Source organism: Pseudomonas sp. A125 (genome assembly GCF_055409485.1).
Window position 1 is genome coordinate 112284 of the sequence record NZ_JBUZVP010000001.1, and the last position, 55074, is coordinate 167357.

The following is a 55074-nucleotide window of genomic DNA, read 5'->3' on the forward strand; positions in this document are numbered from 1 at the left end:
CGCCCAGCAGGTTCTTGGCGGCGATGCCATCACGCGCGCCCAGCGCGGTACGGCAGCGAGCACGGCCTTCAGCCAATGGAACCGGAGCACGACGCTCGCGATCACCACGGTCTGGACGGTCGCCAGTACGTTCTGGACGATCACCGCGCGGAGCGTTGTTCGGCACCAGTGGACGTTCTTTCTCGATCGCCGCCAGGGTCAGGGCTTGACCATTGGTAGCCTTGCGCAGCAGGGCTGCAGCCAGGGCACGCGGGGTGCAACCGATATCGGCAGTCAGGCGGTCCAGCAGATCACCGTGGGTCGATTCAGCGTCAGCCACCAGCGGCGACAGGCTGTTGGTCAGTTTCTTGATGCGGGCATCGAGAACAGCCTGGGCATCCGGCAGGCGGACTTCGGCAACTTTCTGACCGGTTACACGCTCGATCACTTGCAGCATGCGGCGCTCACGTGGAGTCACCAGCAGCAGTGCACGACCTTCGCGACCGGCACGGCCGGTACGGCCGATACGGTGAACGTAGGACTCTGGATCGTAAGGCATGTCCACGTTGAACACGTGGGTGATACGTGGAACGTCGAGGCCACGGGCAGCAACGTCGGTCGCCACAACGATGTCCAGACGGCCATCCTTGAGGGAGTCGATCACGCGCTCACGTTGGTTCTGGGCAATGTCACCGTTCAGCGCAGCGGCTTTGTAGCCTTTGGCTTCCAGGGCACTGGCCAGGTCCAGGGTCGCTTGCTTGGTTCGCACGAACATGATCAGGGCGTCGAAGTCTTCGACTTCCAGCAGGCTCAATACAGCCGAGGTCTTCTGGTCAGCGTGAACCAACAGGTGAGCCTGTTCGATCGCGGTAACGGTCTGAGTCTTGGTCTGGATCTTCACGTGTTGCGGATCGCGCAGATGGCGTTCGGCAATGGCACGGATCGACTGTGGCAGGGTAGCCGAGAACAGTACGGTCTGACGGGTTGCTGGCAGCGCCTTGAAGATGACTTCCAGGTCGTCCATGAAGCCCAGCTTGAGCATTTCGTCAGCTTCGTCCAGAACCAGGTGGTTCACGGTCGACAGCACTTTTTCGTCGCGACGCAAGTGGTCGCACAGACGGCCCGGGGTGGCGACAACGATCTGTGCGCCGTTACGGATTGCTTTCAGTTGTGGGCCCATAGGCGCGCCGCCGTAAACGGCCACAACGGTAACGCCCGGCATTTGCTTGGCGTAGGTTTCGAAAGCGGTTGCTACTTGCAGCGCCAACTCACGGGTTGGCGCCAGGATCAGGGCTTGCGGCTCGCGCTTGGCAGGATCGATACAGTGCAGGATTGGCAGGGCGAACGCGGCGGTTTTACCGGTACCGGTTTGCGCTTGGCCAATCATGTCTTGGCCGGCCATGATGATCGGGATCGATTGCTGCTGAATAGCCGAAGGTTCTTCGTAGCCAGTCGCGATGACGGCAGCAAGAATATTCGGGTTAAGATTAAAAGCGGCGAAGCCGCCGGTTTCCTGGGTCATGGGTCTGCCTCTAAGTGCATCCGCAAAGACCCATGCTCCAAAGCTGCGCATGCCGTGTTGAGACTCAAGAGTCGCCCTGGCTGCTTTGTCGGCGGGGATTTGCGAAAACGAATGAATGAAAAAGATTCGTCAAGGAAGAGTCCGCTGTGCGGACGAGCAGCCGAAGCTGACTTCGGGGAATTGCGCTACCTAAACGCGGCCCGGTTAAAGGCCGGCGCGCACTATACCGGAAATCGCTGAAAAAGGGAGCTTTTTTTATCGAAAACCACAGGGGAACTGCTCTGCGTCAAAGGCTTTGCGCATCCAGGCAGCAGGGTCTATTTTTCAAAGGCCCGGCCCTGTTGGTCATGACGCTTAAACGGTTCACCCTTAACAGCGGGCCCTTCGGTCCGAAACCTCATTTTGCGCCCGAGGGCACACCCCATGAACCAAGCCACCAGCAGCCGCGTCAGCCGTGAACAGCAGGGCCATATCCTGTTGCTGGGCCTGGATCGCGTGGCCAAGCGCAATGCGTTCGACCTCGAGTTGCTCAATGAGTTGAGCCTGGCGTATGGCGAATTTGATCGCAATGAAGAGGCGCGGGTGGCCATTGTCTTTGGGCATGGCGATCATTTTACCGCAGGGCTGGACCTGGCCAATGTGGGGCCAACCATGGCGCAGGGCTGGCAGCCGCCGTTGGGTGGCTGTGATCCGTGGGGTGTTTTCGCCGGGCCCCGGGTGAGTAAACCGGTGATCGTTGCGGCCCAGGGGTACTGCCTGACGATTGGTATCGAGCTGATGCTGGCGGCGGATATCAATCTGTGTGCCAGTAATACTCGTTTTGCGCAGATGGAAGTGCAGCGTGGGATCTTTCCTTTTGGGGGCGCGACGTTGCGTTTTCATCAGATTGCCGGGTGGGGGAATGCCATGCGCTGGTTGCTCACTGGGGATGAGTTTGATGCCCACGAGGCGCTGCGGTTGGGGTTGGTGCAGGAGGTGATGGCCAGCGAGGATTTGCTGCCTCGGGCGGTGGCCTTGGCAAACCGCATTGCGCAGCAGGCGCCGTTGGGGGTGCAGGCCACGCTGATGTCAGCGCGCCAGGCGCGGATGGAGGGCGAGACAGCGGCGGCGGCCGGATTGCCTGTGTTGGTGGAGAAACTGCTGAACAGTGAAGATGCCAAGGAGGGTGTACGGGCGATGGTCGAGAAGCGGCCCGGGGTGTTTAAAGGCTGTTGATGGGGGGCTTGAGGGCGGGTACATATCCGTTATTTGGGTGATGGCTTGTATGGGTTCCGCCCTTACGGCGGGTCACTTTTGAAAGGAGCCCAAAAGTAACCAAAAGGCTCTTGCCCCACCACTCGGCACCTCGCTTAGGCTCGGTGTGCCCTCACTCCGGCATTACTCCGCGGGCCGCCGCGACGGCCCGTCCCTGGCCCGTCGCGGCTAAACCGGCGTCCTGCCGGTTTACCCGCTCCGTAATACCTGCGTTCGGCCAGCGTGGTTGACGGGGCGCCTAAGATCAAGATCACAAGCAGATCAAGAACACAGCGGCCTACAGGCCGGCTTGAGTGTTAAAAGCCAGATCAACAGCTAAAGCGGGCACGGTTCCAATGTAGGAGCTGGCTTGCCGGCGATGGCATCGCCTCTGTGTATCTGAAAGTCCGAGTTGCCTGCATCGCCGGCAAGCCAGCTCCTACAGCTTTTGCCTTGGCTTTTAACACTCAGGTCGGCTTTCAGGCCGCCGTGCACTTGATCTTGCTTGTGATCTTGATCTGACTGCCCCATTCAGCCCGAGGCCGAACGCAGGGATTGAGGAGCGGGTAAACCGGCAGGACGCCGGTTTAGCCGCGACGGGCCAGGGACGGGCCGTCGCGGCGGCCCGCGGAGCAATGCCGGAGTGAGGGCACACCGAGCCTAGGCGAGGTGCCGACAGGCGGGGCAGAGCGTTTTGGTTACTTTTGCGCTTTTCAAAAGTGACCGGCTGTAAGAGCGGAACCATAAGCCGCCGTTACCCCAATAACGGATAAACACACCCTCCAAAAACCTAAGTAGCAGCCCGAATCGCCTTGATCAACGCCTGCAACGAATACCCCAACCGCGGCGCCAACTCCTCAGCCCGTGCAGACAACGCAGGCATATCCAAAGCCTGGTCCAAATCCGCCGGCACCAAAAGAATCACATTCCCCTCCTTCACCGGCAACTCCCAGTAGTGCCGATGATACAACCCACGCAACAACGCCGCCCCCAGCGGTTTACCATCATCCGTAGCCCACTGATTAATCACCAGCCACCCCCCAGGATTCAGCTTCTTCTGGCAGTTCTCCAGGAACTTCCAGGCCAAATGCCCAACCCCCGGCCCCACATCGGTATACAAATCAACAAAAATCAAATCCGCCGACTCAGCAGTGGGCAGCAACTCCAGCGCATCCCCGACACGGATATACAGCCGAGGATCATCATCCAACCCCAAAAACTCGATAGCCAGGCGCGGCACATCAGGCCGCAGCTCGATGGCCTCAACATCTTCCAGAGGCAGAAACTTCAGGCAAGCCTGGGTCAACGTCCCAGCCCCCAACCCAAGAAACAACGCACTCTCCGGCTGATCATGGCACAACGCCCCAATCAGCATCGCCCGGGTATAGTCGTACTCCAGCCAACTTGGGTCAGCCGTAAACACACAACTCTGCTCAATGGCATCGCCAAATTCGAGAAAGCGATAATCGGCCACTTCCAGCACGCGGATCATGCCGAAGTCATCATGGACCTCGGCCAGCAGGCGCTCGACGCGCTCCTCAGACATTGCAACTCCTAACGGCGTGCCAACGGGAAAAGCGAGATTGTGGGCGAACCGGCGGCAGCAGGTCACGTACTAATTGCTGATAACATGGCGCCCCGACCGCAAATCACTCGAGTTCATGATGAGCCAACCCTGGAGCCCCGACAGCTGGCGCGCCCTGCCGATCCAGCAACAACCCCAGTACCCCGACGCTGCACATTTGTCACAGGTCGAGCAAAACCTGGCGAGTTACCCGCCACTGGTGTTTGCCGGTGAAGCCCGTGAGTTGCGCCGTCAGTTTGCCGAGGTCACCCAGGGTCGCGCCTTCCTGTTGCAAGGCGGTGATTGCGCCGAGAGTTTTGCCGAGTTCTCGGCGGCAAAAATCCGCGACACCTTCAAGGTGCTGCTGCAGATGGCGATCGTGATGACCTTCGCCGCCGGTTGCCCGGTGGTCAAGGTCGGCCGCATGGCCGGCCAGTTCGCCAAGCCGCGCTCGTCCAACGATGAAACCATCGACGGCATCACCCTGCCCGCCTACCGCGGCGATATCGTCAACGGCATTGGCTTCGATGAAAAAAGCCGCGTGCCCGACCCCGACCGCCTGCTGCAGTCCTACCACCAGTCCACCGCCACACTGAACCTGCTGCGGGCATTTGCCCAGGGCGGTTTTGCCGACCTGCACCAGGTGCACAAGTGGAACCTGGACTTTATCGCCAACTCGGCCCTGGCCGAAAAGTACAGCCAACTGGCCGACCGTATCGATGAAACCCTGGCCTTCATGCGCGCCTGCGGCATGGACAGCTCGCCGCAATTGCGCGAGACCAGCTTTTTCACCGCTCACGAGGCGCTGCTGCTCAACTACGAACAAGCGTTCGTACGCCGCGACAGCCTGACCAACGACTACTACGACTGCTCGGCGCACATGCTGTGGATCGGTGATCGCACCCGCCAGCTGGACGGTGCCCACGTCGAATTCCTGCGCGGGGTCAACAACCCGATCGGGGTCAAGGTTGGCCCAAGCATGAACCCCGACGACCTGATCCGCCTGATCGATATCCTCAACCCGGACAACGACCCCGGCCGCCTGAACCTGATTGCGCGCATGGGTGCGAACAAGGTTGGCGACCATCTGCCGAACCTGATTCGCGCGGTACAGCGTGAAGGCAAGCAGGTGCTGTGGAGTTCCGACCCGATGCACGGCAACACCATCAAGGCCAGCAGCGGCTACAAAACCCGGGACTTCGCGCAGATCCTCAGCGAGGTGAAGGAATTCTTCCAGGTGCATGAAGCCGAAGGCACTTACGCCGGCGGGATTCATATCGAGATGACCGGGCAGAACGTCACCGAGTGCATCGGCGGCGCACGGCCGATTACCGAGGATGGCCTGTCGGACCGCTACCACACCCACTGTGACCCACGGATGAATGCCGATCAGTCGCTGGAATTGGCGTTCCTGATTGCCGAGACGCTAAAACAGGTCAAGCGCTAAGAGCGCCACCCGCAACCGCGCCGCACTGGCCCGCTGGCAATTGAGCTGTATCTGCTCAAGCCCGAGCCAGTCGGCCATCTGCCGCAGATTCAGGGCCAGCGCCCGCATACCCTCCTCGTCCAGCCCCGGCTCTTCCTCGTGAACTGCATGCACCGCCAGCCGCCCTGCCGCCCGCTCCGCGCGTAAATCCACCCGCGCCGCGATCCGCTCATTGTGCAGGAACGGCAGTACGTAATAGCCGTACACCCGCTTGTGCTGGGGCGTGTAGATCTCCAGACGGTAGCGGAAATCGAACAACCGCTCGGTACGGCTGCGCTCCCAGATCAGTGAATCAAAAGGCGATAACAACGCACTGGCCGGCACCTTGCGCGGGATTTTCGGCTCGGGCAGGCAATAAGCCGGCTGCTTCCAGCCCTGCACTTCGCACGCTATCAATTGCCCGTCCTCGACCAACTCCGCCAGGCGCGCCCGGCTGTCGGCCGGGTCCAGGCGAAAGTAATCGCGCAGGTCTTTTTCGGTGCCCACCCCCAACGCCGTGGCGCTGTGCAACAGCAAGCCGCGTTGCGCCTCGGCCTCGCGCAAAGGTGTTTGCTGCAGAATGTCAGCCGGGATCACCCGCTCCGGCAAGTCATACAACCGCTCAAAACCGCGCCGCCCGGCGACGGTCACCAAGCCTGCGGCGAACAACCATTCCAGCGCATGCTTTTCATCACTCCAATCCCACCACGGGCCGGCGCGCCCCTCGCGGGTCGACAAACTGCCCGCGCCCACGGCGCCCTGTTGCTCGACGATGCCCAGCACCCGCGCGATGGTGGCCTGCTGCTCGCGACCAAACCGCGCCATTTGCTGATAGATGCCCTGCCCCTGAGCCGCCCGCTCCATGCGCCAGCGCATCAATGGGTACAGCGCCATCGGCAGCAACGAAGCCTCGTGCCCCCAATACTCGAACAGCGACCGCCGCCGGCCCGAGCTCCAGGCAGCCTGTTCAAGAATCAACGGGGAGTAATTACCCAGGCGGGAAAACAGCGGCAGGTAGTGCGAGCGCACCACCGCATTTACCGAATCAATCTGCAACACACCCAAACGCTCAACCAGGCGATTGACCTGTGCGGCCTTGATCAACGCAGGCGGCTGGCGCCCGGAAAAACCCTGGGCCGCCAGCGCCAGGCGTCGCGCCTGCTTGAGGGAAAAGGACAATTGTGCGGGCATGTGCATCTCCTTGTGTGCTCGCGAACCACCCTACTGCATCCCGAGTCATTTTCGCAGCGGGTCTTCCCAAAAATGCAGGCGGGCTTCCTGCTCGACATCGCCACGGTTGAGCCCGATGTCTTTGAGCGCCTCATCGCTCATGCTCATCAACAGTTGCCGTTCACGGTGCATGGCAAGCCAACGGAAACCCCATTGAAACAGCCCGGAAAACGGCCGCGTCGCCATCAGTACAAAGCCTCTTTGACCTTTCATCATCTTGCCCTCCAGTGGGGATGACTGAAGTCTGTACCTGGGGCTATGATCAATCCAACGAATGTTTCTTATGCTATACATCTCGGAGATTGATCGATTGTCCAGCTACCCGAGTATCGACACTGAAGTGCTGCGCACCTTCGTCGCCATCGCCGACCAGGGTGGTTTTACCCGTGCCGGCGAGCAGGTCAACCGCACCCAGTCGGCGGTGAGCATGCAAATGAAACGCCTCGAAGAAGACGTGTTGCAGCGCAAGCTGTTCGAGCGCGATGGCCGCCAGGTGCGGTTGACGCCCGAAGGCCAAGTGCTGTTGGGCTATGCCCGCAGAATCCTGAAGCTGCATAGCGAGGTGTTCAACACCCTGCGCGAGCCGCATATGGTGGGGCTGGTGCGCATCGGCACCCCAGACGATTACGTGATGCGTTTTCTGCCGGGCATCCTCAAGCGCTTTTCCAAGGCATACCCGCTGATCCAGATTGAAATGCACTGCGAGTCGTCAGTGGTGTTGATGCAGCGCCGGGACCTCGCCCTGACCGTAATCAGCCGCGAACCAGGCTACGAAATCGGCGAGTTGTTGCGCACTGAACGCTTGGTGTGGGCAGCGGCACCCTGCTTTTGCGTGAATGAACACGAGACGCTGCCCCTGGCGATTTCCGGCGTCGACAGTTTTTGCACCCAGTGGACCCGCGGTGCGCTGGATGCGGCCGGACTTGACTACCGCCTGGCGTACCACAGCTCCAACGGCGCGGCGATTCAGGCGGTGGTCGGTGCCGGGTTGGCGGTGATGGCCAGCATGGAAAGCCTGGTAACCGAAGACCTGCGCATACTGGGCTCGGCAGAAGGGCTCCCGCCGCTGCCGTCGATGAACCTGCGCTTGCTGCGCAACACGGCAATGACCTCACCGATCACCGAATGCCTGGCGGAGTACATCCTCGAAGGCTTCAAACTTTAAAGGTCAGCATCACCGCGCAAATCGCCAGGAACCCGCAGAACAGCCCGCGCAACATACGCTCCGGCATGGCGTGGGCGACTTTTACGCCCCAACTGATACTGAGCAGGCCACCAACGGCCAAGGGCATGCCGATCATCCAGTCCACTTCATGGTGCCAGGCGTAAGTCACCAGGGTCACGCTGGTGCTCGGCAGCGCCAGGGCCAGCGACAGCCCTTGGGCAACCACCTGGCTGGTGCCAAAGATGCTGGTCAGCACCGGGGTGGCCACTACCGCACCGCCTACCCCGAATAAGCCGCCCATCGACCCGGAAGCCGCGCCCAACACCCCCAGCCACGGCCAGGAATAACGCATCTGCGCCGAAGGCGGCGCGTTATGGGTAAACATTCGCAAAAGGTTGTAGGACGCCAGCACCAGCAGAAACGCGATAAAACCCACGCGCATCACATCTGCATCAATCCCCACCGCCCAGATCGAGCCCAGCCAGGCGAAGGAAAAGCCCATCACGCCCAGCGGCAATGCATGACGCAGTTCAATCCGGTTGCGCTGGTGATAACGCCACAACGCGAGCATCACATTGGGCACCACCATTACCAGGGCCGTGCCCTGGGCGATCTGCTGGTCCAGGCCGAAAAACACGCCCAATACCGGAATCGCGATCAGCCCACCGCCAATGCCGAACAAGCCGCCGACGGTGCCCAACGCCACGCCCATCACCAAATACAACGCTAAATCTGCCACCACTGCTCTCCCGCCAATCCCAGGCCTTGCATGCTACGCAGTCCGGTGTAGCGCGGAAACGCACAGCAACGCACAATGGCTGTGCCAATCTCGCATAAGCAGCCGCCGATGAACCCCAACACCCTGACCGATCAACTGAGCCTGTTTCTGGATGTGCTGCAGGCCGGCAGCTTTTCCGCCGCCGCACGCCGCCATCCGCTCACGCCCTCGGCTGTGGCGCGGCGCATCGACAGCCTGGAAAGCTCGGTAGGCAGCCGGCTGTTTCAACGCAGCACCCATGCGGTGGTGCCAACCCCGGCCGGCCTGGCGTTTGCCGAGCGCGCCCGCCGAATTGTCAGCGAGCTGCAACTGGCACGCGCCGAAGCGGTGTCGTTGAGCCACGCACCTGAAGGGTTGATCCGGGTGGACGCGCCGGCGGCCTTTGGTCGACGGCATTTGGCGCCTGCCATTGCCGACTTTCTTAACGTTTACCCGGGTCTTGACGTGCACCTGCACCTGATCGACAGCTTCGTCGACATGCAGGGCGAGCATTTGGGCAAAGTCGACCTGGTGCTGCGCGCCGGGCATATCGTCGACACCCGGCTGATTGCCACGCCCCTGGCCAGTATCGTGCGCATCGCCTGCGCCAGCCCGGCCTACCTGAAAAGTCGCGGCACCCCCACCCATCCCAGCCAGTTGAACGAACACGATGGCCTGGACTGGGAAGGCTTGGCGCCGATGTTCGCCTGGCGTTTTGAGCTGGACGGGCACAAAGCCACCTACCGCCCACAGCGCATTCGCATGAGCGCCAACAATGCCGAAGCCCTGCTGTCAGGCGCCCTGGCCGGGCTGGGCATCGCACACCTGCCCACTTGGCTCGCCAGCGAGTACCTGGTACGCGGCGAATTGGTGCCACTGTTCTGCGAGAACGGCCTGCCCAACCCGGAAACCGCCGGCATCTATGCCCTGCGCCTGGAACAGCATGCCAACGCCCGCAGCCGCTTATTGCTGGAATACCTCAAGGCCCGCTTCAGCCCGGCAGCGCCTTGGGATCTGGCGCTGCAAAGCTCCTTTGGCTGACCACACAGACAAAATTATCTGGCGCGTTAAAGATTTGCCCGCTAGATTCAAAACCAGACACGTTTTAAGGCACTGCCATGACCAAGCCCCTCGAACCCTGCGAATCCCTGTTGCTCGACAACCAGCTGTGCTTTGCCCTGCATTCCACCTCGTTGTTGATGACCAAAGTCTACAAACCCCTGCTGCAAGCGCTCGGCCTGACCTACCCGCAGTACCTGGCCATGATGGTGCTGTGGGAAGAAGACGGCTTGACCGTAGGTGAAATCAGCAACCGCCTGCTGACGGACCCCGGCTCCCTGACGCCGCTGCTCAAGCGCCTGGAGGCCGAAGGCATGCTCAGTCGAACCCGCAGCCGAGAAGACGAGCGCGTGGTAGTAGTTGAGTTGACCAATGCCGGCCGCGCGCTGCGGGACAAGGCGATGGACATTCCGCAGTGCATCCTGGGCGCCAGCGGGCTGGACATCGAACAACTGCGCAAGCTGCAGGGGGAGTTACTGGCGCTGCGAGGGAATTTGCAGCGTAGCGTGTAACCAAGATCCGCGTGCCAGAAGGGCCCAACCCTCACACGCGGATTTTTTTGTAAATATATCTTGCGCACTAACTATTAGCGCGATACATTCATCTCGCCACTTACTTAGCGCGCAAATAATTAGCGCGAAACTGACGAGGAAATCACCATGCAAACTCTCTACACCGCAGTAGCTACCGCCACCGGCGGCCGTGATGGTCGCGCTGTTTCGAGCGATAACATCCTCGATGTAAAACTCTCTACGCCCAAAGAGCTGGGCGGCGCGGGCGGCCAGGCCACCAATCCTGAGCAACTGTTCGCTGCCGGTTATTCGGCCTGCTTCATCGGCGCCCTGAAATTCGTTGCCAGCCAGACCAAACGCAAAATCCCGGATGACGCTTCGATCACTGCCCACGTCGGCATCGGTCAAATCCCCGGCGGTTTCGGCCTGGATATCGACCTGCACGTCAGCCTGCCCGGCCTGGCCCAGGACGATGCCCAAAGCCTGGTCGACGCGGCCCACCAGGTCTGCCCGTACTCCAACGCCACCCGTGGCAACGTCGATGTGCGTCTGCACGTAACCGTCTAACCCACGCGTTTTTTTGGAGAAGAACATGAACACATTTGGCAAAGTACTCACCGGCACCCTGCTCGCCCTGTCCATCACCAATGCCTTCGCCGCCTCCGGCGATGTCGAGCACACCACCCAGGCTTTTCTGGATGTGCTGAACGCCGGTACCGGCAAGCCGATTGAACAACTGACACCGAAGGAAGCCCGTGCGGTGTTGACCGGCGCCCAGGCCGGCGTCAAGTTGACCCTGCCCAAGGCCGACGTCAGCCAGAAAACCATTCAGGTCGACGGCAAGCCACTGGACTTGACGATCGTTCGCCCGGCCGGGGTCAAGGGCACCTTGCCTGTGTTCATGTTCTTCCACGGTGGTGGTTGGGTGCTGGGGGATTACCCGACCCATGAACGCCTGGTGCGAGACCTGGTGGTTGGCTCGGGGGCCGTAGCGGTGTTCGTCAACTACACGCCTTCCCCTGAAGCGCACTATCCGGTGGCGATCAACCAAGCCTACGGCGCGACCAAATGGGTGGCCGAACACGGCAAAGAGATCAACGTTGATAGCAAGCGCCTGGCCGTTGCCGGCAACAGTGTCGGCGGCAACATGGCGGCCGTGGTCAGCTTGATGGCCAAGGACAAGGGCACCCCGGCGATCAAGTTCCAACTGCTGCTGTGGCCGGTGACTGACGCCAACTTCGACACGGGTTCCTACAACCAGTTTGCCGAAGGGCACTTCCTCACCCGGAACATGATGAAGTGGTTCTGGGACGAATACGCCCCCGATGCCAGCCAGCGTGCCGAGATCTACGCCTCGCCGCTACGAGCTACCACCGCCCAACTGAAGGGCTTGCCACCTGCGCTGATCCAGACCGCAGGCTCCGATGTGTTGCGTGACGAAGGCGAGGCGTATGCCCGCAAACTGGATGAAGCCAGCGTGCCGGTGACCACCGTGCGCTACAACGGCATGATCCACGACTACGGCCTGCTCAACGTGGTCAGCCAGGTACCGGAAGTACGCTCGGCACTGCTGCAGGCATCCGAAGAACTGAAGCAACACTTGAAGTAAAAAGCGCCCACAAAAAAACCCGACTCATGGTCGGGCTTTTTCTTGTCGTACCGGAAGGCAAGAATTACTTCTTGGCGCGACCTTTGTACGAACCACCTTCACGGGTGTCGATCTCGATGTCGTCACCGATTTCGATGAAATCTGCAACTTGCAGTTCGGTACCGTTCTTCAGTTTGGCAGGCTTCATCACCTTGCCCGAAGTGTCACCGCGAGCGGAGCCTTCGGTGTAGTCAACCGTACGCACGATGGTGGTCGGCAGCTCTACGGATACCAGACGCTCTTCGAAGAAGATAGCTTCGCAAACGTCGGTCATGCCTTCTTCCACGAACGGCAGAACAGCTTCGATGTCTTCGGCGTTCAGCTCGTACATGGTGTAGTCGGTGGTGTCCATGAACGTGTAAGTGTCGCCGCTGATGAAGGACAGGGTCGCTTCTTTGCGGTCGAGGATCACGTCGTCCAGTTTGTCGTCGGCGCTGTAGACGATCTCGGTCTTGTAACCGGTCAGCAGGTTCTTCAGCTTGGTCTTCATGATTGCGCTGTTACGACCAGACTTGGTGAACTCAGCTTTCTGAACCAGCCAAGGGTCGTTTTCGAGACGGATCACTGTACCGGGTTTCAGTTCTTTACCAGTTTTCATTGCGAATATCCGAAATTTGGATGGGATTTACAAAAATCAAGGTCGCGTATCATATCCAATTTACATAAAACTGTACCAGCGCCGTCGCAAGATCGGGCCGCGAGCCTTGTTCCAGAGCCCATTTTTCGGCGTTCGCGGTGACTTCCGGCCAGTGTTCAAGCAGCATTTTCCAACTTTGTGCCATATCGCCATCAGCATTCCAGGCTTGCCAAAGGGTGACCAACGCGGCTTTCGCGGCCGGCGACAAGCCTTCGGTGTACAGCTCGAGGAAGGCGTCCAGCTTGTCCAGGTGAATGTCTTCGTCCTGGCGATAGATGTGCCACAACAGCGGCCGCCCTGCCCATTGCGCCCGCACAAACGAGTCTTCGCCGCGCACCGCGTTGAAGTCGCAGCACCACAACAGGCGGTCGTATTGCTCCTGGCGCACGAACGGCAGCACTTGTACGGTCAAGGCATCGCGCCGGTGCACATCGCCCACACTTAACGACTCGACACCCAGCCAACGCTGCACGTCACCGAGGATTCGCCCTTCCGGCACCAGCAGGTGAGTGGCGCGCCCATCGGCCGCCAGCACGTCGAGCCAACTGGCCAAACCGGTGTTTTCATAGGCAAACAACGACATCATCCGCGCGCCGGAGGCAGGCAAAACCCCAAGCGCCTGCAAAAAGTGTTGCCGGGCGCTGGCGTCTTGCTGGAAGGCATCGCGCTGTTCCAACAGCCCGTCCTCGCGCAGCAAGCCGCCGGTACCGGGACGGAATCCAGGAAAGAAGAAGTACTTTTGCACGCCCTTGAATTTCACCGATGGCAGGCCGTGACAGCCGACCACCCAGTCCTCGGCGCTCAGGTAATCCAGGTTCATCCACAGCGGCGTGCGTTCGCGCGCGGCCATCGCTTCCATATAGTCCGGCGGCAGTTGGCAGGCGAACGCAGCAATCACCACGTCTGCCGCCTCGGTCGCCGGCCAATCGCGAGGCCAGCGGCGCACGTCAACGCCCTCTTGCCACTGCTGGGGCAGCTGCACATCGATCTCTGGGCACATGCGTTCGAACGCCCGCAGGTCATCGACCCACAGGCGCACTGCGCAACCTTGTTCGGCCACCAATTGCCGGGCCAGGCGCCAGGTCACGCCGATGTCGCCGTAGTTATCGACGACGCTGCAAAAAATATCCCAGCGGGCTTTCATTCCGGGCTCCTACGCTCAAAGGCTCGATTGTCCGTATAAATGCCTCGATTGCGAAGGCTTGATCGCGATTATTCTGCACGCGGCTGTGGGACAATCGGCGCCATCCTGCCCCGTAGCAGCTGTCGAGCCTCGGCGAGGCTGCGTGACGGTGGTGAATCTGACGATTTACTTTGGCTGGAACACCGCTACGCAGCCTCGCCAGGGCTCGACAGCTGCTACGTCGCTACGTCGCTACGTTGTTCATTTAAGGGGATGTTCATAATGGCCACCAGCGCACCGTTCTCGCTGTTCAAACTCAGTATCGCCGTGGCTTTTGGCCTATGGCTGGGGTTTATCGCCATTGTGTTGAGCGTGTGGCTGGCCTCCCGCTATTTGCCCGAACAAACCGTGGCGCCCGTGGCCCGGGTGGTGCAGCAGTTGGGCACACCGGCGGCGGTTGCACCGGAACCGCCGAACCGCATGTTTGAGCAGTATCAAGAGAACCTGCGCAAGCAGGAGCAACAGCAGACCCTGGACCAGGCCCGCAATAACCCGCGCAACCTGTCCAACCCCAAATGCCAGTTCTGGCTGCAACAGGACCAGAACGCCCCCAACGACAAGAGCCGGGCGAATGTCCTGCAATTTTGCGATTGATCACAAAAAGCCGCCCATGAATAAGCACGCCGTTCACCAATTGGTCCTGGATAAGCTTGCGGTCGATCTCGATATCGCCCAGCGCGCCGCGCAAACCGCTTACGAAACCGCAACCCACGAAGAAAACATCGCCGAGAACAAGTACGACACCCTGGGCCTGGAGGCGTCCTACCTGGCTGCCGGCCAGGCCCGGCGCGTCGAGGAAATCAAGCAGGCGCTGGCGCTCTGCCAGAACATGCAGCTGCGCGCCTACGACGAGCAGCGCGGTATCGAGGTGGGCGCATTGCTGGGACTGGTGGATGAAAACGATCGCCAGCAGTGGCTATTCCTGGCGCCGGACGGTGCAGGTTTGAAGGTCGATGTGGTGGGGCAACCGGTGACCGTCATCACTCCGCGCTCGCCCCTGGGCAAAAGCCTGCTGGGCAAGTTCGAAGGGGATGAGGTGGAGATTCAGGTGGGAGGCGCTCGGCAACAGTTTGCTGTTACCGAGGTAAAGTAAACCGATCAGTGAACCGGTAGTTCAACGCCGTCGAACAGTTCTTCCAGTTCCTGCTTGTTGTGGCACTGGATGGCTTTGGCCATCACTTCACGCGTCAGGTGCGGGGCGAACTTCTCGATGAAGTCGCACATGAAGCCGCGCAGGAAGGTGCCACGCCGGAAACCGATCTTGGTCACGCTGGACTCAAACAGCTCGCTGGCATCAAGCACCACCAGGTCGCTGTCGAGCTTGGTGTCGACCGCCATCTTGGCGACGATGCCGACGCCCAGGCCCAGGCGTACGTAGGTTTTGATCACGTCGGCGTCGGCGGCGGTGAACACCACTTTTGGCGTCAGGCCGCGATGACTGAAGGCTTCGTCCAACTTCGAACGGCCGGTGAAACCAAATACGTAAGTCACAATCGGGTATTCAGCCAGGGCTTCGAGTGTCAGCTTCGACAGCTTGGCCAATGGGTGACCCTGCGGGACCACGACGCAGCGGTTCCAGCGGTAGCACGGCATCATCACCAGGTCGCCGAACAATTCCAGGGCTTCGGTGGCAATCGCGAAATCGACGGTGCCGTCGGCGGCCATCTCGGCGATCTGCATTGGTGAACCCTGGTGCATGTGCAACGCTACGTCCGGGTATTGCTTGATGAAACTGCTGATCACCGGCGGCAACGCATAACGTGCCTGGGTGTGGGTGGTGGCGATCGACAGGGTGCCCTTTTTCTCGTTGGAGAATTCCTGGGCGATCTGCTTGATGCTTTCGACCTTGCGCAGGATCTCGCCGGCGGTGGTGATGATGCGCTCACCGGCCGGGGTGACACGGGTCAGGTGTTTACCGCTGCGCGCGAACACTTCAACGCCCAGCTCGTCTTCGAGCAGGCGGATCTGCTTGCTGATACCGGGTTGCGAGGTGTAAAGGCTTTGAGCGGTAGCGGAAACGTTGAGGTCGTGGTGCGCCACTTCCCAGATGTAGCGCAGTTGTTGAAGCTTCATATGTGTCCCTCAAAGCGGATAGACGCCACGGGTATCAGCGACGGTATATAACTATATTAAAGGTTAGACATAGAAATCTAGAACTTTTTATCGTTTTTACCCATCACAGGTCATCACTGCGACGACGCTGCAACAGCGGCACCAGGTAAACCGGCACCTGAGACAGTTGCAACACCCGTGCAGCGGTTCTCCCCAGGGGCGTCGCCACCCCGACCGCCTGACTGTGACTACCTACGATCAACAAATCCACAGAGAGTTTCTGCGACTGCTCGAGAATCACTTCACAGGGGTCGCCCTGGATCACCCGCACCGAACGGATCAACTTGAGATCCTGCTCCCCGTCCCCCAGCTCCTCGCGAAAACTGTCGAGCACCCGTTGCTCGATGGTTGCCATCACCGTCGTCAGGCCCTGGCTCTGCCATTCGCTCAAGGCCTTCTCATCAAGGTAGCTCTGCAACACCGATTCGGCGAACAGCCCGATGGGCTCGACCACGTGAATCACATACAGATCAGCCTTGAACGTCCGCGCCAGCGCCAGGGCATGTTGCATCACATAAGGTGCATACAGGCCCAAGTCAGTGGCGTACAGCATCGAACGAATCATAGAACCTCCTGGACAGCCAGGATGGCGGAGATTGATTCAGCTTAGCAGCGCCTTTGGCACTGCTCAGCCCTCGGTCTGAATTTTCAACTCGTTACTGATGCCATGGGGGACGTGCCCGGTGGCCACGAACTCCCGCGCCTTCTCGCAATGCCCTTCCTGATCATCGAAAAACACATCGGCGGCGAAGGCTTCAAGGAATGCCGACTTTTCCAGGCCACCGAGAAACAACGACTCGTCGAGGCGGATATCCCATTCACGCAGCGTGCGAATCACCCGCTCGTGGGACGGCGCCGAACGCGCGGTCACCAGCGCGGTGCGGATCGGGCAGGACTCGTCGGGGAACTCACGCTGCAACAGGTTGAGCGCCGCGAGGAAGCCCTTGAACGGGCCACCGCGCAACGGCTCGCGTGCCGACTCCCGCTCACTGGCCTGGAAGGCCTCAAGCCCTCCCGACTGGTAGATACGCTCGGACTCGTCGGAAAACAGCACCGCATCGCCGTCAAAGGCGATGCGCAATTCGGCGCTGGACGCCCGACGTGCCCCACCCGACAAAATGGTGGCCGCGGCAAACCCGGCATCCAGGGCGCTGCGCACGTCCTCGGCATGCGTGGACAGGAACAGATGGCAGCCAAACGCTGCCAGATAAGGATAAGGACTACGCCCACCGACGAACGCGGCGCGGGAAATATCCAAGCCGTAATGCTGGATCGAATTGAATACGCGCAAGCCCGTGTCGGCACTGTTACGCGACACCAGCACCACCTCGACCCGGGCACGCCCGAGGCTGGCGTTGAGGCTCAGGAGTTTCTTGACCAGCGGGAAGGCGTCACCGGGCTCGAGGATTTCCTCCTCGTGGTCGATCTGGTACTTGCGGTACGCCTCGACGCCTTGGGCCAGGTAGACCTTGTGGCTTTCGCTCAGGTCGAACAGCGCTCGCGAGGAAATCGCCAGCACCAGTTTGTCGCCCAATCCCTTTGCCATGGTGTCCCCCTCCAATCAGCGGTTATGCCGGTCCATAAAACTCAAGGCCTGGTAGAGCGCCTGCATTCGTGGCAATTCGCAACCGGCCGCCTTCGCCGCCGCCAAGGGGCGCGCATAAATCGCCGCCAGCTCCAGCGGGCGCTTGTGGGTGTAATCGTGATACATGCTGGGCAGGTAGTCATCCATGCTTTCGGTCATGGTGAACATTTGCCCGGCGTAGCTGGCGGGAATTTCATGCCCGCAGGCGTGGGCGCCCTGCACCACTTCAGCCATCAGCGCCTGGATCAGTTCGCGGCTGGATTCATCCGCCATCATCGCCGTGGTGCCGGTGCCGAACACTACCGAGAGACCGTTGTATGGCACATTCCACACCAGTTTATGCCAGCGGGCCTGATGCACATTGGCCATGGCCTGGGAATCGATACCGGCCTGGTGAAACAGCGCGGCGCCTTCCTCGACAATCGCCTGGCGACTGGCGTCATCGCTGGCCGCAGGGCCACTGTGGTAACCCAGGTTGACCCGGCCCAGCGCCTGATGCTCGATAACCCCGGGGCCGGAACGGTGCACGCCGATATAGCACAGGCCACCGAGCAGGTGCAGCGACGGCGGCAGGTGTTCGCGCAGGCTGTCTTCGACGTCGAGGCCGTTTTGCAGCAGCACCACCCTGGCGCCCGGGGCCGCTATCTGAGCGATGGTGGGCGCCAACTCGACATTCCCCGTCGACTTGGTGCCCACCAGCAGCCAGTCGCACGGCGGCATATCAGCGGCGCTGGCATAAGCCTGCACCGGGTGCAGGTGCAAGGTCCCGTGGAGGGTGCTGTTGAGTTGCAGGCCGCGCTTGCTGACCGCCGCGTACTCGCTGCGCAGCAGAAAATGCACATCGAAGCCGGCCCGCGCGAGCATCAGGCCGTAGTAACCACCAATGGCCCCGGTGCCGATGATCCCGATTCGGGTCGACGGCTTTTTTGCAACTTCGGTCATGGCAATTCCTCTGGTGTTCGTTTGAGCGCCTGCTGCACACCCTGAGTCAGGTCGCTGGCGGTCAGACGCGTCAGTGACGCTAATATTCCATGGAATTTCCCGTCGCACACCACAAACAACGCCGGCAGATGAAAGATCTCGTAGCGTTCCACCGCCCCACCATTGTGGCCCGCATCCACCCAGCAGACCCGGTCCACCGGCAAGTCCCAGCCCGGCAGTTGCTGGTGCAGGAAGCGGCAGCGCGAGCATCCGTCACCTGTAAACACCACCAACGAGGTGCCGGGAAGCCCCAATAATTGCTGGTCGATATCCAGGTCGGTAAGGTGCAATTCTTTCACTATACTGCTGCCACCGCCGTCAATTGGACGGTGCTCGGAGTCCGTGTGCATGGGTCGTTTTTTTCCTCACCCTGATGATGTCGCTGTCGAATTAACCCAACGTCCCATTTCCGGCATTTCCCGCCAACGGCTGCACACTATCGGCCTGGGCGGCGTCGCATGCAATTACCCTCGCGCCTGGCGCCAGGGCTCGGCCATCGAGCTGCACATCCCTTCACTGGGCCTGACCGCCCGCTATCCGGGCTATGTGGCATGGTGCCGCAAGGCTGGAAACGCCTACCGCATCGGCATTGCCTTTACCGATGAGCAGGCCTTGTTCGGTGCGCGGATGGGCGAGCAAGTGTGCCAGATCGAACGCTACTGCCGCCTGCACGAAGGCACCCAGCCGACACCCAGGCAGAGCGAAGCCCTGGCCCGCGAATGGGTCACGCACCACGCCGGCGAGTTCTCCCATGAGGCTTTTGTGCAGCCAGCGCTGGATTAAAGCGGCCTTTGCCCATTGTCTCCCAACCTTGTAACGCGCTAAGGTTCGGCTCCCCGCTGCACTTAAATCATGCTGTGCTCCGCCGCACGGGGATCGCTGGCGGCCGGCACCCGTGACCCTGACGAGTAACACGATGGCTGATTTACCGATCAACGACCTTAACGTCGAATCCAACGAGACCCTGATCACGCCCGATCAGCTCAAGCGCGAAATCCCCCTGAGCGACGCTGCCCTGCAGACCGTCACCAAGGGCCGCGAAGTCATCCGTGAGATTCTCGACGGCACCGACCACCGCCTGTTCGTGGTCATCGGGCCATGCTCGATCCACGACCTCAAGGCTGCCCACGAATACGCCGAGCGCCTGAAGGTGCTGGCGGCGGAAGTGTCCGACACCTTGTACCTGGTGATGCGCGTCTATTTCGAGAAGCCGCGTACTACCGTCGGCTGGAAAGGCTTGATCAACGACCCGTACCTGGACGACTCCTTCAAGATCCAGGATGGCCTGCACATCGGTCGGCAGTTGCTGCTGGACCTCGCGGAAATGGGCCTGCCAACGGCAACCGAAGCCCTGGACCCGATTTCCCCGCAGTACCTGCAAGACCTGATCAGCTGGTCGGCGATTGGTGCGCGTACCACCGAGTCCCAGACCCACCGGGAAATGGCTTCCGGCCTGTCCTCGGCCGTGGGCTTCAAGAACGGTACCGATGGCGGCCTGACTGTGGCGATCAACGCCCTGCAGTCGGTCTCCAGCCCGCACCGTTTCCTGGGCATCAACCAGGAAGGTGGCGTGTCCATCGTCACCACCAAGGGCAACGCCTACGGTCACGTGGTGCTGCGTGGCGGCAACGGCAAGCCCAACTATGACTCGGTCAGCGTGGCCCTGTGCGAACAGGCGCTGAACAAGGCGAAGATCAAGCCGAACATCATGGTCGATTGCAGCCACGCCAACTCCAACAAGGACCCGGCCCTGCAACCGCTGGTGATGGAGAACGTGGCCAACCAGATTCTGGAAGGCAACCAGTCGATCATCGGCCTGATGGTCGAAAGCCACTTGAACTGGGGTTGCCAGGCGATTCCAAAAGACCTGGCCGACCTGCAATACGGTGTGTCGATCACCGATGCCTGCATCGACTGGTCTGCTACCGAGACCACCTTGCGCAGCATGCATGCCAAGCTCAAGGACGTCTTGCCCAAGCGCCAACGCGGCTGAACAAAGACTGCGGACACAAAAACGCCGGGCTAAACCCGGCGTTTTTTTATGCCTGCTGTTCGGTGCTCAGAGCTTCGCCGCGTGGCGCTGGTGGCGCTCCATATAACGCTCCACGTAGGAGCAGGACGGAATCACCGTATACCCTGCCTCTTCAGCGAACTTCAACGCTTCCTCGGTGAGCGCGGCAGCAATGCCACGGCCCCGCAACGCGTTGGGCACGAAGGTGCGATAGATATCCAGGGTCTGCTTCCCAAGGTCCATATAGGTCAGATAGGCACGATGACCGTCCACATTGGTCTCGAACTGATGACCAGCCTGGTCATGGTGGATGGACAACGCCTCGCTCATCACTACTCCTCGCGGGTCTTGGTTTCTGACCCCTACCTTACCGATGTTTTTCCGGCGAAGGAACATCTACGCCACCCGGTGCCGGTTTCGACAACGAGAAAAGCCGCCAGTGCCTCGCACTCGCGCTCACAACCAGCACAGGGAAATAGTAGGCGCCAATCGCACAATTGCTCAAGACACGCTCGTCTTCCGTTGCGCTGGCGGACATAGAAAGGGCCATTAGGTGGATGGCCTGAACATTGCCGGCAGTTGAAGCTTGAGACGAACACGCGCTCTTAAAGTCACCTCAACATGCACAAAAGATACCGAATGAAGAAAAGACAATCTGAACAATAGTGTCACGTACGATATATAAATTGGCTTATGTTTACATGGCTTAACACTTGCCAGCCGGCCCTTTCAGGCTGGATCCAATCCGCGGCAGAGTGCAGAAATCTGGATAATTTTTATACAGACTCTCAAAAGATTAGCCAAAATAGATTGGCGGCGAGAATTTTTTTTGCTTCTTGCGCTACGTCAGTTTACTTACTACAAGTAATGGGTAGTATGTACGCCGGCTATTAGCTCACTCTGAGAAAGTAGCCATTTAATAGAAAGTCCTTGAAGGGGAACACGATGAACAACGTTCTGAAATTCTCTGCTCTGGCTCTGGCCGCAGTTCTGGCTACCGGTTGCAGCAGCGTCTCCAAAGAAACCGAAGCTCGTCTGACTGCAACTGAAGACGCAGCAGCTCGCTCCCAGGCTCGTGCAGACGAAGCCTATCGTAAAGCTGATGAAGCTCTGGCTGCTGCTCAAAAAGCACAACAGACTGCTGACGAAGCTAACGAGCGCGCTCTGCGCATGCTTGAAAAAGCAAGCCGCAAGTAATAATCCTTCGGGGTTGTTATCAAGCCGATCCATTCTTGGATCGGCTTTTTTTTGCCTGTGATTTTGTAAGAGCGGGCTTGCTCGCGAAGATCGTTAACGATGACGCGCGCAGCCTGAAGGAACGCGACGCTCGCGAGTTTTTCGCGAGCAAGCTTGCTCCTACTGATCGATCGGCGTACTCGACACCATCGGCGCCACGCCCGTCACACCGATTTCCGTTGGTATACCGTCTTCAGCCGCCACGACATCACGCACCTGGTCCCAATTGACGCGCAGGTTGCTCGACAGGTCTTCACGCTTGAGCAAGGCGTTGATCACCGCGGTGTGCTTGTCGACTACCGACGGGGTGCCATCGTCGTTCAACGGCGTGTGGGCTTCCAGGTACACCTTGCCACCGGCTGCGCCAAACTTGTAGGCATCGCTGATGATCCGCACCGACGTGCCTACCGGCACCATGTCGGCCATTTCCAGCACGTTATTGTTAAACATGCGGAAGCAACCGTGGCTGGTGCGGGTGCCGATGCCGAACTTCATGTTGGAACCGTGGATCAGGTAGCCGGGCGTGCCCAAGGTGAACTTGAACGGGCCCAGAGGGTTATCCGGGCCGGCGGGCACCACGTTAGGCAACGGGTCGCCGTTGGCGGCGTGTTCGGCCTTGATCGAGGCTGGCGGGGTCCAGGTCGGATTCGGGATCTTGCCGGTGATGGTGGTGTGGGCCACTGGCGACCCCCAGCCCTCACGGCCAATCCCCAACGGGAACGTGTACACCACGTTCTGGCCCTTGGGGTAGTAATAGAGCCGATATTCCGCCAGGTTGATCACGATGCCTTCACGCGGGCCGGGCGGCAGGATGAAGCGCGTCGGCAGCACGATCTCGGTACCCGCGCCCGGCAACCAGGCATCGACGCCCGGGTTGGCCGCGACCATTTCCGAATAACCCAGGTCGTAGGTGGTGCCAAGGTCTGCGAAGGTATCTTCGTACTTGGCCTTGATCACCTGGACCTGGCCAACGATATCTTCACCCGGTGGCGGCAAAGGCAACTGCAAGGCTGCAGCGGAACCGGCTGCGCACAGAGCAGCGAGAGACAGGCAGCAGGTGACGGCGGAGAGGCGCGACAACATCCGGGAATTCCTTCGCAGATCGACGGGTAGTAAAAAATCGATTGTACACGGCTGCCCGGCGGGCACCGCTATTCAAAGTTCGAAGCGCAGCTCTGGCCAGATCGGCGGTGTGCCGCGTTTTTGCGACTCAAGGATCGCCCGGCAAAGGGGGCACAAGCGCTGGTCCTGGAAGATCGAGCGATCCACCGAAGACCAGCGCGGCTGGGCAGGCAATAACGTACCGCAGAGGGTACGGTCGATAGACCCGCCCAACTCCAATTGACGCGTCACCAGATGCACCCGGACTTCCTGGCAGGCGAACAGATCCAGCTGTTCGTCAGGCTCGATCAGTTGGTAGGCAAACAGGGACCAGGCAAGACGCGACATCGGGGGCTCCAGATCGGGGGGGCGCCACCTTAGCCGAAAGACCGCTGCTAGAAAAGCGTCACAGCAGTGGTTTTAGCGTTGGCCAGACATTTTCCAGCAACTTGCCCTGTGCGCCAACCGCCGGGTGCAATTGGTCCGCCTGCATCAGCTCGGGATGGCCGCCGATGCCTTCAAGGAAAAACGCTACCAGCGGGACGCTTTTTTCCTTGGCCAGGGCTCCGTATACCTCGGCAAACGCGGTGGTGTATTTCGGACCGTAATTAGGCGGCAACTGCATACCCAACAGCAGCACCCTGGCACCACTGGCCTTGGACTGGTCAATCATCGATGCAAGATTTTGTTTCAATTGCGCAGGTGGCTGCCCACGCAACCCATCATTGCCACCCAGCTCAATGATCACCACGTCCGGCTTATGCTCTGCAAGCGCCGCCGGCAGGCGCGCAAGGCCTCCGGCACTGGTGTCGCCGCTGATGGAGGCGTTGACCACTTTATCGTCGAAACCTTCACTCTTGAGCCGTTGTCCCAACAACGCTACCCACCCTTTGCTGGTATCCAGTCCGAAACCGGCACTGATACTATCGCCAACGATCAGGACTGTACCCGCCGCTGCGTTCTGGGCCATGCACATCAAGGCCAGGCCAGCACTCAAAAACCACATTCGCATTGGATTCTCCATGGGCGCAAGCATTCTCACCGCGCGAAACCTTAGCAAAGTGGTTCCCAGCGCGGAAGGTGAACTGACTATCCTGCACGAACTGAGCCTGGAACTGAACAAGGGCGATAGCCTGGCTATCGTCGGCGCCTCCGGTTCCGGCAAATCCACCCTCCTGGGCCTGCTGGCCGGCCTCGACCTGCCCAGCAGCGGCGAAGTCACCCTCGCCGGCCAAGCCCTGAGTACCCTCGACGAAGACCAGCGGGCGCGTATCCGCGCCGAACACGTAGGTTTTGTGTTCCAGTCCTTCCAGTTGCTCGACAGCCTCAATGCGCTGGAAAACGTGATGCTGCCGCTGGAACTGGACGGCCGCAAGGACGCCCGCGAGCGTGCCAGGCACCTGCTGGAGCGCGTCGGCCTGGGCCAGCGCCTCACGCATTCGCCGCGCCAACTTTCAGGTGGCGAGCAGCAACGGGTGGCGATTGCCCGGGCGTTTGCCGCCGAACCGGATGTGCTGTTTGCCGATGAACCCACCGGCAACCTCGACAGCCACACCGGCGAGCGCATCAGCGACCTGCTGTTCGAGCTCAACAAAGAGAACGGCACGACCCTGGTGCTGGTGACCCATGACGAGCGCCTGGCCCACCGTTGCCGCCGCCTGATCCGTCTTGAAGCCGGCCTGATGGTCGCGCCCCTGGAGCCTTGATGGCACGCTTGCCCTTGTTGCGCCTGTTCAGCCTTGCCCTTCGCCAGTTGCTGCGCGATGCCCGCGCCGGCGAACTGCGTGTGCTGTTCTTCGCCCTGCTGGTGGCCGTCGCCGCCAGCACCGCCATCGGTTACTTCGGTGCACGCCTGAACGGCGCCATGATGTTGCGCGCCACGGAGTTTTTGGCAGCCGACCTGGTGCTGGAAGGCAGTTCCTCCGCCCGCACCGAACAAATCCAGAGCGGCACCGAGCTGGGTTTGCAGCACGCCAGGGTCGTGGAGTTCTCCAGCGTGATTGCCACCGACAATGGCATCCAGCTGTCCAGCATCAAGGCGGTCAACGACGAGTACCCATTGCGTGGCGAGCTGAAGAGCGCTGCCGAGCCCTTCGGCGAGGAAACCGCAGGCGGTGGGCCAAAACCCGGTGAAGCCTGGGTGGAAGCGCGCCTGCTGACGGCCCTGGGCCTGAAGATCGGCGACAGCATCGACGTTGGCATGAAGACCCTGCGCCTGGCACGGGTACTGACCTACGAGCCCGACCGCGCTGGCAACTTCTATAGCCTGACGCCCAGGGTAATGATCAACCTGGCCGACCTCGATGCCACCGGCGTGGTGCAGCCCGGCAGCCGCGTGAGTTACCGCGACCTGTGGCGCGCGCCGCAAGGCGGTACCGTGCTGCAAACCTATCGCGACCTGGTCAAGCCAGGCCTGGCTGCCAACCAGCGGCTGCAGGATGCCCGCGACGGCAACCAACAGATTGGGGGGGCACTGGGCAAAGCCGAGCGTTACTTGAACATGGCCAGCCTGGTGGCGGTGCTGCTCTCCGGCGTGGCGGTGGCGCTCTCGGCGAACCGTTTCGCCAGCCGACGCTTTGATGCCAGCGCCTTGCTGCGCTGCCTCGGGTTGTCACGGCGCGAGACCATGTTGCTGTTCAGCCTGCAATTGACCGTGCTCGGACTGCTGGCCAGCTTCACCGGCGCCCTGCTCGGCTGGCTGGCACAACTGGGGTTGTTTGCGCTGTTGCATGACCTGCTGCCGGCGGACGTTCCACCTGGTGGGCTGCTGCCGGCCATTGCCGGGATCGGCACCGGGTTGGTCGCCCTCGCCGGTTTCGCCCTGCCGCCGCTGGCCGCGCTGGGGCGCGTGCCACCGCTGCGGGTATTGCGACGCGACTTGCTTCCAATCCCCTCCAGCACCTGGATGGTCTACGGTGCCGCGCTGTTCGCGCTGGGCCTGATCATGTGGCGCCTGAGTCTCGACCTGGTGCTGACCTTCGCCCTGCTGGGCGGGGGCGTGATTGCCGCGCTGATCCTCGGCGGCCTGCTCCTGCTGCTGTTGCAAAGCCTGCGGCGCCTGCTGGCGCGTGCCTCGCTGCCCTGGCGCCTGGGGCTGGGCCAGTTGTTGCGTCATCCACTGGCGGCGGCGGGCCAATCCCTGGCGTTCGGGCTGATCCTGTTGTCCATGGGCTTGATCGCGCTGCTGCGTGGCGAATTGCTCGACACCTGGCAAAACCAGCTACCTAAGGACGCCCCCAATTATTTCGCCTTGAACATCCTGCCCGCCGACAAAGACACCTTCGGCGCGCGCCTGCTGGAATTGCAGGCGCAGTCTGCGCCCTTGTATCCAGTGGTGCCGGGACGCTTGATCAGCATCAATGGCGCCCCGGTGCAGGAAATTGTCAGCAAGGACTCCAGTGGTGATCGCGCCGTACAGCGGGACTTGAGCCTGACCTGGGCCGCTGACCTGCCACCGGGTAACAAGCTGACAGCCGGCTCTTGGTGGACAGCGCAACCGACCGACGAGATTCCAGGCGTTTCGGTAGAGGCCAAGGTCGCTGACAGCTTGAAACTCAAGCTCAACGATCACCTGGTATTCACCGTCGGCGGGGAAAATCGTGAAGCGCGGGTCACCAGCCTGCGGGAAATCAATTGGGACAACTTCCAGCCCAACTTCTTCATGATCTTCCAGCCGGGGACCTTGAAGGACCTGCCGGCCACTTACCTGACCAGCTTCTACCTGGCGCCCGGCCATGACCAGCAGATCGTCGACCTGTCCCGGGCCTTTCCGGCAGTGACTATCCTGCAAGTGGAGGCGCTGCTGGAACAACTGCGCAGCATCCTCGCCCAGGTCACCCTGGCGGTGGAGTACGTGCTGTTGTTTGTGCTGGCGGCGGGGATGGCGGTGTTGTTCTCCGGGCTTCAGGCCACCCTCGACGAGCGGATTCGCCAAGGCGCCCTGCTCCGGGCGCTGGGTGCGGAGCGCAAGTTGCTGGTCAAGGCCCGGCGTATCGAGTTCGGGTTACTGGGGGCCGTGAGCGGCCTGCTGGCGGCGTTGGGTACGGAACTGGTGACGCTGGTGCTGTACCGCTACGCGTTCGACCTGACCTGGCACCCACATCCGTGGCTGTTGCTGCTGCCAGTGATTGGCGCGATCTTGATCGGCGGTGCGGGCGTGTTCGGCACTCGCCGCGCGCTGAATGCCAGCCCGTTAACGGTGCTGCGCGAGGGCTGAAAACGTAAATGGCCCACCCTCTGCAATGAGGGCGGGCCAGCTGTTGTTACTTCACGTACTCGATCGCGGTGATCCACCAGCACACTTCGCCGCCCGGGGTTTGCACCAGCGCTTCGTCATCCACCTCTTTGCGTAACAAGGCACGAGCCATGGGCGAGTCGATGGAGATGTAGTCCATGCGCTCATAGATCTCATCGTAACCGACGATGCGAAACCGCTTGGTCTCGCCCTGTTCGTTTTCAATCCCTACCCAGGCGCCGAAAAACACCTTCCCTTCCTGCTCCGGCATGTATTCGACCACGCGCATGTCTTCCAGGCGCTTGCGCAGGTAACGCACCCGGCGATCGATTTCCCGCAGCAGTTTTTTGTTGTACTGGTAGTCGGCGTTTTCGCTCCTGTCTCCAAGGGACGCAGCCCACGTCACCTTACGGGTGGTATCAGGGCGCTTTTCTCGCCACAGGTAATCAAGCTCTTTTTTCAGGGCTTCATGACCTTCTTTGGTAATCAGCTTGGTGCTCAAAAGCGCTACATCCCCTGGAAGTTTCCATTTTTCAGACTCGCCGCCGCATCAGGCACAGCGTATCGAACGCCCGACTTCGGCTGATGGGGCTCGATAATAAATGAACGCAGCAAAGTAGCCAGACCCGCGGGTGCATTCAAGCAACCTGCACCGCCTCAGTCCACATCCGCCTGGCGAGGGCGACTTTCAGGCTGGCTGCGCGCGGACTCAGGTAACCATGCAAGCGATTCATCCAGGGTTTGAAGTGCCAGCCTCAGGTTATCCCGCAGGCCGGGCAGTTGAAACAGTGCCGTCGTCAGCTGTTGTTCCTTCTCGCGAACAGCCAGGTCACGGTTGTGCAGCAAGGCTTCCTGCCCCTCCAGATTGCGCACACGCTCATCCATTCGACGCTGCTCTGCCTGGTTTAACGCAGAGCTCCCGGCCAGATGCTCTTCACGGCCTGCCAGTGTGTGCGCCAACGCCTCAAGGGATGCCTCTTTTTCAGTGATCCGTTGGCGCTCGTTCACAAGCTCGGTTTGTTCCTGGCGCAGTTCCTGCCGTAACTGCTCGAGCGCATCTTCGTGCTTGAGCACGGCGAGCTTTTGCTGCGTCAATTCCTGAGCCACGCGCGCAAGATTGGTCAGCGTGTCGTCGACTTCGAACAATGAAGGCGGCTCTTGGGACGCAGGTGGCGACGGCGGCAGTTGCGGCGCAGTGGCGAGCACTGGCGTCTGCACAGGCACTTGAGGCGGTGGCTCGGCGAATGTCTCAGTTACCTGGAGCACCTCCAGGGGTTCCTGGGCAATGGGCTCGGGCAATGGCGGCGAAGGCTCTGGACGCTCCTGGGACCTGGGAGGAGAAACCATTCGCGAGGAAAAACGAATCGATGGCACGATCAGCGAACTGCTTTCGATAGCGGGCAACCCGGGTGCCGAAGTGCCCAGGGTAATCACTTTCATCACCAATGACTTCTTGATCGTCAGTGAATGATGATCCTCAGGCCTGGCGGGGGGAAGCTTGCAGCCTTTCAGGTCGACAAAATGATAGGGAATTTGAGCCTCGCCTGCGCTGCCGGCCCTGGCCCCCGGTGCAGCGGCGAGTGTAAGAATTTGCTTGAAGACGTGGGTCGCTGTTTGCAGGTCGTCCTTGGAGTCTATTGCGCCCAGGAAGTACCTCTCGGACTTTTTACGCAATGCGGCGATATATACCCGTGAGCTACCAGGTTCTGTCTCTTCATCGAGGCTGTAGGCCAGGAAGTTGGATGCGATCTGCGCCACCGCGAAACTACACAGCAGTGCACCGTTGACGGGCGCATCCTGCGCCGACTGTTCAAGAACAATTGTACGTAGAAGCAACATGATATTCAGGCTCCATTTAAATTGGCCGTTTTACAAACACACACCGAACACAAAGACGACCTCGATTAAAGCACCGATAACACAATAATTGTTTCAGCGAGCCGAAGTCTTACATGTAGGATTTATCTTATTCATCTACCTTTACGTTTCCAAGCTACGCCATTGAACGTACCATTTTTAATAGTGTGATTCCGGGCGCGATAAATAAGCGCTTTATATTTTAATGTTTCGAACATTCACCCCCTGCTGCTCATGCAGGCTATTCGAGCCCTCGACCTTATCGAGCCTTGCCAAACCTATTCAGTAGAAACGCCCAATGATCGAGATAACAAGTCTGACAAAAAAAATAGGTAAAAATAACCTTGTCCGCGACATCTCATTCAGCGCTCACCATCGAGAGTGCCTGGGACTGGTTGGAAATCATGGTGCGGGGAAAACCACGATCATCAAGATGATCTCGGGCGCAACTGCCCCCACTTCGGGGCGTATACAAATATTCAGTAACGATATTGCGCTGACTGCGTTACAGGCCAAAACAGTCGTCGGCTATCAGCCGGAACTGCCAATGAGCCATGGCAAAATGAGCGTGAAGGGATTTCTCGGCTTTATCGCTGAAATACGCGGATTTCGCGGCGCGCAAAAACACAAGATGATTGACCGGGCGGTTGCGCGCCTGGAACTTTGGCAGATACTCAAATGCCCCATTGAAGGCCTTCCTACGGGTTTGAAACGCCGGGTCGCCATCGCCCAGGCGATCCTGCATGACCCCGACCTGCTGTTACTCGATGAGCCAACGGAAGGGCTGGGCGCCGATCAAAAACAAAAAATAAGACTGCTCATCAAGTCGCTGAACGATGAAATGACGATCATTGTCGCCTCCCGTACCCCTGAAGAACTCACAGGCATTTGCGACCGCGCAGTAGTGATAGCCGACGGGCGCCTCGTGGCAGACACCTCATTACGCGACATGCAGCTTAACTCTCGTCACTACCAGGCGGTAACCCTTGCCGCCGATGTACCGCTGGATTTATTGGCCCTGGCGGTACTGCCCGGAGTCGCCGGCATCGAGGAAGACCGGGAAACCCCCGGAACAGTGACGGTGCTCGCCATGCCCGGCCAAACTATTTATTCACATATCGCGGCACTGATCGCGAACCGGCGGTGGAAAATCAATGCCCTGAAGCTGGAGCCCGGCCGCCTGGATGAAGTGGTCCATCACATGAGCCGGGAGGCATCGAATTGAAACTTCTACGGGTGATTCTCAAGCGCCAACTCGTCAGCTACCTTTCAGCACCCGTCACGTATCTAAGCACCGCAGTGTTCCTGATAGCCTCTACCGCACTGGGTTTGCATACAAGCCAACTAGTGGAACAGAGCAGCGCAGACTTACATGGCTTCTTCCAGTTGCATCCCTGGACTTACCTGTTGTTGACGCCAGTGCTTTGCGCCCAACTGTGGACCGATGAATATAAAACCGGCGCCATCGGCTTTTTAAGAACACTGCCCATCAGCAACTTTGAAATAGTCATGGGCAAATACCTGGCCGCATGGATCATTGCGGGCATTGCCCTGCTCATGACCTTTCCCCTGGTCATCACTGTCAACTATCTGGGCAATCCAGACAATAGTGTTATTGCCTCCCAGTACCTGGCCAGCTGGTTACTGGCCGGAAGTTACCTGTCTGCGGGGTGTTTTATTTCCACACTGACCCACCACCGTACGGCTATCTTCACCGCGACCCTCGGACTGTTGGTTATCGTAAGCGGACTGTCTTCGATTATTGATGCCCTGGAATATCAGGCGCCGGTCTGGCTCATTGACCGCATCCTTTCCCTGAGCCCATCCGTACGCTTTGACGCCATCGATCATGGCGTTCTGGCACTTCATGACAGTTTGTATTTTGCCAGCGTGATTATTGCCTTCCTCGCCACAACTACTATCACTCTAAATATCAGAAACAGCTGAGGAGGACATTCCAAAATGAAAACACCACTCAGCGCCGGCATGACGATTATCACCTTACTCTTACTCTTTTTTGCGTTTAACTGGGTATGGGTGTTCAAACTTCCTGATACACGGATCGACTTCTCGGAACAGAAAATCCATACCCTGTCCGATTCCGTACAGCATCAACTCGCGTCACTTGAGGGGCCGATTGACCTGTACTTTTTCCACTCAAGCACACACCCCAACCAAAGCAATAGCGTGAAGACCTACGGGAAACGTGTCGAATTATTGCTCAGAGAGTATGAGAAAGCGTCAAAAGGCAAGATCAACCTGCACTTGATCGATCCCACGCCTTTTTCCGAAGATGAGTACAAAGCGCGGCTAATGGGGCTCGACGATCAACATGGGTTCTTCGGCCTCGTTGGTACCCGCGCAGGCCATGCCCCCCATAGCATTGCGTCATTCAGCCCGGACCGGGCGTCGTTGCTGGAGTATGAAATCAGCCATTTGATCCACAAGGTGATCCATCCGGAGCAGCCCGTTGTCGGCCTGATATCTCGGCTGCCCATGGACGGCAAAAAGGATGAACACAACGGCGATGCGCCTCCCTTGCAATTACTGCAGGAGATTCGCCGGCAATTCAACCTCGTGAGCCTCGAGCCGGGTATCGCCCAGATTCCCGACCATGTCAGAACCTTGATGGTGGTTAATCCCGGGACACTGCCCGATCAAACCCTGTACGCCATTGATCAATTTGTGTTGGGCGCGGGCAAACTGATGATGTTTATCGACCCACTGTGCGGGCTGGATGCTGGAGGCATCGCCACGGAAAACCCCAGGCTGGACGCATTACTGGCAGCCTGGGGCGTACAGATGCCCGCCAATAAAATACTCGCCGATCGCGACTATGCCACCTCAGTGGTCATGACCACAGGCCAACCGCCCGTGCGCCATCCCGCTGCGCTGACCCTGCCCCGCCAGGCAATGGCACGGAATGACCTCAGCACCTGGAAGCTCAAGAGCGTCAATACCTTGAGCACCGGCGTGCTGGCTCCCCTCAAGAGAAGCCGCATGACCTTCACGCCATTGCTGCAAAGCTCCGGGCAAGCGGCGCTGTTTGACGCGGACCGTTTCGCGTTGCCCGCCCAGTTTGACTCACTGATCAACGAGATAACCGCTCGCGGGCAGCCCTATGTGATTGCCGCCCGCGTCGAAGGGCCGGCGCACTCCGCCTTTGCTGATGGCGTCAACGCAGGTAAGGCCGGCCTGCAGAAGGCTGCGCAGATCCATATTGTCATCGTCGCCGACACCGACCTGCTCAGTGATCGAGTGGCGGGGAGCGCCCACCTCAACCCCGCGCAAAGCGGCCCTTCTTCAGATAACGCACTGTTCGTGTTGAATACACTGGATAACCTGGCAGCACCCGACGCATTGATGAACATTCGCCCCCGTGAAGGGGGCAATCGGGCTCTTCATGTGTTGCAGGCATTGCGCAACGACGCGGCACAGGCCTACCAGGAAAAATCCACCGAAATGGCACAGCGCCTGGCGCGAACGGAAAAGGAATGGCAGTTGCTCAACCCCCGGATGATCTCCCAGGGCACGCAAGCGGTAACCTCCAACACGCTACTGCAGGCGCTTAACAAGGAGCGTTTGCGCGTGCCCGTGGAAATGCACGCATTGAAAGTCCAGTCATACGCGCAGGTGCATGCGTTGGAACGCAACATGAAGCTGCTGAATACCTTTGCGTTGCCGCTGATACTGTGCATGGTTGCGTGGTGTATTTTCCTGTTTCGCCGCCGCCGGCAGCACCTGCCTTGCGCGGCCTTCCACTAGTTTTCAGCGTCGGGCAATCAACCCTTGCCGGGCAATGCGGGTCAACTGGTGAATCACTTCCTGAGCATCACTTGCACTGGGCGCTTGAATCACGGCCAGGTCAAAGCTGTTCGACGCAAAGCGGGCAAGAGAGTCGCCATCCTCTACAAACTGGATCAGGAAGGCCGAAGGCCGCCCCGTGCGGCGCGGCCAGCCGTCCAGATAACGCAGCAGCGTCGGCTGGTGCTTGCCGCCCAGTAGGATTTTTGGATTGCGTTGAGTGAGGTCCGCGGTGATCGGGGCCAGGCGTATAAGGGGGCGTAGTGCATTCATCGTGTCGTGTCTCTGCCTCAAAAGTCTGCGGGCAGGTGAGAGGCAACACCGAACCAGCGCTTTAGCGGAATTTCGAAGCAGGCCTTTGGCCCTGGCTTCTGTCGGGACTGTGAACAGTCACCGGTGGCGCCCCGCAATTAGCTGTTTAAATCGGCGCATGGGCAACATCCTAGAGAAGCCTGTAGGGCGGTGTCAAGAATCCCTAGCAACGAAAAGGCCCGCACAGTGCGGGCCTTAAAGGGGTTTGCGCGGTATCAGTGAGTGATGGCGCGGTCGGCAGACAATTTGCCGGCGCCTTCCAGCAACACCGCCACCGTACCGCCCAGCAACGCCAGGGCGAACTCGTAACCATTGTTGGCCATGAACAGACCGTTATGGATATGCACCGAGAAAATCGCCACCAGAGAGATGATCGACAGGCCCAAGGCCGCAGGCCGCGCCAACAAACCGATGATCAATGCAAGCCCGGCGAAGAACTCGGTACCGCCAGACAACAGCGCCATCAAGGTGCCCGGCGCCAGGCCGATACTTTCCATCCACTGAGCAGTGCCCGCCAGGCCACCACCGCCAAACCAGCCAAAGAGTTTTTGCGAACCGTGAGCGGCGAAGATGATCCCGACAAAAACCCTCAGGACAGTCAGGCCATAGCCTGCGCGGGTGGAGAGGATGCGGTTGATCAATGGGCTCATGCTGATAATCCTTTTCATCGTGGGGGTTGGTTGGCCGCTATATTAATCAGTTTAAGGAATGATAAAAGCCGATAAAGCGGCTAATAAACATCTAATAAATCGATCACTTCCGTGAGGCCACTCTCGGTGCAGACGGCTCCAAAGACTCCCGTTCCCGATCGAACGCCAAGTAATACTTGTTCACGCTATTAACATAGCTGACGCCGCTCATTCCCACCTGCTCCATGGCAATGCGCTCGACCTGGAAAAACCATTGGTTGGGATTCAACCCCCGGCGCCGCGCTTCGGCGCGCATTCCCTGGACCCGCTCCGGCCCCATGTTGTAGGCCGCCAGTACAAAGGCCATGCGCTCGCGCTCGTTGAGCTTGGGGCTGGAGAAGAACTTGCGCCGGATCATCGCCAGGTACCGCGCGCCCGCCTGCACGTTGTTGTCCAGGCTCTCGATGTTATTGACCCCGACCCGCTGCGCCGCCGATGGCGTGATCTGCATCAGCCCGGTAGGGCCGCCACTGCTTCGGGCCCCCGGGTCGAGCGCTGATTCCTTGAATGCCAGGGCGGCCAGGTTCAGCCAGTCCATGCCCTGTTCACGGGCGTGTTTTTGCAACACAGGACGCAGTTTTTCCAGGCGTTGGCGGTCGGCGCGGGCCAGTGGGTAGCGCACTTGATACAAGCGGCGGTAGATGCGCTGGAACGCCACATCCTGGTCGGACGGCGTGTGGTAGGTCTTGAGAAAACGATCAATGCTGGCCCGCAGCATCGAGGCGTCCTGGCGTACGAACCAATATTCCTCGCCCGGCTCGCTGATCGTCACTTGCCGGTCGAACCGCAACTTGGGCAGGATCTTCGCCCAGCGCTCGGCAATCGGCCGTTCGACAATGGTCAAGTGGAAAATCCCGGCCTGGACCATCTCCAGTACGTCTTCCACCGCCAGGCTGGGGTCTACCCACTCCACCTTCACCGGCGGCAACTTGTGCAGGGCCAGTTTCTGGTTGACCTGGTTGATCGCGTCCGACGCCGCGCTGCCCGTGGTCAGGGCCAGGGTACGTCCAGACAGTTGTTCCAACCGGGTAAACCGCCGCTCGCCTTTGAGCCCTACCAGCCATAACGGCACGTCGCTGGCGATTGGGTCACTGGTGGCAATCTTGTGGGCCGCCTTCACGTCCAGCAATTCGCCGGGTGCCACCAGGTCGCCTTCGCCACGGGCCAGCGCACCGATCAGTTGATCCTTGGCCTTGGGAATGATCGTCAGGGTGATTTCCTCACCGTCACGGGCGTGGCCGTTGAGGTATTGCTCGAAGGCGCGCAGGCGATGATATTCCACACCGATGGCCTGGCCCTGGACTTCGCCGGAACTGTTGCGACTCTGGTTGACCAGCACCCGCAAGGTGCGACTGCTGCGAATTTGCGCAAGGTCGCGGACCTTTCCGGGCCGGGTCACTTCCAGCGGCCCGTCCAGACGCGCAACCGCCGGCATGGGCAGCAATAACGCCAGGCACAACACAAGCAACGCCGAGGGTCGGATCATCCGCTCTCCGGAAGAAAGAATACTGCCCATTGCGTCGCGAAAAACGAGGCGTTGGGGGACAGAAACAGAGCGCCATGAGCGCAGGCTTTGGGCGCAAGGGTGGCACGGCAGATGGCGACAAACCAAACACGGTGTTACTTGCGACTTTCAAAGACAGCTTTAACTCGTTGTAGTTCTTGGCTTTTCTTATAAATCTACAGCTCTGATATGCTTTCCGACCGCAGGCGGAGGTAGCACCATGCAACTCATTGATATCGGCGTCAACCTGACCAACCCAAGTTTCGACGAAAAGCACCAGGCCGTTCTCGACCGTGCCTACGCCGCCGGGGTGAGCCAATTGGTGCTCACCGGTACCAGTGTCGACGGCAGCGAGCAGGCCCTGGAGCTGTGCCAGCAATTAGACGAAAGCGGCCAGCGGTTGTTCGCCACCGCTGGTATCCACCCTCACTCCGCCAGCGACTGGAACGCCGACAGCGCCACGCGGCTGCGCGGTCTGCTCAAGGAAAGCCGTGTACGTGCCGTGGGTGAATGCGGGCTGGATTTCAACCGGGATTTCTCGCCACGCCCCCAACAGGAAAAAGTTCTCGAAGAACACTTGGCCCTGGCCGTGGAGCTGAAACTCCCGGTATTCCTCCACGAGCGCGACGCCAACCAGCGCCTGCTGGAAATCTTGCGGGACTACCGTGATCACCTGTCAGCCGCCGTGGTGCATTGCTTCACCGGCGAGCAGCGCGCGCTGTTCAGCTACCTCGACCTGGACCTGCATATCGGCATCACTGGCTGGATCTGCGACGAGCGCCGTGGGACGCACTTGCACCCATTGGTCAGGGAAATTCCCCGCGGCCGTCTGATGCTGGAAAGCGATGCGCCCTACCTGCTGCCGCGAACCCTGCGGCCCAAGCCGAAAAACGGTCGCAACGAACCCGCCTATTTGCCGGAAGTCCTGCGGGAAGTCGCCTTGCACCGCGAAGAAACCGTCGAAGACCTGGCGCAACACAGTACCGCGTGCGCCCGTGCCTTTTTTGGGTTGCCTGTGCCGGATTGACGCGGCGCATTGACCCATATCAAAACCTGTTGGCTCGATAGCGGCACAATAATGGCACCTTGCCAATGCTGTTTCCGCTATCAGAGAAAACCTTCCATGGGTGCCTGGCTTAGCAACATCTCGCTGAAGTATAAATTCTGGGCCGTGAACGCGGTGGCCTTCATCACCACCCTGCTGCTGGTGTTGTACGCCGTGCAGCTCGAACAACAGGCACGCAGCCAAGCCTCCCAAGCTTCAGCGCAAGCCCAGGCGAACTTACTCAGCGCCTGGCCCGCCGGCCAGCCACTGCCCAAGGCCGAGCATTGGCTGACCTACACCAAAGGCAAAATCCCACAGCTGGGCGACCAGGATCTGTCGGTCCTGGCCACCGCCACTGGCTGGGTGGATTTCAACCCCATGCCCTTGTTCGGCGAAAACCCGCTGATGGGCGCCGAGGTGATCGGCCGTGCCGACGGCCAGCAGGTCGCCGTGCTGGCCTATGGACCGAGCTTGAGCCAAGTCTTCGAAGAGCGTTTCGCCAACTATGCGGTGGCAGTGATGATACTGATGCTGGCCATGCTCGGTGCCTCACAGCTGCTGATCCGCTTTCTGCTCAGTCAGCTCAACACCCTGAAAGACGTGATGCTGCATGTCGAAAAAACCGGCGATCTTTCAGCCCGCGTCCCCCTTGCGTGCAAGGATGAGGTCGGGCAGATGGCTACAGCCTTTAACGCCATGCAGGCGGGCTACCAACGCGTGGTCAATACCGTTGCGCGCACCGCCAGGCAACTGGACGACGGTGCCGCCCGCCTGGCCAGCAGCATGAACGAGGTACAGCACGGCATGCTCGGCCAACAAAGCGAAACCGACCAGGCCGCCACCGCGATCAACGAGATGACGGCCACCGTCTACCATATCGCCCAACACGCCGGCGCCACCCGTGACCTGTCCCAGACCGCCGACACCCTTGCCGGCAGTGGACGGGAAGTGGTCAGCCGGGTGCAACGCTCGATTGCCGGGCTGTCTACCGGCGTGCAGCAGACCGCCGAAATGATCCAGAAACTCGCCGAGGACAGCCAGAAAATCAACAGCGTGGTCGGGGTGATTCACAGCATCGCCGAGCAGACCAATTTACTGGCCCTTAACGCCGCCATCGAAGCTGCCCGCGCCGGCGAGATGGGCCGCGGCTTTGCCGTGGTCGCCGATGAAGTGCGCAACCTGGCCAAGCGGGTGCAAAGCTCCACCGATGAAATCACCCGCATGGTGTCTGCCCTGCAAGCCGGCACCCGGGACGCGGTGGACTTTATGCAAGAAAGCTCGTTCAAGGCCGATGATTGCGTGCAACAGGCTCAGGAAGCCGGAATTGCCCTCGCCGAAATCACCGGCGCCGTGGCCCAGATGCGTGAGAGCAACACGCAGATTGCCGTCGCGGCCGAACAGCAAAGCCATGTGGCCGAGGAAATGAATCGGGCGGTGGTGAGCATTCGTGACGTCACCGAGAACACCGTACAACAGACGGTAGAATCGGCAACCACCAGCAACGAGCTGGCAACCTTGGCTGGGGAACTGAGCAAGGCAATCGGCCAGTTGAAGCTGTAAACCCTAGAGGGATGGCTATGGCCTCCATAGCCATCCTTGATTCGCCGCCCCGCCCTGCCCGGCCTACACTCTGTTCAAGATGTTTCAACGGACAGAGGAATCACGATCATGGGCAAACGTCATCCAAACCTTCCCGCCTGGCAATGGCGCACCCAGCCGCAGAGTCACCAGCATGCAACCAATCAAGTGCTGGCGCTGCTTGCGCTGCCGCTGTTGGTGATCGGCTTTTTGCTGATGGTCTCTGGAGTGTTCAGCGAAAACTATGCGAGCGTCGCAATCGGCGTTGTCGGCATCCTGGCCGCACTGGCGCTGCAGCATCACGGTCGGGGCCTGGAGGCGCGCACCAGCGATGCCTCCAACGATCAACACCTGTTGGTCTGAGGGCTCAGGCGAACACCACCACCGACTGGCGACTGATAGCGATCAACTGGCCGTCGGGGCTCCACAGCTGCGCCGCAGCATGGCCGTAGCCGTCACGGGCATGTTCGATGTGGACCAGGTACTGGCACCAGTCCAGGGTGCTGAGGGTTTGCAACGGCTGCACGAATTCGATTGTCCAGGTCAGCGTGCTGCCCGCCGCCGGTTGGGTCAGGTGGGGTAACACTGACGGTGGCCATGCATCTACCAGCGCGAGGATGTGCGCTTCGGTCAACGGCTCTTCTTTGACGTCGCCACGCAAGCGGACCCAGCCGCCCATCTCACGCGATTTATTGCCGGTGAACGGCAGGCCGCCCACGCTCCAGCGCATCGCCAGATGCCGCATGAACTCCGGCGTCACTCCTTTGATGTAAGGCAGCTCCTGGCATTCATCCCAGTGTTTGAAGGTGGGCGCCGGTTCGGCCGCGACGTCGATTTGCGACGCCCGCGAAGCGCCAAAACTGGCCTGCACCAAGGTCATCGTTTCACCGTTTTGCACCACACGGCCCAGCAGTTGGCTGACGGCCTTGCCTTCACGCAGCACTTCGACCTGGTAGCTGGCAGACACGTCCGGCGCTACCGGGCCAACAAAGGTAATTGCCAGCGAGCGCAGCGGGCGATCCGCCGGGACCTGTGCACGCAACGCTTCGTATTCCAACGCCACGACCAGGCCGCCAAAGGTGGCGCGGCCCTGGGCCCATTCGGCGGGGACCGAAACGTCCAGCGGGTGGCTGCGGGCAGCGTCGAGCAAATCACTAAAGCGCATGGCGGTCTCAACTTGAAAAAGGATTGAGGGATCTTAACCAGCCAGCCTGCGCCGTACAGCACCTATTCCAGCCAAAAGTCCGGACAGATAGGCCGTGGGCTCAAGCGAAGCAGTCGGCGCTCAACTTGTCCAACACGCGATCCGCTTTCCCTTCGGCCCTGGCCATAGTGCGGTGCCAGCCGGTCACGCAGGGCTGCAAATCGGGTTCGTGCCCGGCTTGCGCCAGCCATTGCCAGCAATCGTGCCAATCGCCGAGGGCGCCCTGGGCTGCCTTGAGACGAGACACGGCTTTGGGTGGCAACTTGTCCAACTCGGGATAAGCCTCGGCCGCATAGCGCACACGCTTGATCAACAGACGCAGGCGATGACGGTCATGGTTGGGATCGTGCAAGGCCTGGCCAAGCTTTTTCCATTGCTTGGCCAGGCGTTTTTCAATGCGTGCGCGCAAGCCCTTGAGCAGTTTCTGCCGTTGGGAGGCGCGAATAAAACGCGGGAATGCATCGAGGATCAGCAGCAACTGCGCCAGCTGCGGCCCTTGGGCAACCGAGCGGTAGGTGGCTGGCTGCTGCTGTATTCGCCGCTCTGCCGCCTCGTGATGACCATGCTGGTGGAGGTATGCCGCCAACACTTCACGGTCGCGAAACGGCGTGGTCAATTGGCCCACTGCACTGGCGGCCGCTTCAAGTTGCTCCACGCCAGGCAACCCGCGCAATGGCCGCAGCAGGCTGCGCAAGCGCCGCACTGTGGTGCGCAAATCATGCAGGGCCTCGTCGTCCGTGACGGCGGCGAGGCGCGCCTGGCAGTTCAGTAACCCAACTTCCAGGCCGATGACCTGAGCGACAAGCTGATCGACCAAGGCTGACATCCTTTCCTCCTCAATGATTAAACCTTCGGGCTTGAGGCCGCCGACGCAGCCTCATTGCACTCGACAGCTGCTACGCGGGGTTAGCGCCCAGCGCGCGATTCACGAATATAGAAACGGGCTTTCTCAGCCTTGTTCGAGCAGCCTTCGAAGGCTTCGAACTGCTGTTGGGTCTTGGCGCCAGTCAACAACGACAGAGCCTTGGAGTAACTCACGGTGCCGGCAAAACCTTCGGCCTTGGCCAGGTCCAGCTCGTGCCAGGCGGCATCCAGTTGCGTGCCGCAGCTATCGCGATAAGCAGTTTTGCCGGCACAACCGGCCAGGGCCAACACGATCACAGGCACACACATCCAGGCTTTCATCAAATGACACCTCAAGAAAAGAAAAAACAGTCACAGCTGTAGACGTTGCCCACACCGAAAAGTGCCTTATCCGACTGCCTGAATCCGCAGTGCCGATTGCCAGAGCATACCCGAGCACAGTGGCCCGCTCGCGAAAATAATCGGTTGTGGCACTGGTGATTGAAGCACGCCCCTCGATGGGTGCATTGTGGTCACCTGTTTTGCGAAGGATCAGGTCATGAACAAACGTGTTGCATTGGTGCTGGGCTCCGGTGGCGCCCGGGGCTACGCCCATATCGGCGTGATCGAGGAAATCGAAAAACGTGGCTATGACATTGCCTGCATCGCCGGCTGCTCCATGGGCGCGGTGGTGGGCGGGATCTATGCCGCGGGCAAGCTGGAGGCGTATCGAAACTGGATCGAAAGCCTCGACTACCTGGACGTGCTGCGCCTGGTCGACGTGAGCTTTCGCCTGGGGGCGATCCGTGGCGAAAAGGTCTTCGGGCAGATCCGCAAAATCGTCGGCGAGATCAACATCGAAGACCTGCGCATTCCCTACACCGCCGTAGCCACCGACCTGACCAACCAGCAGGAAATCTGGTTCCAGGAAGGTTGCCTGCACCAGGCCATGCGCGCTTCGGCGGCGATTCCCAGCCTCTTCACCCCGGTGATGCAGGGCAATCGCATGCTGGTGGACGGCGGCCTGCTGAATCCGCTGCCAATCGTGCCGGTGGTGTCGAGCCACTGCGACCTGATCATTGCGGTCAACCTCAACTCCACCAACCAGAAGCACTACACCCTTCCGGTGATCCAGCGCCCGCCGGCCTTCAGGAGTCGCTTCGACAACCTGGTGCGTTCACTTGGTTCCCACTTGCCGTTTCGCCGCAAGCAGGCGGAGCAGTTGTTGATGCTGGAACAGGAAGCGCTGCTGGCCCAGGCCGCCGATATCAATCCGTGGCTGGAGTCTGCCGAACCGGAGGCCCAGCAACCGGCGGCCGCCCCGGAAAAGGCCGGGGCGCCGAAGTCGGCGACCGGCTCGTTCATCATCGATAACGTGGGGCCGGCGTCGTTGCTGGACTTGATCAACCAGAGTTTCGAGGTGATGCAGACGTCATTGGCGCAGTACAAGATCGCCGGGTATCCGCCGGATATCCTGATCAACGTGCCAAAGCGGGTGTGCCGGTTTTTCGAGTTCTACAAGGCGCCGGAGTTGATCGCGCTGGGGCGGGAGATTGCGAGCGATACGCTGGACCGGTATGAGAGTGAGCAGCACTGAGAGTGCCCGTGGCAGCTGTCGAGCGCCAGCGAGGCTGCGTTGGCCTCACCACCGATTCGAGACTGGCACAACACCGGGTTGCGTCCAACGCAGCCTCGCTGGCGCTCGACAGCTGCTACGGACAATCAGGACTCGTTATTTAACAATCGATAGCCCACCCCGGCCTCAGTCACGATAAACCTCGGCTGAGTCGGGTCATCTGCCAGCTTCTGGCGCAGGTGCCCGACCACAATCCGCAGGTAATGGCTGTCTTCGGTATGGGTCGGCCCCCAGATGTCCTTGAGCAATTGCTGCTGGGTAATCACCCGCCCGGGGTGGCGCGCCAGTTGTGCCAGCACCGCGTATTCCTTGCGGGTCAGCGCCACTTCAACACCGTCCAGCAGCACGCGGCGGTAGGCCAGGTCGACCGTCAGCGGGCCGAAGCACAACGCGGCCTCCTGGGCTTCTCCCGTCGGAGCCTGGCGCAGCAACGCCCGCACCCGCGCCAGAAACTCCTGGATGCCAAACGGCTTGGTCACATAGTCATTGGCGCCGTTATCCAGCGCCTCGACCTTTTGCACTTCGCTGGCCCGCACCGACAGCACCAGCACCGGCACCGTGGACCACTCACGAAACTCGCGCAGCACCTGCTGGCCGTCCATGTCCGGCAGGCCGAGGTCGAGCACCAGCAGGTCCGGTTTACTCAAGGCTGCCTGGGCCAGGCCTTCGTTGCCGGTGCCGGCCTCGATCACTTTGTAGCCCTGGGAGGCCAGGCTGATACGCAAGAACTTGCGGATCTGCGGTTCGTCGTCAATGACCAAAATCGTCGCAGTCTGGCTCATGGTGTCCAATCAAAATCCGTGAAGAAAAGAGGGTAGCTCAAGGTTCGCTTTCCAGGCCAGGTTGGGCCTGCAATGGCAGGAATAAAGTGATGCAGGTGCCGCGGCCTTCAATGCCATCGGCCACGCTGATATGCCCGCCGTGCGCCCCGACCATGCCCTGGCAGATCGCCAGGCCGAGCCCGGTGCCCTGCCCGCCGCGATCACCTCTGGCGGCGGTGTAGAACATGTCAAAAATCTTCGCCCGCTCCTCCTCGGGAATGCCCGGGCCTTCATCGGCGACGGCAAAAAACAACTGGTTATCCAGCACGCCGGCACTGAGTTTCAGGCGGCCTTGGGGCGGCGAGAAGCGTGCGGCGTTTTCCAGTACGTTGACCAGCGCTTGCTCGATCAAGGCTGCGTGCACGTACAGCAACGGCAACTCGGGCGGCACGTCGGTGGTCACTTGCAGCGGCGCCAGCACTGCGCGCAGACGGCCAAGGGAACTGCCGACGATGTCGCCGGGTGAGACCCAATCCCGTGCCAGTTTCAGCGCGCCGTGGCCCAGGCGAGTCATGTCCAGCAGGTTCTGGATGTAGCGATCCAGGCGTTCGGCTTCATCGCGGGTGCCTTCGAGCAACTCCCGGCGATCCTCCAGCGCAATCGCCTCGCCGAGGGCCAGCAGGCTGTCGATGCTGCCGCGCATGGAAGTCAGCGGCGTGCGTAAATCATGGGACACAGAGGCCAGCAAGGCGCTGCGCAATTGCTCGGTTTCGCCGTGCAGGCGGGCCGCTTCCAGTTCCTGGCCCAGTTGCGCACGGGCCAGGGCCTGGGCCAAGGGCTGGCTCAAGGCCGTGAGCAGGCGACGGCGTTGGCCGCTTAGTTCGAGCCCGGGTTTCGGGCTGACGCCCAGCAGGCCCAGCGGGCCTTCTTCGCCGGACAACGGCCACCACCACCAGCGCCCGAACGGCAAGGTGCCGGTGCCCATGCCCGCCGGTTGATCGTGCTGCCAGGCCCAGTCGGCGGCGGCGCGTTCGGCTTCGGTGAAGGTGATCGGCCCGCCGGTCTCGACCTTCCAGTCGCCCTGCCCGTCGCGGTTGAGCAGGCACAACTGCAGGTCGCTCCAGCCTTCCAGGTGATGCGCGGCCGCGCTGATTACCGCCTGGCGATCCGTCGCGGCGGTGAGCTTGCGGGACAGGTCGAGCAACTCGCTGGTTTCTTCCTGGGTGTCGCGCAATGCCTGCAACTGCCGACGCTGGCGCGCGGCCAGGTTGCCGGTGAGCGCGGCCATCAGCAGGAAGAACAACAGCGTCAGCACGTCTTCTTCACGCTGGATCGCGAAGGAAAAATTCGGCGGGATAAACAGGAAGTCGTAGCTCAAGAACGATAACGCCGCACACGCCAGCGCCGGGCCCAAACTGCTGCGCACCGCCACCAGCAATACGGCGGCAAGGAACACCAGCGAGATATTCGGCAACGGTAAAACACTGGCAACCCCCCAGGCGACCGCCGCCGCAATCACGGTCGCCACCACTGCCAGGGCATAGTCAAACCACACCAGCCCTCGCACATCCGGCAAGCGGGGCGGGGCCGGCACTTCATCGCTGTCGAGGACGTTGATTTCCAGGCCACGGGCATTGCGCAGCAAACGTGACGCCAAGCCACCACCCAACACCGTGCGATGCCAACGCGGCCGCGACTGCCCCACCAGGATCAAGCTGGCACGACGCTCGGCGGCGTGCTGGATCAGCGTCTTCGCCACCTCTCCCGCCCGCAGCAGCACCACTTCACCGCCAAGGCGTTCGGCCAGTTGCTGGGCATTTTGCAGGCGCAGGCGCGAGTGTTCATCGCGCACCCGGCCGTTATCCACATGCACCAGGCTCCACGGCAAATGCCGGCGCTGGGCCACGCGGCTGGCATGGCGCACCAGGCGTTCGGCCTGGGCATCACCGTCCACACCGACCAGCAATCGGCCACGCACAGCCGGCGCGGCCTGGCCCAATTGGCGATAACCCTGGGCAAGGTCATCGTCGACGTGGGCCGCAGCGGTTTGCATCGCCAACTCGCGCAGGGCCATGAGGTTGGTCTGGGTGAAGAACGCATCGATGGCGGCGCGGGCCTGCTCCGGCACATAGACCTTGCCGTCGCGCAGGCGCTCCAGCAATTCGCGGGATGGCAGGTCGATCAGCAGCAGCTCATCGGCTTCCTGCAAGACCCAGTCGGGCAAGGTCTCACGCACTTGCACGCCAGTGATGCCGCGCACTTGGTCGTTGAGGCTTTCCAGGTGCTGCACATTGACTGTGGTGAAGACGTTGATGCCGGCAGACAGCAGTTCCTGAATGTCTTGCCAGCGTTTTTCGTGGCGGCTGCCGGGGGCGTTGCTGTGGGCCAGTTCGTCTACCAGCACCAGCTTGGGCCTGGCGGCAAGCAGGCCGTCGAGGTCCATTTCCTCGAGCATCACGCCACGGTATTCGCAGCGCAACAGCGGCTGTTGCGGCAGGCCACTGAGCAAGGCTTCGGTCTCGGCGCGGCCATGGGTTTCCACCACGCCTGCGATCAGCCGCACGCCCTGGCGCAGTTGAGTGTGGGCGGCCTGGAGCATGGCGTAGGTCTTGCCCACGCCGGGGGCGGCGCCGAGGAAGACTTTGAGCCGGCCACGGCCGTCCCGGGGTAGATCGGCTAATAGGGCATCGGCGCGGCCGGAGTCGCTCATGCGGGCAGTCTTCCTTCAGGTGTTGATGTGGTGATAGTGATGCCGTCATCGCGGGCAAGCCCGGCTCCCACAGTTGATCTTCAGTGAATCCAGACTTTGTGCTCAACAAAGATCAACTGTGGGAGCGGGCTTGCCCGCGATTGGCGGCGCCACTGCTTACAACTTTTCCAAGGCCATGTTCAACGCCAAAACGTTCACCACCGGCGGCCCTACCAACGGGCTTTCGATGTGCTCGTCCATCAAGCGCTCCAGGGTCGCCACCGGCAGGTTACGTGCAGCGGCCACCCGAGCCAGTTGATAGGCAATCGCCTGTGGTGGCAAGTGTGGATCAAGACCGCTGCCGGAGGTAGTCAGCAATGCCATCGGCACCGGCCCCTGGCCAGGTACCAGCAGCTTGTTGGCATCGTCAAATACACGCGTAGCCAACGCCGGGTTGCTTGGGCCGAGGTTGCTGGCACTGCTGGAAACGGTAGCAAACGCACCGGCAGATGGCCGCGGGTGGAACCAGCCGTCGCCGGTGAAATCCTGGGCGATCAGGCTCGAACCACGCACCTTGCCACTGGCATCGCGCACCAGGCTGCCGTTGGCTTGATCAGGAAACGCGACTTGCGCCACGCCGGTGACAACCAGGGGATAAGCCACGCCGGTGATCAGGGTCATCAACACCAGCAGGCTCAGGGCCGGACGGATTATGTTGGACATATCAAATTCCTCAATTCGGTCATTGCAACCTGCAGGCACCGGTTTGCCGGCACCCACAGGCATCGGTTCAAACCAGGTGCAGCGCGGTCAGCAGCATGTCGATCGCCTTGATGCCCACGAACGGCACCAGAATCCCGCCCAGGCCGTAGATCAGCAGGTTGCGACGCAGTAACGCTGCGGCACTCGCCGCCTGCACCCGCACACCGCGCAGCGCCAGCGGGATCAGCACCACGATGATCAACGCGTTGAACACGATGGCCGAGAGGATCGCGCTCTGCGGGCTTTGCAGGTGCATCACGTTGAGCACGCCCAGTTGCGGGTAGATCGAGGCGAACAGCGCCGGCAGAATCGCGAAGTACTTGGCCACGTCGTTGGCGATCGAAAAGGTCGTCAGCGCGCCGCGCGTCACCAGCAATTCCTTGCCGATCTGCACCACGTCCAGCAGCTTGGTGGGGTCGCTGTCGAGGTCGACCATGTTGGCCGCTTCACGGGCGGCTTGCGTGCCGTCGTTCATCGCCATGCCGACGTCGGCCTGGGCCAGCGCCGGGGCGTCGTTGGCACCGTCGCCGCACATTGCAACCAGGCGGCCGTCGTTCTGTTCGTGACGAATACGCGCGAGTTTTTTCTCCGGAGTGGCCTCGGCAAGCACGTCATCCACACCGGCTTCAGCGGCAATCGCAGCAGCGGTCAGCGGGTTGTCGCCGGTGACCATCACGGTGCGGATCCCCAGCTTGCGCAGCTCTGCGAAACGCTCGCGAATGCCGGGTTTGACCACGTCCTTGAGGTGGATCGCGCCGAGCAATTTGCCGTCGGCACACACCAGCAACGGGGTGCCGCCGCTCTGGGCGATCTTGTCGATTTCCCGGGACAGCGCCGGTTGCAGGTCGCGGCGTTGCAGGCCGATGAACGCCAGCAGAGAATCCACGGCGCCTTTACGGAACACACGGCCCTGGTAGTCGACGCCGGAAAGGCGGGTTTCCGCGCTGAACGGTACGCAGGTCAGTTCATCCGCCGACGGCTCGGCTTGCGGATGCAGGCCACGCAGGTACTCGACGATGGATTTGCCTTCGGCCGTGTCGTCCGCCAGGGACGCCAGCAGCGCGCCCTCGGCAAGGTCCTTGCCGCTGACGCCGGGCGCAGCGATCACGTTGGTGCACCGACGGTTACCGAAGGTGATGGTGCCGGTCTTGTCCAGCAACAGCACGTGCACGTCCCCTGCCGCTTCCACCGCGCGCCCGGATTTGGCGATCACGTTGAGGCGCACCAGGCGGTCCATACCGGCAATACCAATCGCGGATAACAGGCCGCCGATGGTGGTCGGAATCAGCGTGACCAGCAGCGCCACCAGGAACACCAGCGGCAGGCTGCCATTGGCGAAGTGGGCGAACGGTTGCAGGGTCACCACCACCAGCAGGAAGATCAGCGTCAGGCCGATCAGCAGGATGTCCAGCGCCACTTCGTTGGGGGTTTTCTGGCGCTTGGCGCCTTCCACCAGGGCGATCATGCGGTCCAGGGTCGACTCGCCCGGGTTGGCGGTGATGCGGATCATCAACCAGTCCGAAACCAGGCGGGTGTTGCCGGTGACCGCCGAGCGGTCGCCGCCGGACTCACGAATGACCGGCGCGGATTCGCCGGTAATCGCCGCTTCGTTGACTGCGGCAATACCTTCGATCACTTCGCCGTCACCCGGGATCATTTCCCCGGCGGCCACACGCACCACATCACCTTTGCGCAGGCTGGTGGCCGGCACGACCTTGAAGCTGCCGTCCCCTTCCTTGCGGCGCGCACTGAGGCCTTCGCTGCCGGCCTTGAGGCTGTCGGCGCGGGCCTTGCCGCGACCTTCGGCCAAGGCTTCGGCGAAGTTGGCGAACAGCACGGTGAACCACAGCCATACCGCGATTTGCACCGAGACGTAGGTGGGTACGGCGACGTCCGGCACAAAGCACAGAACGGTGGTGAGGATGGCGGTCAGTTCGACCACCAACATCACCGGCGAGCGTTGCAGCTGGCGTGGATCCAGCTTGACGAACGCCTGGACCAGCGCCGGGCGCCACAGGGCCGACATCGCGGTTTTGGCAGGCTCCTGGGTTTTCACGGGAGCCGTGTTTTTTGCAGGCAAGTTCATTTTCATATCCCCTAGGCTCTTCATTTAAAAAGCAGCCATGCTCAGATGTTCAGCAATCGGGCCCAGTGCCAGCGTCGGCAGGAAGGTCAGGCCGCCCACCAGCAAAATGGTCACGGTCAACAGGGTCACGAACAGCACACCGTGGGTCGGGAAGCTGTTCTGGCCAATCGGTGCGGTTTTCTTCATCGCCAGGCTGCCGGCCAGGGCCAGTACCGGGAAGATGTAGCCGAAGCGGCCAAGCAACATCGACAGGCTCATCATCAAGTTGTGGAACGTGGTGTTGGCGCTGAAACCGCCGAACGCCGAACCGTTGTTGGCACTGGCCGAGGTGTAGGCGTACAGCAACTGGCTGAAACCGTGGGGGCCAGGGTTGCTGATAGCACCGGCCGGGCCAGGCAGGGTGGCGGCGATGGCGCCCAGCACCAGGGTGCCAACCGGCATTACCAACAGGGTCACGACCAGCAGTTGCACTTCCTTGGCCTGGAGTTTCTTACCGAGGTATTCCGGTGTGCGGCCAATCATCAAGCCGGCGAGGAACACCGCGATCAACACGTTGAGCAACATGCCGTACATACCGGCACCGACGCCGCCGAAGATCACTTCACCGACCATCATGTTGACCAGCGAGACCATCCCGGTCAGGGGGTTGAGGCTGTCTTGCATGCCGTTGACCGAACCGTTGGACGCAGCGGTGGTAGCCACCGACCACAACACGGTGCCGGTGGTGCCAAAGCGCGCCTCTTTACCTTCCTGCGGTGCGGCCTGTTCAACCGCCGGGTTGTTCAGCGACGGGTTGGGCTGATATTCGGCCCACATCGCAGTCGCACCGCCGATCAGGAACAAGGCAAACATGCAACCGAGGATCGCCCGGCTCTGACGCAGGTCTTTCACGTAGTGGCCAAAGGTGAACACCAGCGCGACCGGAATCAGGATGATCGCGCCCAGTTCAAACAGGTTGGCCCAGGCCGTCGGGTCTTCGAACGGATGCGCCGAGTTGACACCGAAGAAACCGCCGCCGTTGGTGCCCAATTGCTTGATCGCAATCTGGCTGGCCGCCGGGCCCAGTGGAATCACCTGGTCAACGCCCTGCAGGGTCACCGCGTTCACGTAGTGAGCGAAGGTTTGTGGCACGCCCTGCCAGACCAGGAACAGCGCAAATACCAGGCACATCGGCAGCAGGCCGTAGAGGGTGGCGCGGGTCATGTCGACCCAGAAGTTGCCCAGGGTCTTGGTGGATTTGCGACCGATCCCACGGCAAAAGGCGACAAGCACCGCAAGGCCGGTGGCGGCACTGACAAAGTTCTGCACGGTGAGGCCTGCCATCTGACTGAGGTAGCTCAGGGAGGCTTCACCGCTGTAGTTCTGCCAGTTGGTGTTGGTCATGAAACTGATAGCGGTGTTGAACGCCAGGGTCCATTCCAGGCCCGGTAGTTTCTGCGGATTCAGCGGCAGGTATTGCTGGAACAGCAAAAACGCGAACAGCAGCACGAAACCTGCGACGTTGAAGGCAAGCAAGGCCAGTGCATACTTCTGCCAGCTTTGCTCCTGATCGGCGTCGACACCCGAAAGGCGATAGCAAACGCGCTCGACCGGGCCGAACACCGGCGTGAGCCAGGTGCGCTGCCCTTCCATTACCTTGTAGTAAAACCGCCCCAGGGCCGGTGCCGGAATCAGCACCAAGGCAAAGAAGGCGATGATCAGCCAATAGTCATAACTGTGCATAGCCTGCTCCTAGTTCCGATCCGCGCGTAACAGCGCAACCAGCAGATAAATGAACAGCGCCACAGCCAACAGCAGTGACACCCCGTCCAGAACGCTCATGGAAGTTTCTCCGTCGTGCGGCGGCTGCCGCGTGTAGGGGGATTGTCCGCAGGAGTGGCGTAAAGGAACGAGAGCGACGGTATGGGTGGGGCGTAAAGAGCGCGTAAAGAGTGGGTTTACGCGGGATTTACAGAGGGATTTTCAGTGGCTGGCGGGGCCTCATCGCGGGCAAGCCCGGCTCCCACATTGATTGAAGTTAGCCGTGGCAACTCGGTTGAGTGTGGGAGCCGGGCTTGCCCGCGATGGCGTCAGACCAGGCACTACCGCCCTTATCTGGTGCGTAGCCGCATAAATTCAAACGCCAAACCATCCCCCATACGACAGTTCAGCGCCTTTACGACACCACCCTGCGTGCTGGCATGGCCGCTGCAACACCTTGAATCATTCCAAACCGTTCAGGGAGAGCAATACGATGAACACACAACTCAAACCCACCTTGGGCACCCTGCATTTGTGGGGTATCGCCGTCGGGCTGGTGATTTCCGGGGAATATTTCGGCTGGAGCTATGGCTGGGGCGTGGCGGGAACGCTGGGCTTTCTGGTGACCTCATTGATGGTCGCCGCTATGTACACCTGCTTTATATTCAGTTTCACCGAACTGACCACCGCGATTCCTCACGCTGGCGGCCCGTTTGCCTACAGCCGCCGGGCGTTTGGTGAAAAAGGCGGCTTGATTGCCGGGCTGGCGACATTGATTGAATTCGTGTTCGCTCCGCCCGCCATCGCACTGGCCATCGGTGCGTATTTAAATGTGCAATTCCCGGCACTGGACCCCAAACATGCAGCGGTCGGCGCCTACATCGTCTTCATGGGCCTGAACATTCTTGGCGTGAAGCTGGCCGCCACCTTCGAATTGGTGGTGTGTGTGCTCGCCGTCGCCGAACTGCTGGTGTTCATGGGCGTGGTCGCCCCCGCCTTCAGCTTCAGCAACTTCGCCCTGAATGGCTGGGCCGGTTCCGACACCTTTGGCGCGCCAGCGATTGCCGGCATGTTTGCTGCGATCCCGTTCGCCATCTGGTTTTTTCTTGCCATTGAAGGCGCCGCCATGGCCGCCGAAGAAGCGATAGATCCCAAGCGCACCATTCCGAAGGCCTACATCAGCGGCATCCTGACCCTGGTGATACTGGCCATGGGCGTGATGTTCTTTGCTGGCGGCGTGGGCGATTGGCGCACCCTGTCGAACATCAACGACCCGCTGCCCCAAGCCATGAAAACCGTGGTCGGTGACAGCTCGGGCTGGCTGCACATGCTGGTATGGATCGGCCTGTTCGGCCTGGTGGCCAGCTTCCACGGGATCATCCTGGGCTACTCCCGCCAGTTCTTTGCCCTGGCTCGCGCGGGCTACCTGCCCTCCTTTCTCGCCAAACTCTCACGTTTCCAGACGCCGCACCGCGCAATTATCGCCGGCGGCATCGTCGGTATCGCGGCCATCTACAGCGACGGGCTGATCAACCTGGGCGGCATGACCCTGACCGCGGCAATGATCACCATGGCGGTGTTCGGTGCCATCGTCATGTACATCATGAGTATGCTCAGCTTGTTCAAACTGCGCAAAACCGAGCCGCTGCTGGAGCGCACCTTCCGCGCACCGGGCTATCCGATTGTGCCTGGGATTGCACTGGTACTGGCGGTGGTGTGCCTGGTAGCGATGGCGTGGTTCAACGCGTTGATCGGCCTGATTTTCCTGGGCTTCATGCTGGTGGGATTCGTGTACTTCCAACTGACGGCGCAAGACCGCGCCAATGCGCCGGCGGATGCAATGTTGACCGGGCTCTGAGTGACCGAGGCAGAACGGGCCTACAATGAACTACTAAGAAAGCCCGTTACTCAAAGCAGTCATTACCGTGGGAAATTTACCCACGGTTTGCTGCCTCAAGGAGAGCCCTATGCCGTGGTATGCCTGGTTGATTTTAGTGGTCGCGATCGGTTCGATCGTCGGTGGTTTGTTGATGCTGCGAGACAGCGCCAACAAGGTTGAATTGACTGAAGAACAACGCCAGCGCGTGGCAGAGCGCAATGCGCAAGCGGACTCCAAGGATGCGCAGGATCGTTGAGTTTCATGCGGCTGCGGATCGTTGAGTACTACAATTTTGTAAACGGCCGCCTACGCGCGGGAAAGCTTGGTTAATATGGCCTTATGTTTCGGAGGCCTTTGCATGCGCTACTCACAAGACCACAAAGCACAGACCCACTTGCGCATCATCAAGGAGGCTTCGGTGCGCTTTCGCCGCGACGGCATTGGCGCTACCGGCCTGCAGCCACTGATGAAGTCATTGAACCTGACGCATGGCGGGTTCTACGCACACTTCAAGTCCAAGGACGAATTGGTGGAAAAGGCTCTGCAAGAGGCCGCCGCGCAGCTGGATAAGCATTGTGAAAAGCTGTTCAGCCAGGAACGGCCACTGGATGCGTTTATTGACAGCTATCTTTCTGAATGGCACCAGACCTCGCCGCACGAGGGATGCCCGCTGACGACCATGTCTTCGGAGCTGGGGTTGCGAGGGCAGAACAGCCGGACGACTGACGAAGTACTCAATGCTCGGCTCAAGCAAGTTGAAGATGCGCTTGGGAGTTCCAATGCCGGGGAGCAGAGTTTGGTGTTGATGTCGACGCTGGTAGGGGCATTGATGTTGGCCCGGAGCGTGGAAAGCGCCGAGTTGGCCAGCCGAATTCTGGATGTTGTGCGCGCTCATCTGAAAAAACGAATCACGCAAAATTGAAAAGACCGGCCAAAGACCGGTCTCTTGTTTATTGCTGTAACGTCTTAGTTGACCTCCAACCGATCGCGGTTCTTATCCAACAATGCCTTTCCGATCCCTTTTACTTCCAGCAACTCATCGACTGCGGTAAATGGTCCATTGCTTTCTCGATAAGCAATGATCGCCTTAGCCTTGGCTGCACCGATACCGAACAGGTCGCGGCGCAGGGTTTCAGCGTCAGCGGAGTTGAGGGCAACCTTGCTGGACTGTTGGACCTTGGTCGTTTGCGCGCTGATAGGCGCCGGCGATTCAGGCTTGGTGGAAGACGGCGCTGCGGTGGCAACCATCGAAACACTGGCAAGGAAAGCAAAAACGAGGGATGAGATATACGCTCTACGCATAGGTGACGCTCCATAGTACCAAGTAAGAGAAAGCAGCTTTTCCCAAGCTGCCTTTCAAACTTAGATGATTTCCAGAAGCTGTCAAAAACCAAAAAGTTACCACATATTATTCAACCCAATCATGTAACAATACCATTCAGCAGGTAGCGATTTAAACGCCGCCCCAATAAACGTAAGCCGATTTAATACCCATGATCATTCCAGGCATCAGTATCGCCAGTAACAACACTCGAATGAAGGATTTCGACTTATTAAGAAATATCATATAGACCATCGGCAGAATGACGAATGCAGGCTGCATGATCCTCATCAAATCCTGGTGAGAGTTAACGCTGGTCGCAGCAAGACCCAGGAAAAACAGAACAACACAAAACAGGCGACTGAGCATCGCAAGTTCATCAGGTGACAAGTCAATGTCCAGCACCCGTCTTTGATTGAAGAGAAATAAAAGTACAACCACAAACAAGAACACATAGATGTAAACGAAAAACCCTGCATTTGTATCACTTTCCCACACACCATCACCCGTGGCCACGGCCTGTTTTAGAAACCCGACCAATAAGGATGCGCCCAGCCCGACCACCAATGAAACGAAAAATTTAGTGCCGACACTTATGGTGTAAAATCGATTACTGAACAGGAAAATAGCGCCGACTACGACCGCCAAAATAGCGCTGGAATAGTGAAAAACGACCGAAGCAATGATCAAAATAAAACAGACAAAGAAGCGCCCACTCAGCATCCCGATAAATAATAACGTAAACGCTATATGAGAACGCCACACCCAAAGCACCGATGCGTATGAGGGATACCAAAGGGTAAAGATAAAGACTGAGATACCCACCAGCCACAAGGAGCGCAGAGGGGGAATATCAACCTTGCGCGCGGAGCAATATACAAAAACAGCTAATAATGATAGTACGACAAAAATACAAGAGAACGCAAAGTCCTGCAGATCCGTAATAAAGTAGCTAAAAAAAGCATACACCGTGAGGTAGATACCCAGCTCCATCTTTCCCGTTTGCAATGTCAATAAATCTGCAAACGCTTGTGCCCCTTCAGACACGAGCAAATTATAAAAAAAATAATACGTACGGGCATCGGTGATTGTAGAATTTTCGTCAACAATGGTAGAAAAAACAAATGAAAAGAATGCGACAAAAGAAATGCAAAGCAACGCCGCGAATGCATTCTTAACAGATAACGTTCGAATAGTTAGCATGACTACCACTTCAGGAACAGGTGAACAATACCTTGATAGAAACGAATCTCCTTGTAAGCGGATGGTTTAGTCATCAAGCTTAAAAACAGGCTCAGGGCCTGCGCCTTTCTGTTGGTGGCGATGTTTCTAAAGCGGACGCAGCGAAGTGCAACTTCAGCTTCTGAAAACTCCGCAGTTCCCGAGTAATTTTCGAGTATCTTCACCTGCTGGTCGTACATCAGGTCTAACTGCTTTAACGTATTGTCAGGATGTTGCCTATACTCTGCAACCACCTCAGGAAGAGCTTCTAAATATTCACCCGAAGCACAGGTCAGTTTTAACCACATGTCCCAATCTTCTACTCGGGTATTGACGTTAAACCCGCCAACCGCCAATAGTTTGTCAGGCCGCAGCATGCCAGAGACTGCGGGCAGTTCGGCCTTGAGGGTAATCACCTCTTTAAATCCATATTTCCCTGAGCGAATTCGCGCAGCGCCACGTACACCATCGTCGTCGATAAGGTAAATAGACCCAAAGGCCGCCACGCACTCGGGTTGCTTCTCCAGATAGCTAACCAGGAACGCAGTTTTTTCGGGCAAGATGCGGTCATCTGAAGCCAGGGCAGAGAAGAATTTACCCTTGGACCACTCCAGCGCCTGATTCAAAGTCCTGGACAGCCCTCTGTTCTCCCGAGCTATATAGCAGAACCGCACGAAGCGACGCTCGCACGCATCCAGAAGCCCTTCGATTACTCTAGTCGAAGCATCAGAGGAACCGTCGTCAATAATAATCAACTCAATGTTCTGGTAAGTTTGCTGGATAATACTTTTGATGCTGTGTTCAACAAACCTCTCGTGATTGAATACTGGAATACACATACTGACCAGCGGCTGATCAAGTCCCGACTTATTCAACACGTGCATCTCCCAAATAGCGCCTGAAAACAAAAAAATACATGACGAGCAAGT

Annotated in this window: 57 protein-coding genes and 1 pseudogene (2 of these 58 running past the window's edge); 24 read left to right on the plus strand and 34 right to left on the minus strand. The window is 59.9% G+C overall.

Going from position 1 to position 55074, the window contains the following annotated elements; all coding sequences use genetic code 11:
- Positions 1 to 1501: the 5' portion of a DEAD/DEAH box helicase gene (locus tag ACZRN6_RS00545; protein ID WP_003209050.1), read on the minus strand. 173 nt of this gene lie to the left of the window's left edge; the window shows 1501 of its 1674 coding nt (coding positions 1–1501); the start codon lies at positions 1499 to 1501; its stop codon lies beyond the left edge, outside the window.
- Between the two features lie 423 nt (positions 1502 to 1924).
- Between ACZRN6_RS00545 and ACZRN6_RS00550 the strand changes: the two genes are divergently transcribed.
- The gene (locus tag ACZRN6_RS00550; protein WP_322144093.1) at positions 1925 to 2716 is read left to right on the plus strand and encodes a crotonase/enoyl-CoA hydratase family protein; all 792 of its coding nucleotides are present in this window, start codon (positions 1925 to 1927) and stop codon (positions 2714 to 2716) included.
- An 808-nt stretch (positions 2717 to 3524) separates the two neighbouring features.
- Here the strand turns inward: ACZRN6_RS00550 and ACZRN6_RS00555 are convergent.
- Positions 3525 to 4280 (minus strand): spermidine synthase, encoded by a 756-nt coding sequence (locus ACZRN6_RS00555; protein WP_464006976.1) that lies wholly within the window; start codon positions 4278 to 4280, stop codon positions 3525 to 3527.
- A 118-nt stretch (positions 4281 to 4398) separates the two neighbouring features.
- Here ACZRN6_RS00555 and ACZRN6_RS00560 point away from each other — a divergent pair, with 118 nt between their 5' ends.
- Positions 4399 to 5745, plus strand: coding sequence for a class II 3-deoxy-7-phosphoheptulonate synthase (locus tag ACZRN6_RS00560; RefSeq protein ID WP_003218681.1), 1347 nt, complete (start codon positions 4399 to 4401; stop codon positions 5743 to 5745).
- Here the strand turns inward: ACZRN6_RS00560 and ACZRN6_RS00565 are convergent.
- Entirely contained in the window at positions 5725 to 6954 is a 1230-nt protein-coding gene (locus ACZRN6_RS00565) for a winged helix-turn-helix domain-containing protein (protein WP_464006977.1), read from the minus strand. The two genes, ACZRN6_RS00560 and ACZRN6_RS00565, sit on opposite strands and share 21 nt — an antisense overlap.
- Before the next feature lie 45 nt (positions 6955 to 6999).
- Positions 7000 to 7206, minus strand: coding sequence for a DUF1127 domain-containing protein (locus tag ACZRN6_RS00570; protein WP_322144090.1), 207 nt, complete (start codon positions 7204 to 7206; stop codon positions 7000 to 7002).
- Positions 7207 to 7276: 70 nt separating this feature from the next.
- Here ACZRN6_RS00570 and ACZRN6_RS00575 point away from each other — a divergent pair, with 70 nt between their 5' ends.
- A complete protein-coding gene (locus tag ACZRN6_RS00575; protein WP_464006978.1) occupies positions 7277 to 8158 on the plus strand; it encodes a LysR family transcriptional regulator in 882 nt (293 codons plus the stop codon).
- Here ACZRN6_RS00575 and ACZRN6_RS00580 read toward each other — a convergent pair.
- The gene (locus tag ACZRN6_RS00580) at positions 8148 to 8897 is read right to left on the minus strand and encodes a sulfite exporter TauE/SafE family protein (RefSeq protein ID WP_322144088.1); all 750 of its coding nucleotides are present in this window, start codon (positions 8895 to 8897) and stop codon (positions 8148 to 8150) included. The two genes, ACZRN6_RS00575 and ACZRN6_RS00580, sit on opposite strands and share 11 nt — an antisense overlap.
- A 108-nt stretch (positions 8898 to 9005) precedes the next feature.
- Between ACZRN6_RS00580 and ACZRN6_RS00585 the strand changes: the two genes are divergently transcribed.
- The 4 genes from ACZRN6_RS00585 (at position 9006) to ACZRN6_RS00600 (ending at position 12095) form a co-directional block, all read left to right on the plus strand.
- A complete protein-coding gene (locus ACZRN6_RS00585; RefSeq protein WP_464006979.1) occupies positions 9006 to 9956 on the plus strand; it encodes a LysR family transcriptional regulator in 951 nt (316 codons plus the stop codon).
- 77 nt (positions 9957 to 10033) lie between these two features.
- Positions 10034 to 10486: a MarR family winged helix-turn-helix transcriptional regulator gene (locus ACZRN6_RS00590; protein WP_464006980.1), complete on the plus strand. Its 453-nt coding sequence runs from the start codon at positions 10034 to 10036 to the stop codon at positions 10484 to 10486.
- 147 nt (positions 10487 to 10633) lie between these two features.
- Positions 10634 to 11053, plus strand: a complete 420-nt coding sequence (locus tag ACZRN6_RS00595; protein ID WP_034126737.1) for an organic hydroperoxide resistance protein — start codon at positions 10634 to 10636, stop codon at positions 11051 to 11053.
- A gap of 25 nt (positions 11054 to 11078) precedes the next feature.
- A complete protein-coding gene (locus tag ACZRN6_RS00600) occupies positions 11079 to 12095 on the plus strand; it encodes an alpha/beta hydrolase (protein ID WP_464006981.1) in 1017 nt (338 codons plus the stop codon).
- A 64-nt stretch (positions 12096 to 12159) separates the two neighbouring features.
- Here the strand turns inward: ACZRN6_RS00600 and ACZRN6_RS00605 are convergent, their stop codons facing one another.
- The gene (locus ACZRN6_RS00605; RefSeq protein WP_065876590.1) at positions 12160 to 12732 is read right to left on the minus strand and encodes an elongation factor P; all 573 of its coding nucleotides are present in this window, start codon (positions 12730 to 12732) and stop codon (positions 12160 to 12162) included.
- Positions 12733 to 12781: 49 nt separating this feature from the next.
- Positions 12782 to 13915: an elongation factor P maturation arginine rhamnosyltransferase EarP gene (earP, locus tag ACZRN6_RS00610; protein WP_464006982.1), complete on the minus strand. Its 1134-nt coding sequence runs from the start codon at positions 13913 to 13915 to the stop codon at positions 12782 to 12784.
- 261 nt (positions 13916 to 14176) lie between these two features.
- Here earP and ACZRN6_RS00615 point away from each other — a divergent pair, with 261 nt between their 5' ends.
- Together ACZRN6_RS00615 and ACZRN6_RS00620 are read left to right on the plus strand one after the other, a co-directional pair.
- Positions 14177 to 14548: an MreC domain-containing protein gene (locus ACZRN6_RS00615; RefSeq protein ID WP_322144083.1), complete on the plus strand. Its 372-nt coding sequence runs from the start codon at positions 14177 to 14179 to the stop codon at positions 14546 to 14548.
- Between the two features lie 16 nt (positions 14549 to 14564).
- Complete coding sequence (locus ACZRN6_RS00620; RefSeq protein ID WP_464006983.1) at positions 14565 to 15047, plus strand: GreA/GreB family elongation factor; 483 nt, start codon at positions 14565 to 14567, stop codon at positions 15045 to 15047.
- A gap of 5 nt (positions 15048 to 15052) precedes the next feature.
- Here the strand turns inward: ACZRN6_RS00620 and cysB are convergent, their stop codons facing one another.
- The 5 genes from cysB to ACZRN6_RS00645 form a co-directional block, all read right to left on the minus strand.
- Positions 15053 to 16027, minus strand: coding sequence for an HTH-type transcriptional regulator CysB (gene cysB, locus ACZRN6_RS00625; protein WP_218263418.1), 975 nt, complete (start codon positions 16025 to 16027; stop codon positions 15053 to 15055).
- 103 nt (positions 16028 to 16130) lie between these two features.
- Positions 16131 to 16631, minus strand: coding sequence for a universal stress protein (locus tag ACZRN6_RS00630; RefSeq protein WP_464006984.1), 501 nt, complete (start codon positions 16629 to 16631; stop codon positions 16131 to 16133).
- Between the two features lie 63 nt (positions 16632 to 16694).
- Positions 16695 to 17612: a 5'-nucleotidase gene (locus ACZRN6_RS00635; protein ID WP_322144080.1), complete on the minus strand. Its 918-nt coding sequence runs from the start codon at positions 17610 to 17612 to the stop codon at positions 16695 to 16697.
- A gap of 15 nt (positions 17613 to 17627) precedes the next feature.
- On the minus strand, positions 17628 to 18593 hold the full coding sequence (locus ACZRN6_RS00640) for a putative 2-dehydropantoate 2-reductase (RefSeq protein ID WP_464006985.1): 966 nt from the start codon (positions 18591 to 18593) through the stop codon (positions 17628 to 17630).
- The gene (locus ACZRN6_RS00645; protein ID WP_464006986.1) at positions 18590 to 18982 is read right to left on the minus strand and encodes a YbbN family protein; all 393 of its coding nucleotides are present in this window, start codon (positions 18980 to 18982) and stop codon (positions 18590 to 18592) included. Before ACZRN6_RS00645 ends, ACZRN6_RS00640 begins: the two co-directional genes overlap by 4 nt.
- On the opposite strand from ACZRN6_RS00645, the gene ACZRN6_RS00650 reads away from it, so the two are divergent.
- On the plus strand, positions 18981 to 19415 hold the full coding sequence (locus ACZRN6_RS00650) for a PilZ domain-containing protein (protein WP_322144077.1): 435 nt from the start codon (positions 18981 to 18983) through the stop codon (positions 19413 to 19415). The genes ACZRN6_RS00645 and ACZRN6_RS00650 overlap by 2 nt on opposite strands.
- Before the next feature lie 133 nt (positions 19416 to 19548).
- Entirely contained in the window at positions 19549 to 20625 is a 1077-nt protein-coding gene (locus tag ACZRN6_RS00655; protein ID WP_003218719.1) for a 3-deoxy-7-phosphoheptulonate synthase, read from the plus strand.
- Positions 20626 to 20691: 66 nt separating this feature from the next.
- Here ACZRN6_RS00655 and ACZRN6_RS00660 read toward each other — a convergent pair whose 3' ends face one another.
- Positions 20692 to 20973: a GNAT family N-acetyltransferase gene (locus tag ACZRN6_RS00660; protein WP_003189869.1), complete on the minus strand. Its 282-nt coding sequence runs from the start codon at positions 20971 to 20973 to the stop codon at positions 20692 to 20694.
- A 615-nt stretch (positions 20974 to 21588) separates the two neighbouring features.
- On the opposite strand from ACZRN6_RS00660, the gene oprI reads away from it, so the two are divergent.
- Positions 21589 to 21840, plus strand: coding sequence for an outer membrane lipoprotei OprI (gene oprI, locus ACZRN6_RS00665; protein ID WP_003172710.1), 252 nt, complete (start codon positions 21589 to 21591; stop codon positions 21838 to 21840).
- A 159-nt stretch (positions 21841 to 21999) separates the two neighbouring features.
- Here oprI and ACZRN6_RS00670 read toward each other — a convergent pair whose 3' ends face one another.
- The 3 genes from ACZRN6_RS00670 to ACZRN6_RS00680 form a co-directional block, all read right to left on the minus strand.
- Positions 22000 to 22962, minus strand: a complete 963-nt coding sequence (locus ACZRN6_RS00670; RefSeq protein WP_464006987.1) for a L,D-transpeptidase family protein — start codon at positions 22960 to 22962, stop codon at positions 22000 to 22002.
- Between the two features lie 72 nt (positions 22963 to 23034).
- Positions 23035 to 23328 carry a hypothetical protein gene (locus ACZRN6_RS00675; protein ID WP_322144075.1) on the minus strand — a complete coding sequence of 98 codons (294 nt, stop codon included), beginning with the start codon at positions 23326 to 23328 and terminating at the stop codon, positions 23035 to 23037.
- A gap of 58 nt (positions 23329 to 23386) precedes the next feature.
- Positions 23387 to 23992, minus strand: a complete 606-nt coding sequence (locus ACZRN6_RS00680; protein WP_322144074.1) for an arylesterase — start codon at positions 23990 to 23992, stop codon at positions 23387 to 23389.
- A 10-nt stretch (positions 23993 to 24002) separates the two neighbouring features.
- Here ACZRN6_RS00680 and ACZRN6_RS00685 point away from each other — a divergent pair, with 10 nt between their 5' ends.
- Positions 24003 to 24686, plus strand: a complete 684-nt coding sequence (locus tag ACZRN6_RS00685; protein ID WP_322144073.1) for an ABC transporter ATP-binding protein — start codon at positions 24003 to 24005, stop codon at positions 24684 to 24686.
- A complete protein-coding gene (locus ACZRN6_RS00690) occupies positions 24686 to 27196 on the plus strand; it encodes an ABC transporter permease (RefSeq protein WP_464006988.1) in 2511 nt (836 codons plus the stop codon). The genes ACZRN6_RS00685 and ACZRN6_RS00690 overlap by 1 nt, the downstream gene beginning before the upstream one ends.
- 46 nt (positions 27197 to 27242) lie before the next feature.
- On the opposite strand, the gene greB is transcribed toward ACZRN6_RS00690, so the two are convergent.
- Positions 27243 to 27716 carry a transcription elongation factor GreB gene (gene greB, locus ACZRN6_RS00695; protein ID WP_322144071.1) on the minus strand — a complete coding sequence of 158 codons (474 nt, stop codon included), beginning with the start codon at positions 27714 to 27716 and terminating at the stop codon, positions 27243 to 27245.
- Positions 27717 to 27871: 155 nt separating this feature from the next.
- Entirely contained in the window at positions 27872 to 29053 is a 1182-nt protein-coding gene (locus tag ACZRN6_RS00700) for a hypothetical protein (protein ID WP_464006989.1), read from the minus strand.
- A 316-nt stretch (positions 29054 to 29369) separates the two neighbouring features.
- Here ACZRN6_RS00700 and ACZRN6_RS00705 point away from each other — a divergent pair, with 316 nt between their 5' ends.
- Genes ACZRN6_RS00705 through ACZRN6_RS00715 form a run of 3 tightly spaced genes read left to right on the plus strand, consistent with a single transcriptional unit; the run spans position 29370 to position 32836 of the window.
- Positions 29370 to 30296 carry an ATP-binding cassette domain-containing protein gene (locus tag ACZRN6_RS00705; RefSeq protein ID WP_464006990.1) on the plus strand — a complete coding sequence of 309 codons (927 nt, stop codon included), beginning with the start codon at positions 29370 to 29372 and terminating at the stop codon, positions 30294 to 30296.
- Entirely contained in the window at positions 30293 to 31018 is a 726-nt protein-coding gene (locus ACZRN6_RS00710) for an ABC transporter permease (RefSeq protein ID WP_322144068.1), read from the plus strand. The genes ACZRN6_RS00705 and ACZRN6_RS00710 overlap by 4 nt, the downstream gene beginning before the upstream one ends.
- Before the next feature lie 15 nt (positions 31019 to 31033).
- A complete protein-coding gene (locus ACZRN6_RS00715; protein ID WP_464006991.1) occupies positions 31034 to 32836 on the plus strand; it encodes a Gldg family protein in 1803 nt (600 codons plus the stop codon).
- Positions 32837 to 32839: 3 nt separating this feature from the next.
- Here ACZRN6_RS00715 and ACZRN6_RS00720 read toward each other — a convergent pair whose 3' ends face one another.
- From ACZRN6_RS00720 to ACZRN6_RS00730, 3 genes are all read right to left on the minus strand, one after another.
- The gene (locus tag ACZRN6_RS00720; protein ID WP_322144066.1) at positions 32840 to 33148 is read right to left on the minus strand and encodes a class I SAM-dependent methyltransferase; all 309 of its coding nucleotides are present in this window, start codon (positions 33146 to 33148) and stop codon (positions 32840 to 32842) included.
- A 254-nt stretch (positions 33149 to 33402) separates the two neighbouring features.
- The gene (locus tag ACZRN6_RS00725) at positions 33403 to 33837 is read right to left on the minus strand and encodes a DoxX family protein (RefSeq protein ID WP_322144065.1); all 435 of its coding nucleotides are present in this window, start codon (positions 33835 to 33837) and stop codon (positions 33403 to 33405) included.
- 103 nt (positions 33838 to 33940) lie between these two features.
- A complete protein-coding gene (locus tag ACZRN6_RS00730) occupies positions 33941 to 35362 on the minus strand; it encodes an MltF family protein (RefSeq protein ID WP_322144064.1) in 1422 nt (473 codons plus the stop codon).
- Between the two features lie 238 nt (positions 35363 to 35600).
- Between ACZRN6_RS00730 and ACZRN6_RS00735 the strand changes: the two genes are divergently transcribed.
- The 3 genes and pseudogenes from ACZRN6_RS00735 to ACZRN6_RS00745 form a co-directional block, all read left to right on the plus strand.
- Positions 35601 to 36407 (plus strand): TatD family hydrolase, encoded by an 807-nt coding sequence (locus ACZRN6_RS00735; RefSeq protein WP_322144063.1) that lies wholly within the window; start codon positions 35601 to 35603, stop codon positions 36405 to 36407.
- 96 nt (positions 36408 to 36503) lie between these two features.
- On the plus strand, positions 36504 to 37985 hold the full coding sequence (locus ACZRN6_RS00740; protein WP_464006992.1) for a methyl-accepting chemotaxis protein: 1482 nt from the start codon (positions 36504 to 36506) through the stop codon (positions 37983 to 37985).
- A 108-nt stretch (positions 37986 to 38093) separates the two neighbouring features.
- Positions 38094 to 38351: pseudogene (locus tag ACZRN6_RS00745) on the plus strand (terminase); the annotation flags it as partial.
- 19 nt (positions 38352 to 38370) lie between these two features.
- On the opposite strand, the gene ACZRN6_RS00750 reads toward ACZRN6_RS00745, so the two are convergent.
- The 3 genes from ACZRN6_RS00750 to ACZRN6_RS00760 all read right to left on the minus strand — a co-directional run bounded on the left by ACZRN6_RS00750 (position 38371) and on the right by ACZRN6_RS00760 (position 40392).
- The gene (locus ACZRN6_RS00750; protein ID WP_322144061.1) at positions 38371 to 39168 is read right to left on the minus strand and encodes an acyl-CoA thioesterase; all 798 of its coding nucleotides are present in this window, start codon (positions 39166 to 39168) and stop codon (positions 38371 to 38373) included.
- Between the two features lie 100 nt (positions 39169 to 39268).
- Positions 39269 to 40033, minus strand: coding sequence for a CHAD domain-containing protein (locus ACZRN6_RS00755; RefSeq protein ID WP_464006993.1), 765 nt, complete (start codon positions 40031 to 40033; stop codon positions 39269 to 39271).
- An 80-nt stretch (positions 40034 to 40113) separates the two neighbouring features.
- Entirely contained in the window at positions 40114 to 40392 is a 279-nt protein-coding gene (locus ACZRN6_RS00760; RefSeq protein WP_010176194.1) for a hypothetical protein, read from the minus strand.
- A gap of 217 nt (positions 40393 to 40609) precedes the next feature.
- Here ACZRN6_RS00760 and ACZRN6_RS00765 point away from each other — a divergent pair, with 217 nt between their 5' ends.
- Complete coding sequence (locus ACZRN6_RS00765; protein ID WP_322144059.1) at positions 40610 to 41647, plus strand: patatin-like phospholipase family protein; 1038 nt, start codon at positions 40610 to 40612, stop codon at positions 41645 to 41647.
- Between the two features lie 125 nt (positions 41648 to 41772).
- On the opposite strand, the gene ACZRN6_RS00770 is transcribed toward ACZRN6_RS00765, so the two are convergent.
- The 6 genes from ACZRN6_RS00770 to kdpF form a co-directional block, all read right to left on the minus strand.
- Positions 41773 to 42468 carry a response regulator gene (locus tag ACZRN6_RS00770; RefSeq protein ID WP_322144058.1) on the minus strand — a complete coding sequence of 232 codons (696 nt, stop codon included), beginning with the start codon at positions 42466 to 42468 and terminating at the stop codon, positions 41773 to 41775.
- Between the two features lie 37 nt (positions 42469 to 42505).
- Positions 42506 to 45157 (minus strand): DUF4118 domain-containing protein, encoded by a 2652-nt coding sequence (locus ACZRN6_RS00775; protein WP_464006994.1) that lies wholly within the window; start codon positions 45155 to 45157, stop codon positions 42506 to 42508.
- Between the two features lie 156 nt (positions 45158 to 45313).
- On the minus strand, positions 45314 to 45859 hold the full coding sequence (kdpC, locus tag ACZRN6_RS00780) for a potassium-transporting ATPase subunit KdpC (RefSeq protein ID WP_464006995.1): 546 nt from the start codon (positions 45857 to 45859) through the stop codon (positions 45314 to 45316).
- A gap of 67 nt (positions 45860 to 45926) precedes the next feature.
- Entirely contained in the window at positions 45927 to 47984 is a 2058-nt protein-coding gene (kdpB, locus tag ACZRN6_RS00785) for a potassium-transporting ATPase subunit KdpB (RefSeq protein WP_464006996.1), read from the minus strand.
- A gap of 24 nt (positions 47985 to 48008) precedes the next feature.
- Positions 48009 to 49706 (minus strand): potassium-transporting ATPase subunit KdpA, encoded by a 1698-nt coding sequence (gene kdpA / locus ACZRN6_RS00790; protein ID WP_322144054.1) that lies wholly within the window; start codon positions 49704 to 49706, stop codon positions 48009 to 48011.
- A 9-nt stretch (positions 49707 to 49715) separates the two neighbouring features.
- Complete coding sequence (gene kdpF / locus ACZRN6_RS00795) at positions 49716 to 49805, minus strand: K(+)-transporting ATPase subunit F (protein ID WP_003218754.1); 90 nt, start codon at positions 49803 to 49805, stop codon at positions 49716 to 49718.
- A 412-nt stretch (positions 49806 to 50217) separates the two neighbouring features.
- Here kdpF and eat point away from each other — a divergent pair, with 412 nt between their 5' ends.
- From eat to ACZRN6_RS00810, 3 genes are all read left to right on the plus strand, one after another.
- Positions 50218 to 51582 (plus strand): ethanolamine permease, encoded by a 1365-nt coding sequence (eat, locus tag ACZRN6_RS00800; protein WP_322144053.1) that lies wholly within the window; start codon positions 50218 to 50220, stop codon positions 51580 to 51582.
- 109 nt (positions 51583 to 51691) lie between these two features.
- On the plus strand, positions 51692 to 51859 hold the full coding sequence (locus ACZRN6_RS00805; protein WP_017477341.1) for a DUF2897 family protein: 168 nt from the start codon (positions 51692 to 51694) through the stop codon (positions 51857 to 51859).
- Between the two features lie 102 nt (positions 51860 to 51961).
- A complete protein-coding gene (locus tag ACZRN6_RS00810) occupies positions 51962 to 52525 on the plus strand; it encodes a TetR/AcrR family transcriptional regulator (RefSeq protein WP_464006997.1) in 564 nt (187 codons plus the stop codon).
- A gap of 44 nt (positions 52526 to 52569) precedes the next feature.
- Here ACZRN6_RS00810 and ACZRN6_RS00815 read toward each other — a convergent pair whose 3' ends face one another.
- From ACZRN6_RS00815 to ACZRN6_RS00830, 4 genes are all read right to left on the minus strand, one after another.
- A complete protein-coding gene (locus tag ACZRN6_RS00815; protein ID WP_464006998.1) occupies positions 52570 to 52905 on the minus strand; it encodes a ComEA family DNA-binding protein in 336 nt (111 codons plus the stop codon).
- A gap of 151 nt (positions 52906 to 53056) precedes the next feature.
- Complete coding sequence (locus tag ACZRN6_RS00820; RefSeq protein ID WP_464006999.1) at positions 53057 to 54127, minus strand: hypothetical protein; 1071 nt, start codon at positions 54125 to 54127, stop codon at positions 53057 to 53059.
- Positions 54128 to 54129: 2 nt separating this feature from the next.
- Entirely contained in the window at positions 54130 to 55023 is an 894-nt protein-coding gene (locus ACZRN6_RS00825; RefSeq protein WP_464007000.1) for a glycosyltransferase family 2 protein, read from the minus strand.
- Positions 55013 to 55074, minus strand: the 3' portion of a protein-coding gene (locus tag ACZRN6_RS00830; RefSeq protein WP_464007001.1) for an O-antigen translocase. The gene runs 1201 nt beyond the window's last position; the window shows 62 of its 1263 coding nt (coding positions 1202–1263); its start codon lies beyond the right edge, outside the window — the gene reads right to left on this strand; it ends in the stop codon at positions 55013 to 55015. Before ACZRN6_RS00830 ends, ACZRN6_RS00825 begins: the two co-directional genes overlap by 11 nt.

What these genes read in the sequence shown, in the direction of transcription:
- ACZRN6_RS00660 (WP_003189869.1), bottom strand. Translation starts at nt 20,973, where the DNA reads ATGAGCGAGGCGTTGTCCATCCACCATGACCAGGCTGGTCATCAGTTC.
- ACZRN6_RS00685 (WP_322144073.1), top strand. Translation starts at nt 24,003, where the DNA reads ATGGGCGCAAGCATTCTCACCGCGCGAAACCTTAGCAAAGTGGTTCCC.
- ACZRN6_RS00590 (WP_464006980.1), top strand. Translation starts at nt 10,034, where the DNA reads ATGACCAAGCCCCTCGAACCCTGCGAATCCCTGTTGCTCGACAACCAG.
- ACZRN6_RS00680 (WP_322144074.1), bottom strand. Translation starts at nt 23,992, where the DNA reads ATGCGAATGTGGTTTTTGAGTGCTGGCCTGGCCTTGATGTGCATGGCC.
- ACZRN6_RS00615 (WP_322144083.1), top strand. Translation starts at nt 14,177, where the DNA reads ATGGCCACCAGCGCACCGTTCTCGCTGTTCAAACTCAGTATCGCCGTG.
- ACZRN6_RS00770 (WP_322144058.1), bottom strand. Translation starts at nt 42,468, where the DNA reads ATGAGCCAGACTGCGACGATTTTGGTCATTGACGACGAACCGCAGATC.
- kdpF (WP_003218754.1), bottom strand. Translation starts at nt 49,805, where the DNA reads ATGAGCGTTCTGGACGGGGTGTCACTGCTGTTGGCTGTGGCGCTGTTC.
- ACZRN6_RS00655 (WP_003218719.1), top strand. Translation starts at nt 19,549, where the DNA reads ATGGCTGATTTACCGATCAACGACCTTAACGTCGAATCCAACGAGACC.
- ACZRN6_RS00630 (WP_464006984.1), bottom strand. Translation starts at nt 16,631, where the DNA reads ATGATTCGTTCGATGCTGTACGCCACTGACTTGGGCCTGTATGCACCT.
- ACZRN6_RS00670 (WP_464006987.1), bottom strand. Translation starts at nt 22,962, where the DNA reads ATGTTGTCGCGCCTCTCCGCCGTCACCTGCTGCCTGTCTCTCGCTGCT.
- ACZRN6_RS00820 (WP_464006999.1), bottom strand. Translation starts at nt 54,127, where the DNA reads ATGCTAACTATTCGAACGTTATCTGTTAAGAATGCATTCGCGGCGTTG.
- ACZRN6_RS00620 (WP_464006983.1), top strand. Translation starts at nt 14,565, where the DNA reads ATGAATAAGCACGCCGTTCACCAATTGGTCCTGGATAAGCTTGCGGTC.
- ACZRN6_RS00775 (WP_464006994.1), bottom strand. Translation starts at nt 45,157, where the DNA reads ATGAGCGACTCCGGCCGCGCCGATGCCCTATTAGCCGATCTACCCCGG.
- ACZRN6_RS00585 (WP_464006979.1), top strand. Translation starts at nt 9,006, where the DNA reads ATGAACCCCAACACCCTGACCGATCAACTGAGCCTGTTTCTGGATGTG.
- oprI (WP_003172710.1), top strand. Translation starts at nt 21,589, where the DNA reads ATGAACAACGTTCTGAAATTCTCTGCTCTGGCTCTGGCCGCAGTTCTG.
- ACZRN6_RS00810 (WP_464006997.1), top strand. Translation starts at nt 51,962, where the DNA reads ATGCGCTACTCACAAGACCACAAAGCACAGACCCACTTGCGCATCATC.
- ACZRN6_RS00730 (WP_322144064.1), bottom strand. Translation starts at nt 35,362, where the DNA reads ATGATCCGACCCTCGGCGTTGCTTGTGTTGTGCCTGGCGTTATTGCTG.
- ACZRN6_RS00640 (WP_464006985.1), bottom strand. Translation starts at nt 18,593, where the DNA reads ATGACCGAAGTTGCAAAAAAGCCGTCGACCCGAATCGGGATCATCGGC.
- ACZRN6_RS00725 (WP_322144065.1), bottom strand. Translation starts at nt 33,837, where the DNA reads ATGAGCCCATTGATCAACCGCATCCTCTCCACCCGCGCAGGCTATGGC.
- ACZRN6_RS00720 (WP_322144066.1), bottom strand. Translation starts at nt 33,148, where the DNA reads ATGAATGCACTACGCCCCCTTATACGCCTGGCCCCGATCACCGCGGAC.
- kdpC (WP_464006995.1), bottom strand. Translation starts at nt 45,859, where the DNA reads ATGTCCAACATAATCCGTCCGGCCCTGAGCCTGCTGGTGTTGATGACC.
- ACZRN6_RS00735 (WP_322144063.1), top strand. Translation starts at nt 35,601, where the DNA reads ATGCAACTCATTGATATCGGCGTCAACCTGACCAACCCAAGTTTCGAC.
- ACZRN6_RS00550 (WP_322144093.1), top strand. Translation starts at nt 1,925, where the DNA reads ATGAACCAAGCCACCAGCAGCCGCGTCAGCCGTGAACAGCAGGGCCAT.
- ACZRN6_RS00635 (WP_322144080.1), bottom strand. Translation starts at nt 17,612, where the DNA reads ATGGCAAAGGGATTGGGCGACAAACTGGTGCTGGCGATTTCCTCGCGA.
- ACZRN6_RS00760 (WP_010176194.1), bottom strand. Translation starts at nt 40,392, where the DNA reads ATGAAAGCCTGGATGTGTGTGCCTGTGATCGTGTTGGCCCTGGCCGGT.
- earP (WP_464006982.1), bottom strand. Translation starts at nt 13,915, where the DNA reads ATGAAAGCCCGCTGGGATATTTTTTGCAGCGTCGTCGATAACTACGGC.
- ACZRN6_RS00565 (WP_464006977.1), bottom strand. Translation starts at nt 6,954, where the DNA reads ATGCCCGCACAATTGTCCTTTTCCCTCAAGCAGGCGCGACGCCTGGCG.
- ACZRN6_RS00605 (WP_065876590.1), bottom strand. Translation starts at nt 12,732, where the DNA reads ATGAAAACTGGTAAAGAACTGAAACCCGGTACAGTGATCCGTCTCGAA.
- ACZRN6_RS00750 (WP_322144061.1), bottom strand. Translation starts at nt 39,168, where the DNA reads ATGCGCTTTAGTGATTTGCTCGACGCTGCCCGCAGCCACCCGCTGGAC.
- kdpB (WP_464006996.1), bottom strand. Translation starts at nt 47,984, where the DNA reads ATGAACTTGCCTGCAAAAAACACGGCTCCCGTGAAAACCCAGGAGCCT.
- ACZRN6_RS00805 (WP_017477341.1), top strand. Translation starts at nt 51,692, where the DNA reads ATGCCGTGGTATGCCTGGTTGATTTTAGTGGTCGCGATCGGTTCGATC.
- ACZRN6_RS00575 (WP_464006978.1), top strand. Translation starts at nt 7,277, where the DNA reads ATGCTATACATCTCGGAGATTGATCGATTGTCCAGCTACCCGAGTATC.
- ACZRN6_RS00740 (WP_464006992.1), top strand. Translation starts at nt 36,504, where the DNA reads ATGGGTGCCTGGCTTAGCAACATCTCGCTGAAGTATAAATTCTGGGCC.
- ACZRN6_RS00765 (WP_322144059.1), top strand. Translation starts at nt 40,610, where the DNA reads ATGAACAAACGTGTTGCATTGGTGCTGGGCTCCGGTGGCGCCCGGGGC.
- ACZRN6_RS00690 (WP_464006988.1), top strand. Translation starts at nt 24,686, where the DNA reads ATGGCACGCTTGCCCTTGTTGCGCCTGTTCAGCCTTGCCCTTCGCCAG.
- ACZRN6_RS00555 (WP_464006976.1), bottom strand. Translation starts at nt 4,280, where the DNA reads ATGTCTGAGGAGCGCGTCGAGCGCCTGCTGGCCGAGGTCCATGATGAC.
- ACZRN6_RS00600 (WP_464006981.1), top strand. Translation starts at nt 11,079, where the DNA reads ATGAACACATTTGGCAAAGTACTCACCGGCACCCTGCTCGCCCTGTCC.
- ACZRN6_RS00705 (WP_464006990.1), top strand. Translation starts at nt 29,370, where the DNA reads ATGATCGAGATAACAAGTCTGACAAAAAAAATAGGTAAAAATAACCTT.
- eat (WP_322144053.1), top strand. Translation starts at nt 50,218, where the DNA reads ATGAACACACAACTCAAACCCACCTTGGGCACCCTGCATTTGTGGGGT.
- ACZRN6_RS00595 (WP_034126737.1), top strand. Translation starts at nt 10,634, where the DNA reads ATGCAAACTCTCTACACCGCAGTAGCTACCGCCACCGGCGGCCGTGAT.
- ACZRN6_RS00560 (WP_003218681.1), top strand. Translation starts at nt 4,399, where the DNA reads ATGAGCCAACCCTGGAGCCCCGACAGCTGGCGCGCCCTGCCGATCCAG.
- ACZRN6_RS00755 (WP_464006993.1), bottom strand. Translation starts at nt 40,033, where the DNA reads ATGTCAGCCTTGGTCGATCAGCTTGTCGCTCAGGTCATCGGCCTGGAA.
- ACZRN6_RS00715 (WP_464006991.1), top strand. Translation starts at nt 31,034, where the DNA reads ATGAAAACACCACTCAGCGCCGGCATGACGATTATCACCTTACTCTTA.
- kdpA (WP_322144054.1), bottom strand. Translation starts at nt 49,706, where the DNA reads ATGCACAGTTATGACTATTGGCTGATCATCGCCTTCTTTGCCTTGGTG.
- ACZRN6_RS00650 (WP_322144077.1), top strand. Translation starts at nt 18,981, where the DNA reads ATGGGTCGTTTTTTTCCTCACCCTGATGATGTCGCTGTCGAATTAACC.
- ACZRN6_RS00645 (WP_464006986.1), bottom strand. Translation starts at nt 18,982, where the DNA reads ATGCACACGGACTCCGAGCACCGTCCAATTGACGGCGGTGGCAGCAGT.
- ACZRN6_RS00700 (WP_464006989.1), bottom strand. Translation starts at nt 29,053, where the DNA reads ATGTTGCTTCTACGTACAATTGTTCTTGAACAGTCGGCGCAGGATGCG.
- ACZRN6_RS00815 (WP_464006998.1), bottom strand. Translation starts at nt 52,905, where the DNA reads ATGCGTAGAGCGTATATCTCATCCCTCGTTTTTGCTTTCCTTGCCAGT.
- ACZRN6_RS00675 (WP_322144075.1), bottom strand. Translation starts at nt 23,328, where the DNA reads ATGTCGCGTCTTGCCTGGTCCCTGTTTGCCTACCAACTGATCGAGCCT.
- cysB (WP_218263418.1), bottom strand. Translation starts at nt 16,027, where the DNA reads ATGAAGCTTCAACAACTGCGCTACATCTGGGAAGTGGCGCACCACGAC.
- ACZRN6_RS00570 (WP_322144090.1), bottom strand. Translation starts at nt 7,206, where the DNA reads ATGAAAGGTCAAAGAGGCTTTGTACTGATGGCGACGCGGCCGTTTTCC.